Below are 53,921 nucleotides of genomic sequence, written 5' to 3' on the forward strand. Positions count from 1 at the left end.
TCGTTACGGTCTTCTCGCCCCACCCCACGCCCACGCTCGCGAGCGCCGCAGGTCACCCGCCGATCATCTCGCCATCCGAGAACGCATCAGCCCTGACCTGTACCCCGAAGGTGTCGAATGAGCGATCCCGTTCCTACGGTCACCGGACTTCGGCAGGCCGGGCGAAGACTGGCCGGAACCCTTCAGATCGTCCAGGATGAGCGGCCCTCTGGCTGGGAGCCTTCGTTTCCAGCCGGTGCCTTTCCCGAGGACTATGTCGCGCTGATCTCCCAGGCCGGTCCGGGCACGCTTGCAGGCGTACTCCGCCTTCTCGTCCCTGGCTGCGGTGATGACGGCTTCGACATCGAGGCCGAGCAGCAAAGGTTCACACCGCCGCATCCGGAGGCACGGCTGTGGGGTGTGTTCGCCAGCGGGGAGACGTGCTGGTGGCTGCCGGTGGACGACGATCCCGCCCGGTGGCTGGTCGCGCTCGACGGTCACGGGCGGCAACAACTCAACCTCACCACCACCGAGTTTCTTGACGAATGGCTGGACGGCCTTCTCGACCTGCCCGTCCTTTCCCTCCCGCCTGTACCGCGCGAGCGCACTTTGATCCCCGCTGGACATCGGGTCGGGCCTGCCGTCCTGCGCCGGCTCAAGGCGGTACGCGAGATCCGCTGGCACAGTTGCAGACCATCGTGGGGCCGGGGAACCGCGGCACGTATGACTGGGAGGGCATCGAGCGGCAGCTGGGCGTCCCCCGGCTGCCGGCCGATTACAAACGCCTGTACGAGACCTACTGCTACGGCCGTTGGATTGTTTTTAACGGCATCTTCGTCGAACATCCGCGCGACCTGGCCTCCCGGCAGGCGACCCATGCCGAGATCCTGCGGGACCTGGCCGAATCGAGGACGGAGTGGGGTCTTGACGGGGGACCTCGCTACCAGGTGCATCCCGAGCCCGGCGGCCTGCTGTACTGCGGAAGCACCGAAGGCCGCGACACCCTGTGGTGGGACACCCGCGATCCCGACCCCGACCGCTGGCCCGTACGGACCGAGCGTGATAGGGAGGCAAAGGGGGCCGGCACGATTACCGAACTCCTCATCGCCGAACTTACGGGCATCGGCCCCGGCCTGACCGCCTTCGAGCTCGGCAATCCCGCAGACTGGGCATGGCCGCTCTGGGGCCCGCGTCTTCGCCGCAAATATCAACGACGACGCCGGTCAGCACGCTGATCAACGCCCGCCGGGTCTCGTCGTTCGGCATGGGGCGGGGATGTCCCCAGAGTCTTTAGATGGTGAACCGCAGACACGAGCATCGCCCGGACGTCGCCTCTGGCCCTCCCTAGAGAGAGGCGATGGTGTGTCTGGGCGTACACCGCGTCGGCCTCAGCCGTAAAGGTGCTTCGGCGCCCTCGACGGCAAATGGACGCATAGGCGCGGCCCGTTCACGCTCAAACTGGCCGCACTTCCGTGCCGGTCTGCTGCCGGGTCGTGCTTCTTCTGTGCCTTGCCTGCTTTGAGGCGCTGTTTGGTCTGGAATGCTCCCGGAGCGTCTTGGCGACCGGTATCGGGAGTTCGAGCGTGCAGAGGGACTTGGTCCCCGGTTGCCCGCACCTAACGCCAGACGTGGACGGCGAAGCGTTCGTGATCGGATCCCGCTTCGGGCACGGTTGCCATGCCTCCTCGTCGTCCATCCATGCGGCGACATGGTTATCGAGAAGAGGGTTGTGGCACCGCGCTGATTCATCGGTCGCGGGTTAACGTGGGGGTTCGTCCGATCGGGTGGCGGCCTCCAGTGCGGCCGTTTCGTATTCGGCGGCCAGTTCCACGACGTTCTCGGGAGCGCGCTGTGGGGATCCGGAGTCGAACGGAGGCTGCGGGTCGTACTCCGTCCAGAGTTGGACGGCCTGGGCGGTCCGTGTGTCGGTGAGGAACTCGACGAGCTGCAGCGCCATGTCGATTCCGCTGGAGACGCCCGCGGCGGTCACGATGCGGGCGTCCTGCTCGATCACCACGCGCTGTGGGGTCGGGACGGCGCCGAACAAGGGGAGCTTGTCGAGGTGTCGGTAGTGGGTCGTCGCGCGCAGGCCCTTGATCAGGCCCGCGGCGCCGAGGATGAGTGACCCCGAGCAGACCGAGGTCGTCCAGCGTGTAGTGGCATGGACCTCGCGCAGCCAGGCCGGGAGCGCGCCGTCCAGGACGTGGACGGTGCCAGGACCGCCTGGGACGACCACCACGTCCGGGGGCGGCGCCTCGTCGAAGCCCACGGCGGTCAACCGGAGGGTACGGCAGTCGTCCAGCACCGGGCCCGGCCTCTCGGCCGCGAACACCACCCGCACGCCGGGCGTAAGGGCCAGCATCTGGTACGGGCCGATGACGTCCAGGGCGGTGAACCGGTCGTACAGCGGGATGACGACCTTGATGTCGGGCGTGGTCACAGCGGCTCCCCGGACGACTCGTGCCGGTGCCGGAGCAGCACCGCCAGCATTGCCGGCATCATCAGTATGTGCGCGGCCGTCATGAACGTCATCGCGCTGATGACGTCGGCCCAGACGAGTGGGATCAGCACGGCAGGGACGTACATCGCTGCGCACATCTCGCGTGTGCAGGCCCAGCCGTGGCGACGCAGGCGCATCCAGGCGGCCATGCCGATCGCCATGTCTGTGGCCATGAGCAGGAAGTGGGCGCCTGGCCGCTCGCCGAACGCGACCGTCAGTCCGAGGAGATCGCGGAGGGCGCCGAGAACGAGCATCCCGGCGAACATCGCTAGCACCATCTCCACGTAGTGCAGAGCGAGTCGTAGCCATGCGGCGCGGATGTGCGTGGAGACCTGTGGACCGGATTCCGGTGTGTGGGCGGTGGTGGCCATGGCATCACCTTCCGCTTGCTGGAGCATGGCTGCCAGTGTTGACGGCGGTGGAGGTCCGAAATCTTGGGATGGCTGTCCATCGGACATGGGTGGCAAGCGGCCCGATGCGCAATACCGTGACGATATGCACGCAATACGCCGCGTCCTGGTGGTGGGCTACCCGGCGGCCGAACTTCTGGACATCGCCTGCGTCGTCTCGGCGCTCCAGACGGCCAACTACCTGCACCGCCGCGCCATCTACGAGGTCTCGCTGGCCTCGCCGGGCGGCCGGTCGATCCACACCGGAACGGGTCTGACGGTGCAGGCTCAGCAGTCGCTGGAGCGCGCCACCGGACCACTGGACACGCTGGTCGTCTCCGGAGGCATCGGATACGTCGAGGCGATGGAGGACAAATCGCTGGTCGCGCACGTGCGCAGGCTCGGCCGGGAATCGCGCCGGGTGGCGTCGGTGTGCACCGGCGCCGGCGTGCTCGCGGCGGCCGGACTCCTGGACGGACGGCGCGCATCCACTCACTGGGAACACGCCGATTTTCTGGCGAGCCGGTTCCCGGCCGTCGAGTTCGACAGCGGGCCGATCTTCGTGTCTGACGGCCCGGTGAGCACCTCCGCCGGCGTGACCGCCGCCCTGGATTTGACCCTGTCGTTCATCGAGTCCGACGTGAGCCCGGACCTGGCCCGCAACGTGTCGCGGCAACTGGTGACCTACCTGCAGCGGCCCGGCACCCAGGCGCAGATGAGCATGTTCACCGCTCCCGCGCCGTCCCACTCCCTGGTCCAGGACGCCGTCACGCACATCGCCACGAACCCGGCCACGGACCTGTCGACCGCGACGCTGGCGGCCCGGGCGGGGGTCAGCCAGCGCCATCTCGCGCGCCTGTTCCTGGCCGAAGTGGGCGCGACGCCGGGACGCTTCGTGCGCCGCGCCCGCAGCGAGGCCGCGGCCCACCTCCTGACCGGCACGACGCTGACCGTGGACACGATCGCCACCCGCTGCGGGTTTCGCAGCGAGGAAGCACTCCGCCAGGCATTCCGCAGCCTGTACGGCGTCTCACCGTCCCACTACCGCGCCACCCAGAGCACGTCCTGGCCAGGGCCCACGACCAGCCGCCGGCCGAAAGCCGGTCGACCACTCCGAGTCCCGAGTGACCGCGCCACCCATGAAGGGGAGGGCGACCGCGTGGCTCGCGAATCCAGATGAACGGGTGGACCCTGCGGGTCGAGGGTGGCGGCGAGCGAATGGCCTGGGACCGCGAACACACTCGGTCGCGTCGCGAAAGCCACGCTGTGCCTGTTCGAGGACGGTGACATCCATGGTGCGCGGGCTCGCTTGTTCTGCGATTTCAATCGCCGGAGTGGCCCCAGAAGCAGATTTCTTGTGGCTCACCTGGTCATCGTGCGGCGCTGGACACGTAGGCGCGGTGGTGTCGAGGCGGGTGCTGGTCCCCTTCGACGCGGTTGCGTGGCGGGCGGGCGGTCAGGGGTTCGGGGTGATCTTGGCTGCTACTGGTAGGTGGTCGCTGCCGGTGGCGGGCAGGGTGTGGATGTGGGCGACGGTTGCTGAGCGGGCCATGACCTGGTCGATGCGGGCCAGCGGGAAGGCGGCGGGGAAGCTGAAGGCCAAGCCTCGGTCCGCGACGTTCAGCTTCGAGGTCAGCGGGTCTAGGGCACGGTCGTCCACCGTGCCGTTGAGGTCGCCCAGCAGGATCACCGCCTCTAGCTTCTCGGCGGTGAGGGCCTTGCCCAGCAGAGTGGCGCTCTCGTCGCGCAGGGAGGATGCTAGGCCGCTCGCCCCTACGCGGACGGAGGGTAGGTGCGCGACGTATACGGCGATCTCACCTTGCGGTGTATGGGCCACGGTCCGCAGTCCGCGGCTCCAGGGCTCCGGGATTCCCTGGGGCTTGATGTCCAGCAACCGGGCATCGGTCAGCGGGTGCTTTGACCAGAGCCCGACGGTGCCCTGGACCGTGCGGTACGGGAAGTCCGAGGCGAGAGTCTTCTCGTAGGCCGGCAGCGCCGAGGGCGTCAGTTCCTCCACCGCGATGAGGTCCGGCTTTGCGTCTGCCAGGGCGCGGGCCGTGCCTGCTGGGTCGGTGTTCTCGTCGCTGACGTTGTGCTGTACGACGAGCAGGTCTCGCGGGCCGGGCTCGACTCCGGGGAGAAGTAGTCCGCCGAAGAGATACGTCCAAGCCGTGGCAGGTAGGAGCAATGCCACCAGGGCGGTGGCCGAACGGCGTAGCAGCGCCAAGCCGAGCAGGACCACTACGGCTAGGCCGAGCCACGGAAGGAACGTTTCTAGGAGACTTCCCATGTGGCCTACGGAGTTGGGCACGGCCCGGTGGAACGTCAGCAACCCGGCCGTTGCTGCGGCGAGTGCGGCGAGGACCCGACCCCGCGTCCAAGCCGACCGGCCCGTGTCCTCGTCGGGAGACCGCCGTGCCGCCCATCGGGACACCGCTGCCGTTACCGTCGACGTGGCATTGCTGCCCGCCCGTGCCTGCTTCACCATGGCTTCCGATCCACTTGGTCTTGCCTTCTCTAGGACGGGCCACCGCGTGAATCAGTTCTGCTTTCCGCCAGCGCCTTGTGCCGGTCCGGCCTCACTCAGTGCGGTCGGGGGGCTGAGTTCGTTTAGTTCTTGTGGATGGGGTCGCAGACCACGACGGGGATGGGGCGGTCGGTCCAGGTCTGGTAGTCGCCGTATTCGGGGTAGAACTCGACCAGTCGCCGCCAAAGGCCGGTGCGTTCGTCGGCTTCGGCGGTGCGGGCGAGCATCGGCTGCGGGCGGCGGCCTGTCTGGACGGCCACTTTCGGGTTGGCTTCGATGTTCAGGTACCACTGCGGATGCTGCCCCGTTCCGCCCCGCGAGGCGACGAGGATGACGCGCTCGCCGTCCGGCATGTACAGCAGGGCCATCGTCCTGGGTTTGCCGGACTTGCGGCCGAGGGTGGTGAGCAGGCAGACGGGGACTCCGGACGGGAAGGCGCTGCCGAAGCGGAAGCGGCGGCCGACACGTCCGCCGGACGCGCGGAAGAGTGCGACGTGGCCGCGTGTGACGAGCTTCATGGCGGGCGCGAACAGCGCGGAATCGAAGAACTTGGGTCTGGCACTGGGCACGATCCACTCCATCCTGGGGGATGGATCATTGTGCCGATTCGAGGGTGTTCGCACATCTGGATGGCCGCGCCGCGTCTGGCCTGGGGGATGCGTTCCTCGTGGTTGAACGCTCAGCGGCCGGCAGGACGTTCGTTTGAGCTGGCCTGTTGGGGTGCAGACTGTTCGGGGATGCGGCCGTCGGCGGGGGAGGCTGGCCTGTGGGGGACTTTCGAGCTATCGCCGGGGCGGTGTTGTGTCTTGGTCTGCTCGCGGCATGCGGGTCGGGTGGTGACGGCGGTGGTGATGGGGGCGGTGATGCGCCGACCACCGCGGAGGGGTCTTCGGTTCGCGGGAAGGTGATCGTGCTCGATCCCGGGCACAACGGGGGCAACGCCTCCCATCCGGCTGAGATCAACAAGCAGGTGTCCGTCGGGAATGGGCGGAAGGCGTGCGATACGGCCGGAACCAGTACTCCGGATGGGTACAGCGAGCATGAGTTCGCGTGGGATCTGTCCAACCGGCTGGCGAAGCTGCTGCGGGAGGACGGGGCGGAGGTCGCGCTGACGCGGGAGAACGACTCCGGCGTGGGGCCGTGCATCACGGAGCGGGCGGCCACCGGCAAGCGGGTGGGCGCCGATGCGGCCTTGTCGATCCACGGTGACGGCGCCGACGCGTCCGGGCACGGTTTCCATGTCATCACGCCGCTGCCTGTGGGTGAGAACAAGGCGATCGTCGACGATTCCTTGCGGCTGGGCAGGGCGATCCGTGACGCTTATCGGGCCGGGACGGGCATCCCGTACTCCACGTATCTGGGGAAGGACGGCCTGGATCAGCGCGGCGACCTCGGTGGGCTGAACCTGGCGACCGTGCCGAAGGTGTTCATCGAGTGCGGCAACATGCAGAACCCGGGTGACGCGGCCAAGATGTCCAGTGCCTCGTTCCGGCAGCGGATGGCGGAGTCCCTGGCCAAGGGCGTGGAGAACTATTTCAGCGGATAGGCCACCCAGGCATCATTGAGTACTTCTACTCATACGGAGTGCCCCGGGGCACGCTTAGCGTGTTCGAATATGACCGACTCCAACCGGGGCGTTGTCCGGGAGATCCACTGGTCCAACCTGGCGGCGCTGTTCGCTCTGGCCGTTGTGCTGGTCGGCACCGGCGCCGGGTTCAAGTGGACTGGCGTGCTCCCGACGTTCGCCGGATTCGGGCGAGCACCGTCCACACCGCTGCTCGAAGCCGCCGGGATCGGTGTCCTGTTCGCGGGAACGGGCCTGGCGGTGCATCACGCCGCCACCCGTGTCGAAGGTTTCGGGGGACTCTTCGGTCGCGTCTGGGGAGGTGTGTTCGTCACCTGGACCGCCGTCTGTGGCCTCGTCGCCCTCGTGGTCGCCGTCACTACCGGGGGCTACACGGCCGGAGGGCACTTGGTGGCAGGTGTCAACGGCGCATCGGTGGGTGTGGTGCGCGGGGTGCTGTTCGGCTGGGTCGTCGCCGTCGCAGCGGTCGTCGCCGAGCAGTGGCGGCGGCGAACGGCGTCGCGGGGTGTGGACGCCGGCTCCGGGGGCCCGGTGAGTCGCAGGCGATGGCGACCGGGGCCGTACCTGATTCTCACCGGCGTCATCTTCGGTCCCCTCGGTGCCGCGGCCGTATGGGCCAGGTTGTTCCTCTCCCCCGACCGGGCGCCCGGCTGTATTGACTGGTGCATGAGCGACCGCGAGGGGGTGTTCTTCCTGCTCTTCCTCGCCGCCAATGTCGCGATACCGGTTTGGGCGCTTCTGATGGGGACGCTCGGAGCGCTGCGGCTCATCCCCGCCGTCCGGAGTTGGCCCGTCTTCGGGCAGGTCGCTGCGGTCCTCACCATCGGGGCGGGCATCGGAGGACCTGTCGCCATGGCGTGGCTCACGGGCTGAGGCCGGCGAAGGCGATGCGGCTCTGGTGGACGTCGGGGTTCTCCGGCAGGATGCGGTGGGGCGGCCCTGCGTGCCGCGGCTCTGGGAGAGCTCATGGACGTGTTCCTCGTTCTGCTGCTGGTCGCCGTGTCGCTCGGCGGGCTCGTTCTGATGTACCGGCAGGTCGGCGGCTCGGTGAGGCGGGCGTTCAAGAGGACACCTCCTTCGCGGGTGGCGGACGCCGCGTCTGCCGGTGTCTGCCGGTTGTCGGGGCGGGCCGTGGCGGTCGGCGCCGTCCCGGTGAGCGAGGTCAGCGGACGTTCCTACGTGGCGCGCGAGCTGGCGATCGTTCCGAGTGACGGCGAGTCCGGCGGGACGCACCGGTTCGGGCAGGCGGTCGACTTCCTGCTGGACGACGGCAGCGGTGTCGCGTTGGTCAGGGCGGCGGGCGGACGTGTGGCGGTGGCGCGGGACTACACGGCCCCGGTGACGACACTCGACCAGGTTCCCTGGGCCGACGATCTGCTGCGTTCCGACGGTTACCGCAACGGCTCTCCGGCGACGTGCCGCGTCCGCGTGTACGAAGGGGTCATCGAGGCCGGAGCCCAGGTGGGTGTTCTGGGCCGGGTCGAGCCGCCGGATGATGCCGCGCGCGAGTTGGGCGCGGTCGTGGTGATCAGGGGGACGGGGTCCGAGCCGGTGATGATCCGCCCTGAAACCCGCGTCCCCTGATCGTCGTCGTTCAGCGGGTCAGCAGGGTTCTGAGGGCCTTGGCCACGTCGGCGGGTGCCTCTTCGGCCATGAAGTGGCCGTAGGGGACGGTGGCGTGGTCCAGGTCGGCGGCCCATGCGCGCCATAGGGCGACGGCGTCGTAGCCGAGGGCGGCGCCCCAGTCCTGCTGGAGGACGGTGACCGGCATGCGGAGGCGGTTGCCGGCGTCGCGGTCGGCCCGGTCGTGTTCGACGTCGATGCCGGCGGACGCGCGGTAGTCGGCGACGATCGATGGGATCGCGTTGCGGCAGGCGTCCAGGTAGGCGGTCCGGACGTCGGCGGGGATGGCGGACGGGTCGCTCCCCCAGAGGTCCAGGAAGTGGCCGAAGAAGGCGTCCGGGGCTCCGGCGATCAGCTCTTCGGGCAGGCCGGGCGGCTGGGCCATGAGGTAGAGGTGGAAGCCGACGGCGGCGGTGACGCCGTGCATCGCGTCCCACATGTCCAGGGTCGGCAGGACGTCGAGGCAGGCGAGGTGGGTGATCGTGTCGGGGTGGTCGAGGCCGGCGCGGAAGGCGACCAGGGCGCCGCGGTCATGGCCTGCGAGGGCGAACCGGTCGTGGCCGAGGGCCGCGGCCAGGGCGACGATGTCGGCGGCCATGGTGCGTTTGGAGTAGTCGTCGGCGGGCTTGTCGCTGTCGCCGTATCCGCGTAGGTCGGGGCAGATGACGTTGTGGTCGGACGCCAGGTCGGCGGCGACGTGGCGCCACATCAGGTGGGTCTGCGGGAAGCCGTGCAGGAGGACGACCGGGGTTCCAGTGCCCGCGACGGCCGCGTTGAGGGAGACGCCGTCGGCGACGGGGATGCGGTGATAGTCGAATCCGGTGATGGTTGGCATGACTTCAGGCTGCCGGGTACGGATGAGCATCTGATGAGCGCGCTATAGCGTTGCCTGCGTGGGGGTCGTTTTCGGGGTCTTGGGGCCGGTGACGGCGTGGGACGGCTCTGGTGACGTGGTCGCTTTGAAAGGGCCCAGGCATCGTGCCGTGCTGGCGCGGCTGATCGTCGCCCGTGGCCGTGTCGTCCCGGTGACCCGGCTGGTCGACGACCTTTGGCCGGCTCCGCCATCGGACGCGGTGGGTGCGGTCCGCACGTTCGTGGCGGCGTTGCGTCGTGCTCTGGAGCCTGAGCGTCCGCCGCGGGCGCCGTCCCGGCTGCTGGTCACCGAGGGGCCCGGGTATGCGCTGCGGGCCGACGCCGACGGGGTGGACGCTTGGCGGTTCGAGCAGGTGGTGGGCGCAGCGGCTCGTCCGCCCGAGGAGCTGGTCCCGCGCCTGGACGAGGCGCTGGGATGGTGGCGCGGTCCCGCCTATGCCGATTTCGCCGACGAGGATTGGGCGCGGGCGGAGCGTTCACGTCTGATGGAGTTGCGGCTGCGCGCCGTCGAGCTCCGGGCCGAGGCGAAGCTGGCACTGGAGCTCGCCGCCGATGCCGTGCCGGACCTGGACGCGCACGCCGCCGAGCATCCCTGGCGTGAGGAGGCGTGGCGTCTGCTAGCCCTCGCGCTGTACCGCTCCGGCCGCCAAGGGGACGCGCTGGCGGTGCTCCGCCAGGCACGGACGCTTCTTGTAGAGCAACTGGGGATCGACCCAGGCCCGGCGTTGCGGCGGCTGGAGGACGACATCCTTCACCAGGCCGACCGCCTGGAGCCCGGCCAGGACGCGGCGTCCCGTGTGTGGGTGCAAGCGACGGAGGCGTATGACCGCACCGTGGCGTCCAGTGCGCGGGCTCGGCTGGAATCGACGGTCGGCATTCTGCGCAATCTCGCGGTGACCGGCGGCGGTGGGCTGGAGGCGGCGCGCGAGCAGCGCATGGCGGCCATCGCGGCGGCCGAGGAGCTGGGCGATGCCGAGCTGACCGCGCGGGTGATCGGCGCGTACGACGTCCCCGCGATCTGGACCCGGTCGGACGACCCGGCGCAGGCGGCGCAGGTCGTGGCGGCGGCCGAGCGCACCCTCGCCGCGCTGACGGCCGGCGGGCATGACGCGGTGCGGGCGCGGCTGCTGGCCACGGTCGCCTTGGAGTCGCGCGGCGCCCGCACCGGCCGCGCTCGTGAAGCGGCCGGGGAGGCGGAGCGGATCGCCCGTGGCCTGGACGATCCGGCGCTGCTGGCGTTCACGCTCAACGGCGTGTTCATGCAAACGTTCCAGCGGGCGGGGTTGGCTCCGGAGCGGGACGCGATCGGCGCCGAGCTCGTCGAACTGTCCGCGCGGCACGGCTTGGCCAGCTACGAGGTGCTGGGACACCTCGTCCGGCTCCAGGCCCGCAGCGCGATCGCCGATTTCGCAGGAGCCGGTGAGCACGCGGCGGCGGCAGAGCGTCTGGCCGAGCGCTATGAGCGTCCGTTGGTGGGTGTGTTCACCGGCTGGTTTCGGGCGCTGCGGCTTGCCGCGTCCGATCATGTGCCGGCCGAGGAGGTGGAGGCCGCCTACCGGGACGCCATTGCGCGGATGGAAGGTTCCGGTATGCCCGGGTTCGAGACCGGGTTGCCCGCGCTGGCGGAACTGTCCCTGCGCATCCGGGACGGGCGGCCTGCGCAGACGGACGAGCACACCGATTGGGGGCCATACCTCCCCTGGGCCCGTTCGCTGGTCCTGCTTGCGGAAGGGCGGCGGGGCGAGGCCGCCGCGGCGCTGCGGAAAGTGCCCGATCCGGCGCGTGACTTGCTGTTCGAGGCCATGTGGTGTCTCGCCGCCCGGGCCGCCATCGCGGTGGACGACCGGGAGGCGATGGAACGCGCGCGCGACGCATTGGCCCCGGCTGCGGGAGAGCTGGCCGGTGCCGGCAGTGGGCTCCTCACCTTCGGCCCGGTCTCCCGATATCTGGACGACCTCAACGCCACGCTTCGCTGAGCAGGGATCGCCGGTGTCCCGACCTGCGCGGCCCGGACTACCAGGTGTGTGCGGCGGCGGTGACTAGAACCAGCAGGGGCCTGTTCCCCATGCCCACGTCCATTCCCAGGGGAGGAGGAGGTGGATGTGGCACTTCAGGCTGCCCCAGACGAGGTAGGGGCCCTTGTCGTCCCAGCCGATGTCGCCCATGTTCTCCTCCACCGCCGTCTGGAGAGGGGCGGGGAGCTGGTTGACGACGCTCTCCGGGACCTGACGTTCGGGCTCGGGGGCCGCCTGGGCCGGGACCGTCGCCGCCAGGGTCAACGTTCCGGACAACGCCAGGACCGCCGCTGCCTTGCTCAGCTTCTTCATGCCCTTGATTGTGACGACGGCGGCGGCGGATTTCTTGTCATGTCACCAACAACTTGCCAGTGAAAGCTGGCTCGATCGCACGATCCCGTGGACGTCCGTTGCTACACTGGGCGGCATGAGCACGTCCGGCCGCCAGGTGATGATGCCCCGCTCGCGGGGCCGCTGACGCTGCACGACGTTCTTCGAGGCCCTGTTCGCGGGGCCTCTTCTCGTTTGGGGCTCCGGTTCTCTGGAGGTTCCCATGGGTGCTTACATCACCACGACGATTCCGTACGTCAACGCGCGGCCGCACCTCGGGTTCGCGCTCGAACTCGTGCAGGCGGACGTCCTTTCACGACATCGGCGCCGGGAAGAAGCCGTCAGGTTCCAAGCCGGCACGGACGACAACTCGCTGAAGAACGTCCTCGCGGCAGAGGCCGCGGGCGTCGGCGTACAAGAGTTCGTGGACGCGCGGGCCGCGGAGTTCGTGGGGCTCGCCGGACCGCTTTCGTTGTCGGTCGACGACGTCATCCGCACCAGCCGGGATCCGCGGCACCGCGCCGGGGTCGAGCGGCTGTGGCGCGCCTGTGCCGAGTCGGGGGATCTGTACCGGCGGCATTATGAGGGGCTGTACTGCGTCGGCTGCGAGCAGTTCTACGGCGGCTCCGAGCTGATCGACGGGCGATGCCCGGAGCACGGCACCGTCCCGCAGCAGGTCTCCGAGGAGAACTGGTTCTTCCGCCTGTCGCGCTACGCCGAAAAGCTCCACGCGCTCATCAGCAATGGTGCACTGCGCATCGAGCCGGCCGAGCGGCGCAACGAGGTCCTTTCGTTCATCGCGGGAGGGCTGGAGGACTTCTCCGTCTCCCGGTCGATCGAGCGTGCGCGGGGCTGGGGCATTCCGGTGCCGGACGATCCCGGGCAGGTCATCTACGTGTGGTGGGACGCGCTCGGCAACTACATCACCGCGCTCGATTACGGCCACGACGGTGACGACTACCGGCGATGGTGGGCGGGAAACGGCCGGCGCGTCCACCTCGTCGGGAAGGGCGTGCTGCGGTTCCACGCGGTCTACTGGCCGGCGATGCTGCTTTCCGCCGGGCTGCCGCTGCCGGACGAGATCCTGGTGCACGGGTATCTCACGGCGAACGGACGGAAAATCAGCAAGTCCGGCGGAGTCACCGTCGATCCCGTCGCGCTCGTCCAGGAGTACGGCGTGGACGCCGTGCGGTGGTGGCTGCTCCGCGAAGTGCCGAAGGCGGGGGACGCCGACTTCACCGTCGAGCGGCTCGTCGCCCGCGCGAATGACGAGCTGGCCAACGGGCTCGGGAACCTCGTGAATCGGGTCGTCTCGATGGTTCACCGGTATCGGGACGGCGTCGTCCCCGAATGCGAGTCCCCGGGGGAACTGGACGAGGTTTGCCGCGAGGCGCCGGGGCTCGTCGGCGCCGCTTTGGACGATTTCGATTTCCGCCGCGCCACCTCCGCGGTCTGGCGAATCGTCGACGAGGCCAATCGCTACGTCAATCGCGTCCGGCCCTGGGAACTGGCCAAAGCCGATGACCCGCGCCTGGACGCCGTCCTGGCCGGGCTGGTGGAGGCATGCCGGGTGATCTCGCAGGTCCTGGAGCCCTTCTTGCCCGATGCCGCGGGCCGCGTCGCCCGGCAGTGCGCGGGTGAGCGGCTCCCGCAGCCGTCTCCGCTGTTCCAGCGCCTCGCCTGACACGCGGATAGAGGAGGTAGGTGGAGGACGGGCGCCGAGCGGAGGTCGTCGATTGGATGGTGGCGGGTGGGGGCTGGAGGACGGGCGCCGAGCGGAGCTCGTCGATTGGATGGTGGCGGGTGGGGGCTGGAGGACGGTTTACCTGGGTGGGCGTTGGTTTGCTCGGCTCTCGGGTAGGGCCGCCTTGAACCAGCGAGAGGAGAGGGTGTCGTGACGGACGTTTCGAGCAGGGGGCCGCAGCCGGGGGACGATCGTCCGGTGCTCACCAACCGGCAGGGCCACCCGGTGTACGACAACCAGAACCAGCGGACCGTGGGCTCCCGGGGCCCGGCGACGCTGGAGAATTACCAGTTCCTGGAGAAGATCAGCCATTTCGACCGGGAGCGCATTCCGGAACGGGTCGTCCATGCGCGGGGTGTGACGTCGTACGGATTCTTCGAGGCGTACGGGAAGTGGGGCGACGAGCCGATCGCGACGTACACGCGCGCGAAGCTGTTCCAGGAGCGGGGGAAGCGGACGCCGATCGCGTTGCGGTTCTCCACGGTCATCGGCGGACGCGACTCGGCCGAGACGGCACGCGACCCGCGGGGTTTCGCCATCAAGTTCTACACCGAGGACGGCAACTGGGACCTCGTCGGGAACAACCTGGCGGTCTTCTTCATCCGCGACGCCATCAAGTTCCCCGACGTCATCCACGCGCTCAAGCCCGACCCGGTGACGTTCCGCCAGGAACCGGCCAGGATCTTCGACTTCATGTCGCAGACGCCCGAGTCGATGCACATGATCGTCAATCTCTTCAGCCCGCGCGGAATCCCGTCCGACTACCGGCATATGCAGGGGTTCGGCGTGAACACCTACAAGTGGGTGAACCAGGCGGGCGACACGAAGCTCGTCAAATACCACTGGATGCCGAAGCAGGGTGTGCGGAGCATGACGGCGGAGGACGCGGCGGCGGTGCAGGCCGGTGACCTCGGGCATGCCACGAAGGATCTGCGCGACGCCATCGACCGCGGCGAGTTCCCCGAGTGGGAGCTTCTCGTCCAGATGATGGACGACCACGACCATCCGGAACTGGACTTCGATCCTCTCGACGACACCAAGGTCTGGCCCGAGGACCAGTTCCCCGCGCAGCCGGTGGGACGGATCGTCCTGGACAAGAACGTCGAGAACAACTTCGCGGAGAACGAGCAGATCTCGTTCGGCACGGGCGTCCTGGTCGACGGCCTCGACTTCTCCGACGACAAGATGCTCGTCGGGCGGACGTTCTCCTACAGCGACACCCAGCGCCACCGGGTGGGGCCGAATTACCTGCAGCTTCCGGTGAACCGGGCGAAGAGCGCGCAGGTGCAGACGAACCAGCGCGACGGGCAGATGACGTACTACGTCGATTCCGGTGGCGAGAACCCGCACGTGAACTACGAGCCGTCCATCACCGGCGGCCTGCGGGAAGGCCAGTATCCGACGCTCGATGAGGAGGGCCCCGAAATCCGGGGGCGGCTGACCCGCAAGCGCATCGAGCGGACGAACGACTACAAGCAGGCGGGTCAGCGCTACCGGCTGATGGAGGACTGGGAACGCGACGAACTGGTGAGCAATTTCGTCGGCCTGATCTCCCAGTGCGCACGTCCGGTGCAGGAGCGGATGGTGTGGCACTTCCTGCTGATCGAGGACGACCTGGGGCTTCGCGTCGGCGAAGGGCTCGGAATCGGTCCGGACGACGTCAAGCGGATGGACCCGCTACCCGGCCAGGACCTCACCGACGAGGACAGGCAGCGGCTCGCGAATCTCGGCAAGAACGGCCCGCGGAACGTGGACGGCCTGAAGATGACGCATTGCGTCCACAACGAAAGGGCCATCCACAAGAATTAGCCCTCGCTGAGAAGAGCGTGGAGGCGGCGGTCCATTTCGGGGCGCATGGCCCGGCAGTGGCCGTCGACCGCCGCGTCGACGATTTCTTCCTCGGCGGTGAAGGCGGTCTCCATGACCGCGATGAACTCGGCGGCGGGCGGGTAGACGCGGGCGGCGGCGTTGGCCGTCCGGCGGACGACGACGCGTGCGCCGGTGCGGAGCGCCGATTCGAAATGGTGGATCTCGTGGCCGGCGCGGGCCTCGCTGGCCCCGAGGTCGCGGAACGCGTCGAGTACGGCGGTCCTGTCGCGGGCGCCGAGGTAGCCGGACAGGGCGTCGCGGACGAGCGTCAGGACGGCGCCGGTCCGCAGCCGCGCGTAGGCGGGGACGCGGGCGGTGATCTCGTCGACCACCTCGGCGGTGATCTCGTCGAGCCGGTCGGTGAGGAACTGCTCGAGTTCGGGCTTCATGGGACGTCCTCGTTCGGGTTGGCGGCGCCGCCCGCGCCGACGAGGTGGGTGGAGGCGCCGCCGTCCAGCCAGCGGCGCTCGATGCCCGGCAGGTGCCGGCGGGCGTGACGTGTCACGGCCGCCGGCACGAAGGCGCGCACGGCCTGCATGAACGGGAGCCAGCGCTGCCCGTACACGTGGGAGCGGCGGCGCACGATGCCGGACACCAGACGGTCGACGGTCGGTTCGAGGGCGTACGTCCGGTTGGTCGGAAACGGCAGGCCGGCGCGGAGGGCGGCGAGCGCGGCGTCCTCGTCGGCGCCCCGGACCATGTCGGTGTCCGTCCAGCTCAGATATCCGACGCCCACGCGGACGCCGTGGTGGGCGACCTCGGCGCGCAGGCTGTGGGCGAACGCCTCCACACCGGACTTGCCGGCGCAGTACGCCGCCATCATCGGCGCGGGGCACAGCGCGGCGAGCGAGGCGACCTGGAAGTAGTAGCCCTTGCTCTCGCGCAGGGCGGGCAGGAAGGCACGGGCGGTGGCGACGCTGCCCAGCAGGTTGACCTCGATGACGCGGCGGAACGTGCGCGGGTCGGAATGCTCGACGGGACCGCCGGTGGCGACGCCCGCGTTGGCGATGACGGTGTCGACACGTCCGAAGTGCGCCTTGATCTCGGACGCGACACGGGCGAGGGCCGCGTCGTCGGTGACGTCGGCCTCCCAGTGCCGGGCGTCCGGGCCGCAGGCGGCGGCGGTCTCGGCGAGTTCCGCCGGTTCCAGCCCGAGCAGCGCGACCCGCATGCCGCGTGCGGCCAGCCTGCGCGCCAGCAGCGCACCCAGCCCGCGGGCGGCGCCCGTCACCACCGCCACCTGACCGTCGTTCGTCCCGACCACCGTGAGACTCCCTCGCTACCTGTTTCCAGTCACAACTGGAAGCGTTGGCCGAGAGTAGACCAATCCGCGCGAGCGCGGTAGGGGTATGTTACCGGCGCGTAGGCCGGATTCGCTCCCTTATCTCCGTAATGTCCTTGGTGAGGCGCCGGTCCATCGCGCGGGCGAAATGTTCGTCGGCGACGGTCCTGGCGACGGGCCGCAGCCGCCCCACAAGCTCGGCGAGCCGGTCGAGGTCGTCCGCGGACGGCTCGTCGCGCCCTCCGGGCAGCCGGTCCAGCAGGTGGCCGCGGACCAGTTGCACGAAACTGAAGGCCATCCGGTCGAAGGAGGCCTCGAGTTCCCAGGTCAAGGCAAGGATCGAGGCGAGCGGAATCCCGGCCCGGACGAGCTCGACGGTCGCGTCGAACAGCCGCGGGCTGTTGATCAGGACGCGGTCGCCCCGGACCGTGATGTGGCCGAGTTCGGTGGCTTCGGCGAGGATCTCCGGGGTGACCTGGCCCGGGAAGAGCGCGGCCAGTTCCGTCATGCTCATCTCGGCCGCGTTCCGGTCCGCCCAAGGTGTGGCCGCCGCCCACTCGAAGCCGAGCAGCTCGGTGACGTCGCGTCCCTCGCCCGCCGCGGCGATCAGCTCCTCGATGCCGTCCAGGCGGTAGCCGCGGTCGAGGAGTTCGGCGATCAGCCGCAGGCGCTCCAGGTGGGCCGTGGAGTAGAGCGCGACCCTCCCCTGGCGGCGCGGCGCGGGGAGCAGCCGCCGTTCTTGGTAGTAGCGCAGCGTGCGGACGGGGACTCCCGCCTCCGCCGCGAGCTCCTCGACGCGGTACTCGCGGTGCCGGCCGCTCTCGTCCCGTCCGCCGTCCCCGTCCCCGGCTGCTGCTCCGGCTCCGTCACCGTCACGCTCGGCGTCCTGGATCTGCACACGTCCTCGATCATCCGGGTCAACCTCGATGCCGACGTCGCCCGACCCTAACAATTGGCGCTGTAATGGTGACGCGGGGGCCGGATGCTGCTGCTCGCGGCGGCGGACGCTCACGAGCGCACGGGGTTGGCCGTCGAGCCTTCCGTGCTCAGCAGGACGATCGTTCCCCTGTGTTCGGGCGCTAGGGCCGGGCGGTGTCGCGGAGTGAGGGCTGCGCGGGCACCGGCCAGGGAGGCCGCACCGCAAGGACCGGCGGGCACGTCGAGAGCGGCCAGGTCGCGGGCTGCGCGTGCGGTGGCGGCGTCGGTGACCGCTACGGCCGCGTCCACGCCTGAGCGGAGGAACGGCCAGGCAAGGCTGGATGGCGTGGCGCAGTTGAGCCCCGCCATGGTGGTCGATCCGGTCTCGACGGTGACCGGACGGTCGTGGTGGAGGCTCGTCAACACGCACGGCGCCGCATCGGGTTCCACGCAGAGCACGGTGGGTGCGGTTCGTCCAGCCCTGTAGTGGGTCACGGCTGCCTGGGCTAGCGAACCCACTCCGGCTGGGACGGCGACAAGGCCCGCGGGGGCCGCGTCGGCTGCGGCGAGTTGTTCGTCGATTTCGGTGAAGAGTGTGGAGTAGCCGTCGACGATCCACTGCGGGACGCGCTCGTACCCAGGCCAGGCGGTGTCCTGGACGAGCAGCGCCGAGGGGTCGGAGGCCGCGACGTCCGCCGCGAGCCGGACCGCCTCGTCGTAAGGCGCCGGCACCTCGGTGACTCCCGCGTCCTCCTCCTTGATGGCGGCGACGGCCGCCGGGTGGACGCCGTGCGGCACGTAGACGTCCGCGGCGAGGCCGAGCATGCGGGCCATGGCGGCGACCGCGCGGCCGTGGTTGCCGTCCGTCGCCGTGACGAGCCGCACGGACGACCGGCCTGGAAGATCGCGGGGCCGCACGAGCGGGCCGCCGGGCGGCAGTCCGTAGTGGTCGCAGAGCGCCCGGTGCACGCCCCACGAGGCGCCGAGGATCTTGAACGCGGGCAGCCCCAGGCGGGACGACTCGTCCTTCACGAACAGCCGTCCGGCCCCCAGTTCGGCGGCCAGGGACGGCAGTTCCACGAGCAGTGTCGGGGCGTAACCGGGGAGCGCCCGGTGGAAGGACGCGACGTCGGCGGGGGCCGGCGGGCACGTCCATGCCCTGGCGGCCGGACGGGCGAACCAGGACAGTCCGAGCGAGGCGGGAGCCGTAACCATGGGACACACGCTTCCGCAGGCTCCTATGGTCGGTCCAGCGAATGTTTCCGAGCGATAATCATCAGCTGAACCGATGAATGGGAGGGTCTCCGTGCTGGATCTCCACCGGCTCCGGCTGCTCCGCGAGCTGAAGCATCGCGGGACGCTCGCCGCCGTCGCCGAGGCCCTCTCCTACAGCCCGTCGTCGATCTCGCAGCAGCTGTCCGTCCTGGAGAAGGAGGCCGGCGTGCCGCTGCTGGAGCCGGTGGGGCGGCGTGTCCGGTTGACGGCGCAGGCGGAGATCCTCGTCGCGCACACCGAGGCCGTGCTGGAACGCCTCGAACGCGCGGAGGCCGACCTCGCCGCGTCCCTGCGGGGCATCACGGGGGTGCTCCGCGTCGCGGCGTTCCAGACCGCCGCGCTCGCGCTCGTCCCGGACGCGCTCAGCCTGCTGCGCGACGCCCATCCGCGGCTGCGCGTGGAGATCACTCAGCGGGAGCCGGAGAGCGCCCTCCCGGGGCTGCTCGCACGGGACTTCGACCTGGTGATCACCGAGGAGTACCCGGGCGACCCGAGCCCGCGCCCGGCCGGGATCGAGTACGCGGAACTCGGCGAGGACGAGATGACCCTCGCCCTCCCCGCACCGGCCGACCGGGGGCCGGGCGGTGCAGGGCTGGCGGATCTCGCGGGGGTGCCGTGGGTCATGGAGCCCGGCGGCACCGCGTCCCGGCGGTGGGCGACGCGGCTCTGCCGCGCGGCGGGGTTCGAGCCGGACGTGCGGTTCGAGTCCACGGACCTGCTGCTGCATCTCCGGTTGGCCGAGCGCGGTCACGCCGCCGCGCTGCTGCCGGGGCTCGTGTGGTCGGGGCGTCCGCCGACGGTGCCGGTCGTACGGCTTCCGGAGGGGGAGCGTGTCCGCCGCCTGTTCACCGCGTCCCGTCGGGGAGGCGGCTCGCACCCGGCCGTGCGCGCCTTCCGCGACGCGCTCGCCGGCGGATTTGCAGAGCGGAACTAGCCTGGACGTATGACGATTATTACCGTCCCGTGGCATCCCGCCGCCACGTCCCCCGCGGCCTGAGTTCGCCCCCGCGGCCAGGGTTCGTCTCAGGGGTATGACCTCCCGACAGATTTTCTTCAAAAGCCCAGGTCACAGCCCCTGTACAAAGACTCTCGATTCTGGAATGAAGCGTTCCGTTCTGCTAAACTGATACCCGTGCGGGTGGCCTTGACTACGGGTCTCCCGGGGGATTACTCCACCCCGGTTGGGGGTTTACCCCGATGGCGATTAATTCGCCCCGCGGGCAGAGTCATATTCAGCAGCAGGGGACGAGGCCCCCCTCCGCAGGAAGAAGGCAAAGATGTCGAACACGCCGACCCTCACCTCGCTCACCACCTCCGACCTGGCCGAGATCCTGTTCTGCTGCGGGCTCCAGGAATCCGACCACCCCTCCGCCGAGCAGGTCCGCGCCGCCATCGGCGACCGGTTCGGCGCGTGCGGCGGTGACCGCACCGCCTGCGTCGCCGTCGTCGCCCAGGAGGCCGGTGACCACCCCGAGACCTACCTCCAGCGGATGCGCTGGGCGCTCACCACCGTGTCCGAGGCCTACCGCCGCGACCTCGTCACCGCCGCCTGACCGCTCCCACGGCCGCCTGACCGGTGCGGCGACCACCTGAACCGCACCGCACGACATCCGACCACCCCCCACGACGCCTGACAGTTCCACGAAATGGGAGGAAGCCGATGCGTTCACCGTTCACCGACCGGCGCGAGGACATCGTCCCGCGTTCGCTCCGCGACCTGCTCGCCACCGAGGCGTCCCAGGCCGCGAACGACAAGCTCAGGCGCCGACGACGCAAGACCATGACCGTCCGGCGCGTCACCTAGCCGCCGACCCGCGAACGGCCTGCCGTCCGGGGAAACTCTGACAGGGCTCTGACGTGCGCGGTCACGATCACCATGCGCCCGGCGGGCGGCACGGGGCGTGACCGGCCGCGGGCGCGAACTATGCTTGCGGCCGTGAGCGAAGAGCCGACCGAGGATCAAGACGGCCACCCCGGCGGCGATGGCCGCGAGTACCGCATCGGCGAACTCGCGAAGGCCGCCGGAGTTCCGGTGCGGACGCTGCGTTACTACCAGGAGCGCAAGCTGCTGCCGCCGCCGCGCCGCGAGGGACGCATCGGCCTCTACTCCGAGGACCACCTGGCGCGCCTCCGCATGATCGGGAACCTGCTCGAACGCGGCCACACCCTCGAAGGCATCCGCGAACTGCTGTCGGCGTGGGAGCAGGGCCGCGACATCGGCACCGTCCTCGGCGTCGAGAAGGCCGTCACGACGCCGTGGTCGCAGGAGGTTCCGGTGACGATGACGCTGGACGAGCTGGCCGCGCTGTTCCCGGGCGAGGTCGACCCGAAGTCCGTGGAGAGGGCCGTCGCCCTGGGCCACATCGAGGTGGACGGCGACCGCGTCACCCACTGGAGCCGCCGCCAACTGGAGGCGACGGTGACGCTCGTCCAGGCGGGGGTTCCCCTGGAAGAGGTCCTTTCGGCCGGGCTGGAACTCCAGCGCAGCATGGACGACCTCGCCGCGATGTTCATCCGGCTGATCGCCACGCACGTCGTCGGGCGCATCGACGACCAGGACCTCGGTGATCTCACCGACACCCTCGCCCGGCTGCGCCCCGGCGCCCAGGTCACCGTCGAGGCGGGCTTCGCCCGTGCCATGGACCGGCAGGTCCGCGCCGCGATCGACCAGCTCCTCGGCCGCCTCGCCACCCCCTGAGCGGGCCCGGGACGGCCGTTCGGCATGACGGGGCCGCCAAGGTGTCGACGGACGTCTGATCGGCCGTACCATCGGGGAGATGGTCGACGACGAACGCTGGAAGGCGCGATTCCGGGCCGCCCGGATGAGCCTGCCCCGATGGGCGCGAGACGCCCCGAGCCACAGCATCTACCGGTCGAACGTCACCGGGACTTGGGAAATCTACACGTGGGACCGTGACACCGGCGCGCAACGTCAGGTGACCGAACGCCCGAACGGCACGTGGATGGGCACCATCGACCCGTCCGGTGAATGGGTCTGGTGGTTCGCCGATACCGACGGCGACGAGTTCGGTGTGTGGAAACGCGTCCCGTTCGATGCGGAGGAGGGGGCCGAGAGCGTCCCCGCCGTCCCCGAACTGGAGCCGTCGTACCCGTCCGGGCTGTGCCTGGGCCGGACGGGTCTCGCCGTCATCGGGCGGACGACCGACGAGGGCAACACGATCTACCTGTGCCAGGCCGGCGCCTCACCCGAGGTGCTCTACCACCATGCGGAAGACGCGCACGTCGCCGCGCTCTCGCGGGGGGAGAGCCTCATCGCGATCGGGCACAGCGAGCACGGCGACAGCCGCCACATGGCCCTGCGCGTGGTGCGTCCCGACGGCGCCACGGTCCGCGACCTGTGGGACGGTCCCGGCAAGGGCGTCTACGGGGCCGGGTTCGCCCCGGTCGAGGGGGATTCGCGGCTCCTGGTCAACCATGAGCGGCGCGGCCGGGACGAGATGCTGATCTGGGACCCGGTCATCGGCACCGAACAGGAGATCGTCCTCGACCTGCCCGGCGAGATCGGCGCCGGCTGGTACCCGGACGGCACGGCCCTGCTGATCTCCCACTCGTACGAGGCGCGCGACGAGCTGTACCGCTACGACCTGTCCGACGAGACCCTCACGAAGATCGACACGCCGCGCGGGGTGCTCGGCGGCGCGGACGTCCGGCCGGACGGGACCGTCGAGTTCTCCTGGTCGTCCGCCGCCGAACCGCCGGTGATCAGGTCGACGTCCGGCGCGGTCGTCCTCACCCCGCCCGGGCCGGCCGCGCCGCCGTCCGTCCCGGTCGAGGACGTGTGGGTGGACGGCCCGGGCGGCCGCATCCACGCGCTGGTCAGCAAGCCGGATGGCGACCGCCCCCACCCGACGGTGTTCGACGTCCACGGCGGGCCGACCGCGCAGGACGACGACTCGTTCGTCGCGCCCGTCGCCGCCTGGGTCGACCACGGGTTCGCCGTCGTCCGCGTCAACTACCGGGGGTCGACGGGCTACGGGTCGGAGTGGCGCGACGCCATTGAGGGACGTGTCGGGCTTACCGAGCTGGAGGACATCAAGGCCGTCCGCGACTGGGCGGTGTCCAGCGTGCTCGCCGACCCGGCGCGGCTCGTCCTGACGGGCGGGTCGTGGGGCGGGTTCCTCACCCTGCTCGGCGTCGGCATGCAGCCGGACGACTGGAGCGTCGGCGTCGCGGCCGTCCCCGTCGCCGACTACATCGCCGCGTACGAGGACGAGATGGAGGGCCTGCAGGCGTTCGACCGGTCGCTGTTCGGCGGCTCCCCGGACGAGGTCCCGGACCGCTACCGCGAATCGTCCCCGATCACCTACGTCTCGCGGGTCAAGGCGCCGGTGATGATCCTCGCCGGGGAGAACGACCCGCGCTGCCCCATCCGGCAGATCGACAACTACCTCGGGCGGCTCGGCGAGCTGGGCCACCCGCACGAGGTGTACCGGTACGACGCCGGGCACGGCTCCCTCGTCGTCGAGGAGCGGATCACCCAGATGGCCGCCGAAATCGGCTTTGTACGGAAGCATCTAGGCATGTCGTGATCTATCCGGGGACGGGCGAGAGCCTCGTCCGTCCCCGGGTTTACAAGATCGAAGGCCGGGCATTCCTCCGTCCGGCCGCTAGTGAGCAGTGAGCCGGCCGACGGAGGCCAAGGACCCGGCTCGCCCCCCGGCGCTCGACCGTCGTCGATCGGGGGGATCACATGACACGGCTTCAGCACGTCCATGCGCTCGTCCGGCAGGCCGCCGTCCACCGAAAACCCGGGCCGCACGGCCCGGCGTTCCGCGTGACGGCCCTGGTGAGCGGCCTGGCCATCGCAACCACGATCCTCATCACCGCACCTGCACGGGCATCCGCCGCCGTTCCGGCGGCCAGACCCGAGCCGCTCCCTCGCCGGGCATCTCCCGCACCTGGGCCGAGCCTGCGCGCCGTACTGACGGCCGCGTTCGTCCCGAACCAGCGGCCCGCGTCCATCGGACGTTTCGCGGGCCCGGAACAGGACCTTCCAAGGCCGAAGCCCGATCACGAGCCGGCGACTCTTCTGCAGAACACCGCACCACGGGACGTCCCACCCCAGAACGCCGCATCGCCGGGCGTCCCGCCGCAAGACGCCACGCTCCCGGGCACGGCCTTCCCGGGCTCGGGGCCCGCAGGCGCCGCATCTCAGGGCGCCGCACCTCGGGATCCCGCCCCGCAGCAGGCGCCCGCTCAGGGCACCGCGCCCGAGAACGCCGCCGCCCCGGCGGGCATCGCGCGTCCGGACGCCGCGGCGCTGAACATCCCCGAGTCGAGGCGCCTGGAGCAGCAGTTCGTCGAGGACATCCTGCGCGGCAACGGCATCCGCTGGACTTCGACCGGCGGCTGCTCCGACCGGAACGTCACGACCTGCACATCGTTCGAGAACATCCGCTGGGGGACGATCAAAGGACTGATCGGCTTCGCGGAGTCGAGCGGCTGCGAGATCACCGTCACCGGCGGCACCGAGCGCGGCCACGCGAGCGGCCCGCGCAGCCACTGGAACGGCTACAAGGCCGACATCGCGCCTGGACGCTGCGTCGACCGGGCGATCAAGCGCCATCCGTTCGCCGGCGTCCGGGGCGACGGCGCCGAACTCTACCGCTCATCGGACGGCGTCCTGTTCGCCCGCGAGAAGGACCACTGGGACATCACCTTCCGGTGACCCCGGCTGCTGAACCCGACGGCACCGCCGTCAGGCGCGGACCTCGCGGATGATGCCGACCAGCTCCCGCGTCACCGACTTGAAGCCGGGCATGCGCGACATCGACACCATGCGGTTGACGAGCGGGACCGTCCGCTCCACGAGCAGGTACGTCTTGCGGCAGCCCGGCGAGCTGTCGTGCACCCAGTACAGGACGATGCCCATCGAGTAGATCCACAGCAGCTCGGGCAGCTCCGCCCGGAACTCCTTGTCGATCTTCAGGTCGGAGCCCTCCACGACCTCGCGGTAGATCGCGACCGCCGACTCGCGGGCCGGGCCCGACTCGGCGCTGAACGGGTTGAGCGGGCTCGTCGGCTCGGCGGCGAACTTGAAGAACTTCCCCGCGAACTCGTGGTAGGGGACCATCGTGTCGACGCGGGCCCTCAGCACGCCCAGCAGCCGCCGCGCGAACTCCGTCTCCGCGTCGAGGACGGCCCGGCAGGCCGCGAGGTGCTCGTCCTGCAACTCGTCGTAGTACGCCTGGATCAGCTCTTCCTTGGAGCCGAAGTAGTAGTAGGCGTTGCCGACCGAGACGCCCGCCTCCTTGGCGATCGCCCGCATCGTCGTCGCCTCGTATCCGCGTTCCCTGAACAGCCGGAGCGCCGTCTCGACGATCAGGGACCGCGTCTGCTCGGACTTCACGGCCTTCGTCTCGGTCACGCATGCCACCCTAAAGCCCGCCACGCCGTCGTGCTCATTCTGAGAAGGCCGCCGCGACCGCCCGAAGCGGCGGACGCCGCGGCCCGGCCCTCCGGCCGTCCTGCCCGGACGCCCGCTCCGCCATGCGGTTCCGGGCCTCGCGCTCCGGCGCGATCCCCGCGCTCCGGCCGGGTGACCACCGGCTTCGGCCGCCCCGGTGTCACGGAGTGGGTTCGGCGGCGATCAGCTCGGCGATCTGCGCGGTGTTCACCGCCGCGCCCTGGCGGAGGTTGTCGCCGGAGAGGAACAGGTCCAGCGCCTGCGGGTCGTCGAGCGAGCGGCGGACGCGTCCCGCCCACGTCGGGTCGGTGCCGACGACGTCGGACGGTGTCGGGAACTCGTGCGTCTCCGGGTTGTCGCACAGCACCACACCGGGCGACCGCGCGAGGATCTCCTGCGCCTCCCGCTGGTCGGTCCGTTCCTCGAACACCGCGTGGACGGCCATCGAATGCCCCGTGACAACCGGGACGCGGACGCAGGTCGCCGACACCTTCAGTGCGGGCAGCCCGAGGATCCTCCGGGTCTCGTCCCTGATGCCGACCTCGTCGGACGTCCAGCCGCCGTCCTCGTGCGTCCCCGCCCACGGCACGACGTTCATCGCGAGCGGCGCCGGGAACGGGCCCAGGTCACCGACCACGCCGCGGATGTCGCCGGCCCGGTTGCCCAGCGCGCGGTCACCGCCGACCTTGTCCATCTGCGCGTACAGCGTGTCGAGGCCGTGCCGGCCCGCCCCGGACGCCGCCTGGTAGGACGCGACGACCAGTTCGCGCAACCGGTACCGCCGGTGCAGCGCGCCGATCGCGACGATCATCGCCAGCGTCGTACATCCCGGGCCCGCGACGATGCCGCGCGGACGTTCCCGCACGCGCTCGGGATTCACCTCGGGGACGACGAGTGGAACGTCCGGGCTCGCCCGGAACGCGGGGGAGCCGTCGACCGCCACCGCGCCGCGCGCCGCCGCGACCGGCGCCCACTCCTCCGCCACCGCCGCCGGCACGGCGAACGTCGCTATGTCGACATTGTCGAAGACCTCGGGGGTGAGCGCGACCGCCTCGGCCCGCTCACCGCGCACCCGCAGCGTCCGCCCGGCGGAACGTTCCGAACCAACGAGCCGGATCTCGCCGTACACGTCCCGGCGGGTGGACAGCAGATCGAGCATCACCGCCCCGACCGCCCCCGTGGCGCCGACGACCGCGAGGGTCGGCGGCCCGGAAGTCGAGCCCATCGTCGCACTCACATCCACTGAACTACCGCCGTCCGCGACCGGTTCCCGGACGCATGCTGCCACCGCCCCGGGCGTCCGGCTGCGTCATGTGACGCGCCCGAACCCCCGATTCGCGCACGCCCGCGGCCCCCGCATCCTCACCAAGCCCGGAGCGGAACCATGCACGTCTTAGAGGGCGAACCCCCGGTAGAGGGCGCGGGAACGCAAAAGCCGCGCGGGTCAGGGCGCCCCCGGGCCCGCGCGGCCTTCACGGTGGTCAGCGGCCGGTGCCTCCGTAGACGACGGCCTCGACCTGCTCGGCGTCGAGGTCGAACGCGTGGTGCGCCGCGGCGACCGAGGTGTCGACGTCGTCCTGGGCGACGACGACGGAGATGCGGATCTCCGAGGTGGAGATCATCTCGATGTTGACCCCCGCCTCGGCGATCGCGCCGAACAGCTTGGCCGTCACACCGGGGTGCGAGCGCATCCCCGCGCCGATCAGCGAGACCTTGCCGATCCGGTCGTCGTAGCGGAGCGACTCGAACCCGATGCGGTCCTTCAGCTTGTTGAGCGCGGTCAGCGCCGTCTGCCCGTCGGTGGACGGCAGCGTGAACGAGATGTCGGTGCGGCCGGTGGACGCCGCCGACACGTTCTGCACGATCATGTCGATGTTGATCTCGGCGTCGGACAGCACCGTGAAGATCGCGGCGGCCTCACCGACCTTGTCCGGAACCCCCACCACGGTGATCTTGGCTTCGCTCCGGTCGTGGGCGACGCCGGAGATGATCGCCTGCTCCATGTCGTGTCCTTCGATCTCGCTGCTGTCGACGACCCAGGTGCCTTCCTTCTGACTGAACGAGGACCGCACATGGATCGGGATGTTGTAGCGACGCGCGTACTCCACGCAGCGCAGGTGCAGGATTTTCGCACCGTTCGCCGCCATCTCCAGCATCTCCTCGTAGGAGATCTTCGGAATCTTGTGGGCGGCGGGCACGATGCGCGGGTCGGCGGTGAAGACGCCGTCGACGTCGGAGTAGATCTCGCAGACGTCGGCGTCCAGCGAGGCCGCCAGCGCGACCGCGGTGGTGTCGGACCCGCCGCGGCCGAGCGTCGTGATGTCCTTGGTGCCCTGTGAGACGCCCTGGAAACCGGCCACGATGCAGATCGAGCCCTCGTCCAGCGCGGTCCGGATCCGCCCCGGCGTCACATCGATGATCTTCGCTTTGCCGTGCGAGCCGTCGGTGATCACACCCGCCTGTGAGCCGGTGAACGAGCGGGCCTCGTGGCCCAGGTTCGCGATGGCCATGGCCAGCAGGGCCATCGAGATCCGCTCGCCCGCGGTGAGCAGCATGTCCAGCTCACGGCCCGGCGGCAGGGGGCTGACCTGCTTGGCCATATCGATGAGATCATCCGTCGTGTCACCCATGGCGGACACGACGACGACCACGTCGTTGCCCGCCTTCTTCGTCGCGACGATGCGCTGGGCGACCCGCTTGACGCCATCGGCGTCGGCGACGGAGGAGCCACCGTACTTCTGCACGATTAGAGCCACGAGTGGGCGCTCCTCGGATCGGGGTCAGGCGTACCGAACGAAGAGTCTACCGAGCCGTCCGGAATGGATTACGGGCAGGTAACTCTCGCGGACGGCGCATGTCCGCATCGGCGGCTTCCTAAGTGGTGATCTTGATGGGAGCGTGCGCGGGTTCCGCGGTCTGAGCGGAGCGGGCGCGGAGGCCGAACGCGGTGATCACGGCTGCGACGAGGGCGGCCGCGAAGGGGACGGCCAGTGCGGTCCGGAGGGCGTCGAGGCCCGCGCCCGGTGAGCCGTCGCCGCCCAGCGCGGCGACCTGGACGGCGGTCACCGCGGAGATGCCGAGCGCCGTGCCGAACTGGATCGCCGTGTAGAACAGGCCGCCGGCCAGGCCGTGTTCGCTCTCGTCGACGCCTTCCGTGGCGGCCATCGTCAGCGGGCCGTAGGCCAGGGCGAACGCCATCCCCAGCAATCCCATGATCGGGAACATGGTCGTGTAGGCCCAGTCGAGGCCGACGGGCAGGAACAGCCCGTACGCGACGGCCGCGAGGACGAGGCCACCGAGCAGGACGCGGATGTTGCCGAAGCGATTCACCAGGCGCGGCGTCAGGGTGGGAGCGAGGACGGTGTCGATGCCGAGGACGAGCATGGCCAGGCCGGTCTGCCAGGTCGTCCAGCCACGGAGTTCCTGCAGGTACAACGTCATCAGGAACTGGAAGCCCGCGAAGGCGCCGATGAACAGCAGCGCGCTCAGGTCCGTCCGCACCAGTGCCGCCGAGCGGAGGATCCCGAGTCGGACGAGCGGTTGCGCGGCCCTGTGCTCGATCGCGACGAACGCGGCGAGGAGCGCCAGGCCGGCGGCGAAGACGCCCGCGGTCAGCGCCGCGCCGTCGCCGGGGCGTTCCAGCCGGACGACCCCGTAAGCGAGCAGGAGCATCGCGCCGGTGATGCTGAACGCGCCCACGAGATCGAAGCCGCCCGAGAAGCCGCGGGGCCCTGCGGCGTCAGGCTCCCTGACCAGCGGGACCGCCGCGGCCAGGATCAGTGCCGCCAGGATGACCGGCGCGAAGAACACCCAGCGCCAGCCGATCGAGGTGAGCAGCCCCCCGGCGACGAGACCGAGCGTGAATCCGCCCGCGGCCGTGCCCGCGTAGACGCCGAGCGCCCTGGTGCGCGCGGGTCCGGCCGGGAACATGGCGGTGACGAGCGCGAGCCCCGCCGGGGCCATGAACGCCGACGCGACACCGGTGACGAACCGTGCGGCCAGCAGCATCCAGCCGCTCGTGGCGAACCCGCCGAGCCCCGAGAACAGCAGGAAGACGACCAGCCAGAAGAGGAACACGCGGCGGTGGCCCAGCAGGTCGGCGGTGCGTCCGCCCAGCAGCATGAAGCCGCCGTAGCCGAGCACGTAGGCGCTGATGACGCCGCTGAGCATCCCGGTCGACAGCCCCAGGTCCGCCCGGATCGACGGCAGCGCGACGTTGAGCATCGCGACGTCGATGCCCTCCAGGAAGACCGCGCCGCACAGCACGAGCAACTGCGCCCAGGCACGTCTGTCCATGGGAGGTGAGGATGTGGACATGAGCCGGCTCCTGTCGGAGGAGGGTCCGGTTCCCCTGATGGATGCCGGTTCCCTCTTGTTACCGACAGCATCGTCAGTCACCATTGGGCATCATGGAAGACGGAACTTTCGCGTCCCCCGGTTACTGCGGGGTTACCGCCGCCGACGAGGACGTCCTGCAATGGCACACGCGCAACGACTGCGAGGTCCGGCAGATCCTGGAGCGCGTCGCGGACAAGTGGTCGCTGCTGATCATCGCGTTGCTGGACCAGCGCTCACTGCGGTTCACCGAGCTCCGCCGCAGGATCGACGGCATCAGCCAGCGGATGCTCGCCAGAACCCTGCGGCACCTGGAGCGTGACGGGCTGGTCAGCCGCACCGTGCACCCCACCGTCCCGCCGCGTGTGGACTACGCGCTGACGCCGATGGGTGCGACCCTGCACGAGACGATCCGCTCGCTGGTCACCTGGACGGAAGTGCACCAGAACGCGATCGCCTCCGCCCGTGCCGCATACGACGCCCGCGTCCGGGCCGAGAAGGAGGCGGCGGAGCAGGAGGCCGCCGAGCGCGACGCCCTGGCCCACGAAGTCCTCACCGTCCGCCGCTGACCCGCCCGCCGGAGGCTCGGACGCTCCGGCCGGCCTTGTCCGCTGCGGCGCGGGACCGGCGCAAGCCCGGCGATCATCGGTCTTCCCGGCGGACCACCAGGAAGTGGGGCAAAGCGTCTACCTAACGGCAGGGTTGGCGGGGTGCCGTGGTTCATCTCGTCCACCGGTGATCCGTTGCGTCCTCCCGATCGGGCGTGCGCGGGTGCGACCGAGCTGATGGGAGAGCTGATGGACGAGCTGCCCAGGGTCCGCAGGGGGCCGCTGGACTCGCTGTACGCGGCGCTGCGGCGGCGGGCGCCGCAGCTGGCCGCGACACGTCCGGACGGCGACGGCGACGGCGACGCACGCTTGCGCGTCGCGTACCGGGGGCAGGAGGCGCACGTCGTGTGGGACGCCGGCCTCGGGTCGTACGCGTGGGGCTCTGACGCGGGCGGGCAGATCGGCCCGGACGCCGAGAAGGCGGCGCAGCTCATCGCGTGGACGATGGGCGCGCCGGCCGGTCCCGCGATGCCCGGCTAGGCGGTGGCCGCCTCCGCCGGGCTAGGCGGTGGCCGCCTCGGGGGCGACGTCCAGACGGGCGTTGGCGACGAAGGCGTGCAGTGCCCGCAGGGCCGCGCCGGCGTGGTTCCCCCAGTGGTTGAAGTAGGAGTACTGCCACCACCAGAGGGCTTCCAGGGGACGGTCCTGGTTGTAGTGGCGCAGCCCGTGGACGAGGTCGCTCGCGACGTCGACCAGGTCGTCCGACAGGCGGTAGGACGTGGGCTCGGTGTCCTTGTACGGGTCGAACACCTCGACGTACTCGTCCAGGGCCACGAGCCGCTCCGACAGGCCCTGCCGGACGGCGTCGAGGTCGGGGTCGTCGCCGACCTCCGGCTCCCAGTTGTCGGGAAGGATCACGTCGGCGCTGGCGCCGAGCTGCGCGCCGGCCAGGATGACCTGCGACACCTCAAGGAGAAGCAGCGGGATGGTGTGCGTACCGCCGTCGCCGCGGGCGACGGCCTCCAGTCCGTTCAGGTAGTTGTCGACATGGCACGCCACGCGTTCGGCGAGGGCGTTCCAGTCCTGCGGGCTGTTGGTGTCAGACATCGAGCAGCCTCCGTCCTTCGAATGCGCGGCCCAGCGTCACCTCGTCGGCGTACTCGAGGTCGCCACCCACCGGCAGGCCGCTGGCCAGACGGGTGACGGTGAGGCCCATGGGCTTGACGAGCCGGGCGAGGTACGTCGCCGTCGCCTCGCCTTCCAGGTTGGGGTCGGTGGCGAGGATCAGCTCGGTCACCGCCCCGTCCGCGAGGCGCTGCATCAGCTCGCGGATCCGCAGATCGTCCGGGCCGACGCCCTCGATGGGGCTGATCGCGCCGCCGAGGACGTGGTAGCGGCCGCGGAACTCGCGGGTCTTCTCGATCGCGACGACGTCCTTGGACTCCTCCACGACGCAGATGACGTGCGGGTCTCGGCGCGCGTCACGGCAGATCCGGCACTCCTCCTCTTCCGCGACGTTCCCGCACGTCTTGCAGAAGCGGACCTTGTCCTTGACCTCCTTGAGCGCCTTGCCGAGACGTTCGACGTCGGCCGGGTCGGCGGCGAGGAGGTGGAAGGCGATCCGCTGCGCGCTCTTGGGGCCGACGCCGGGCAGCCTGCCCAGCTCGTCGATGAGGTTCTGAACCACCCCTTCGTACAACGGACCCCTCCTTTCTCTGTACCGGCCGGCTCAGGCGCCGGAGCCGGAGCCGGGGCCGCCGAGGCCCGGGAAACCGCCGGGCAGCCCGCCGCCTCCACCGAGGCCGGGGATGCCGCCTCCGCCGCCGAGGCCCTCGGCGAGCGGTCCCATCTTCTCCTGCTGCAGCTGCTGTGCCTCGCGGCCCGCGTCGCGGATCGCGGCCAGCACCAGGTCGGCGATGGTCTCCGCCGTGTCGGCCGGGTCGTCGGGGTCGACGGCCTTCGGGTCGATCGAAAGCCCCGTGACCTCGCCCTGCCCGTTGACCGTCGCGGTGACGAGCCCGCCGCCCGCGGTGCCCTTCACCTCCGCCTCCGCGAGTTCGCGCTGCGCGCTGAAGAGCTGCTCCTGCATGGCCTGCGCCTGCTGGAGCAGTTCCTGCATGTTCAACTGACCACCGGGTTCCACGGTGCACTCCCTCTTCCGGCCCCCCGAGAGGGCCTTCTCTCTGGCGCTCCGCCAGCCACCGGATGTCCGTCCCCCGAGACTACGGGTTCCCGGCGTCCCGCCGTAAGTACGGTCGCCGGTGCGCCCGCCCGGGAAGATCTTGGACGGGGGTGTTCCGCATCCCGCTACGGCGCGGACGAGTTGTCGATCTCGCGGATGATCTGGCCGCCCAGCTCACGCTGGATGAGCGCCATCCCGCTCATCTCGGCCTCCGCGCCGTCGGCGTCCGCGTCGCCCTCGGGGTCGACCTCGTCGCTCTCGTCCACCGGGGCGGGTTCGGGAGGCGGCGGAGGCTCGTCCGGCGGAGGCGGCGGTTCCGGGGCCGCTTCGGCCCTCGGGGCGGGCGGCCCGGCGGCCGGCGGGGCTGTCGGCCGCGGCTGTTGCCGTGAAGCCGGGTTCGGTGTGGCCGCCGTACCGAACCCGCCGTTAGGGCCCGGCCGGGTGGGTGGCGGCCCGGCGGACGCGCCGCCGACGACGGTCTCGATCCGCCAGTCGACACCCATCCGCTCCTTGAAGACCTCGCGGAGGACGGCGTCGCGGCCCCCGTTGACGAAGCCCAGGCGGCGCCCCTCGGCGTCGAACCCCAGGGTGAGGACCTTCCCGTCCAGCGAGACCGGCTGCACCCCGGACATGATGACCATCCAGGTGGCGCGGCTCTTCTGCTTGACGGCCTCGACGACGTCCGGCCAGAGCCGCTGCACCGCGGAGAAGTCCATCCCCCCGGCGGGACTGGCCGATTGGCCGGGCGGCATACCGCCGGGAGGAGGCGTGGCCGCGCTCTCGGTGGGGTCGGTGCTCGCGGCGCTGCGGCGGTTATCCACAGAACGCTGTTCTGGCGGCGCGGTGCCCGGGCGGGGGTCGACACTGGGAGTGGGGTCGCCCCCCTGGGCGGGCGGGGACTGCTCTCCCCGCGCCTGGGAATCGCCGCCTCCCCCCTGGGCAGGGCCGCCCTGGGCAGGGGCTCGCTGAGGTGCAGGGGCGGGCGCGGGCGTGAATGCCTGCGGCATGCCTTCCCCGCCGCCCTGGCCGCCGGTGAGGGCGCCTTGGGAGGCTTGGCGTTCCAGGCGGTCGAGGCGGGCGAACATCGACGCCTCGTCCTCGTATGCGGCGGGCAGCAGGATCCGCGCGCAGATCAGTTCCAGCAGCAGCCGCGGGGACGTGGCGCCGCGCATCTCGGTGAGGCCGGTGTGCAGCAGGTCCGCCGCGCGGGTCAGCTCACCCGGCCCGAGGGAGGACGCCTGGCGCCGCATCTGCTCCAGCTCGTCCGGCGCGACGTTCAGCAGCCCGGACCCGCCCGCCTCGGGGACGTTCGACAGGATCACCAGGTCGCGGACGCGTTCCAGCAGGTCGGCGGTGAAGCGGCGGGGATCCTGGCCGCTCTCGACGACCCGGTCGACGGCGGCGAACACGGCGGCGCCGTCGCGGGCCGCGAACGCGGCGATGACCTCGTCCAGGAGTGCGGAGTCGGTGTATCCGAGGAGGGAGACGGCCCGCGCGTAGGTGATGCCGTCCTCGTCCGAACCGGCGAGGAGCTGGTCGAGGATCGACAGGGTGTCGCGGGCCGAGCCGGCGCCCGCCCGCACCGCCAGCGGCAGCGCCGACGCCTCGTACGGGACGTCCTCCGACCGCAGGATCTCCTCGACGAGTTCGGTGAGGACGCCGGGCGGGATCAGCCGGAACGGGTAGTGATGCGTCCGGGACCGGATCGTCCCGATGACCTTCTCCGGCTCGGTCGTCGCGAACACGAACTTCAGGTGCGGCGGCGGTTCCTCGACGAGCTTCAGCAGCGCGTTGAAGCCCTCCCGGGTGACCATGTGCGCCTCGTCGATGATGTACACCTTGAAGCGCGCCGACACCGGGGCGAAGAAGGCCCGTTCCCGCAGGTCGCGGGCGTCGTCGACACCGCCGTGGGACGCGGCGTCGATCTCGATCACGTCGATGTGCCCGGTTCCCGTCGGGCCGAGGGCGACGCACGAGTCGCACTTTCCGCACGGGTCGGGGGTCGGCCCCTGTTCGCAGTTCAGCGAGCGGGCGAGGATGCGGGCGCTGGACGTCTTACCGCAGCCGCGCGGACCGCTGAACAGGTACGCGTGATTGATCCGGCCGTTGCGCAGTGCCTGTTGCAGGGGCTCGGCGACGTGCTCCTGCCCCTTGAGCTCGGCGAACGTCGCTGGCCGGTACTTGCGGTACAGAGCCAGACTCATCGGGGAGCCGCCCTCCCTCGAGAAGCAGAGCGTCAGACGCGGTGTCCCTGGACGCGTGTCCCTTTAAACCAAGGGACCCCCCGCACACCCGCCAGAGCCTGTTTATCCTTGCTGCCTTCCGGCCCTGGGGAGGTTCACAGGGTGACGCCATGCGAGGGGTCTGCCCAAGAGTCTATGGCATCCCCCGCCCAGGATTGCCACGCTTCCGCGTAGTCTCCGCCTCATGTCCGCCCCGAAGCACGGCACGCTCCTGCACATCGCCGAACGAACCCACTGGGACGCCGCCCGCGACACGGGAGTGTCGTACACGATGTCGACGCTCGGGCGGACGCTCGGCGACGAGGGATTCGTCCACTGCTCGTCCGACATGGCCCAGGTCGACGGGGTCCTCGGCCGCTTCTACACGGAGGTTCCCCGCTCGGACCTGGTCCTGCTGGTGATCGACGCGTCCCGGCTGGACGCCCCCGTCCGCTACGAACCCGCCGGCGACGAGGTCTTCCCGCACGTCTACGGACCGATCCCCGTCTCCGCCGTAATTGATGTCAGGTCACTGCCCGAGAACCGGTAGGCTTCCCCGTGGAGGATTCGCCTAGTGGCCTAGGGCGCACGCTTGGAAAGCGTGTTGGGTTCACGCCCTCGCGAGTTCGAATCTCGCATCCTCCGCCATACCGAGGCCGGTGCCCAGCAGGCACCGGCCTCTTCTCGTGCTCCGGCCGGTCAGCTTCTCGTGCTCCGGCGGCCGGTCAGCCTTCGCCGGTGACGGGGTCGATGATCGCGCTGACCTGGCGGACGTTGTCGCAGGGGAAGCCGCCGCGGGTGGCGTGCTCGCGGATGAGGTCCGCGTTCTCGGCGTTGTAGACGCAGAAGAGGCGGTCCTCGGCCACGTACGACTGGACCCACTGGATGTCGCCGGTCATGCCCTGCCGGACGGCGTTGGACTGGGCCGAGAGCTTCTGCAGGTCTTCGGGGCCGAGGTCGCCGGCCGACGGGACGGTCCGCTCGATGACGTACTTGGGCATGGAGCCCTCCTTCGGGTGAGGTCCGCGGTGCCTGTCATCGCGGACATCACCCAGCGTGCGGCCCGGTGAAGTGCGGCGTCATGGGGTGTTCACCCCATGGTTGAGGAGGCCGTTCTCCATGGCGAACAGGGTCGCCGCCGCACGGGTGGAGACGCCCGTCTTGGTGTAGATGTGCTCAATGTGGTTACCGGCGGTCTTCGGGCTTATGCCCAGGCTGCGGGCGATCTGCCGGTTCGAGGCGCCTCGGGCGAGGAGGGTCAGGACGTCCACCTCGCGGGGGGTGAGGCCCGCGGGCCCGGCGGGACGGCGGGACGGACGGTGGCCCGCGCAGGCGAGGACGGCGTCGACGGCGGACGCGTCGAGGCGGCCGGCGGACGCCTCGGCCAGCAGTTCCTTCGCCGCGGCGGCCGGTGTGAGCGCGTCGCGGTGTGGGCGCGGTTCGGTCATCGCGTGGTAGCAGTCGGCGGCGGCGAGGACCCGGGCGGGCATCGGGATCGCGGCCGCGGGCAGGCCGCGGTGGTGGCCTGAGCCGTCCAGGCGCTCGTGGGCGAGGGCCGCGACCGCGCCGATCGACGCGAGGACCGGCGGGCGGGCGAGCATCCGGTCGGTGTAGTGGGGGCAGAGGCGGACGCGTTCCCGCTCGGCCGTCGTCAGCGGCCCGGGCTTGTCCCAGATCGTGTTGGGGACGCCGGTGCGCCCCAGGTCGTGGACGAGGGCGGCACGCCTGACCAGGACGGCGTCGACGCCGAGACGTCCGGCAGCGGCGGCGGCCAGCGAGCTCACGCCGCGCGAGTGGCCGCGCAGGTACGGGGACTTGAGGTCGGCGTAGTCGGCGAAGACCTCCAAGGCCGTGTCGAGTTCGCCGTCGGACAGTTCGGGACGCAGGGCCGGTTCGGCGGCGACCAAGTCGTCCCAGCCGGATCCCTCGGGCAGTCCCGCGAACAGGTCGGGCGCGCACGCGGTGAACTCGGCGACGACGCCCGGATCGAAGTGGCCGCCGCGGCGCTCGGCGGCGACCCTGAGCGCGGCGTCCAGGCCGCCGTGCCGGTGATGGACCTCGGTCACGTCGGCGACATGCCACAGCCGGACGGCGATGGCGATGCCGTCGCCGGACAGCCCGGCGGGCAGGCCCTTGCCGTCCCAGCGCGCGAAGATCTGCTCCAGCGGGCCGCACACGCGGGGGCCGAGCCCGAGACGGCGGGCGATGGCGGCGGTCACCTGGCAGTGTGAGCGGAGGGTCTCCTTGAGCGAGTGCGCCCCGGTGACCGTGACGACGGCCTTGGCGCCGGCGCGGCGGGCCGGTGACGCGCCCGTCCCAGCGCGGCGCACCAGGTAGCCGAGGAACGGCAGGGGTTTGGTGTCGACGTCGAAGACCCCGGCCCGGTAGTCGATGTCGTCACCGAACCATTTCGCGGCGTCGTGACTGTCGGCTATGCACCCGACCCAGCCGAGGAGGGCCGTGTAGTACAGCGCGGCACGGTCCTCTTCGTCCAACCCCATGCGGGACCCCAGCCGGCATGCGAGCAGGCAGGAACGCGCGACGTGCTCCATCGGCTGCCCAAGCCCCAGATCCACGGCCAGGGACAGCGCGCCCACCAGTTCGGCGAGCCGCACCCCGGACGGGCGCGCACCGGTCATGCGAGAACCGTACGCCCGCCCCCTGACCGCCCGGTGAATGTCGTCGGCGGGCGTTATCGTGCGGGCGCATGACTCTCGATCTCATCGCGCTCGCCAAAGAGCGGCGCGCCCCGCTGGACTGGGAAAGCAAACGCGTCGGACGGCACGACCTCCTCGTCGAAGGCGGCGTGGGAACCTTCGTTTACCGTTTCCGCGACGACCGCGTTCTGGTGATCGCGTGCAACCGGGGTTACCGCGAGGACGTCGTCGAAGCGCTGCTGGACGCCGTGGTCGATCTGGTGGACGGCGAACTCGGCGACACCGTTCACGTCCGGCCGATCGACGTGCCGGGGTTCGCGCTTGATCGGGCCGTCCTGCTCGGTCCGGGGCAGTCCCCCTTCTGGGAGAAGCGCGACCCGGAGTTGAGGGAGTGCGGGCTGCAGGTCGTCCCCGCGTACCGCGGCGAGGTCGCCGACGGGGAGCCCGCCGAGCGGTTCCGGCGGGCCGTCACGGGCAAGGGCCTGCCCTTCCGCGCGGGCCACTGGGACCGGGACCCGGTGCCGCGCGCGCTGGTCACCCGCAGCAGCGGCCCGCAGCGCGGGGTGGTCGTCCCGAAGGGGCGGGACATGATCATGTCCGCCGAGACCGTGCTGGACAACTACGGCCCGAGGCTTCCCGACGGCATCGAGATCCTCCTGCGCGACGTCCGGGACCGCGAGCTGCGGCTGCGCCGCGACTGGGACCGCTTCGAGGGCACGCTCGCGGACGGCACGAGCGAGCTGGAGGTGTCCGTCCCCGTCGACCGCCTGTGGGAGTCGCTCGGGCCCCTGTTCCACGGCGAGGACACCGGCGCCGCGGCCCTGGTCGCCGAACCGGACGTCTCCGCGCCGATGCTGATGATGCGGGCACATGACCGGGACCGGAGCGACACGGTCCCGTCGCCCGTCCTGCTGGACGGCGCGCTGCGGTGGGTGCGGCACCTGAAGCCGGTCGACGGGTACTTCCTGACGTTCATCGGTCGCTCTGAGGGCACCGTCCAGATGATGTGGCAGGGCGGCCCGGAGATGAAGCCGCCCGAGACGTTCCCCGAGAACTACCGGGAGCGGGCCGCCGAGCTGCGCCGAGACGGGCCCCGGCTGTGGCTGGAGACGCCCTACCCCGAGAAGCGGGAGCTGCACGGCCGGTTCGTCACGATGGAGGAGGCGGAGCGGATGGTCACGATCCTCGCCGTGGAGGACCGCGTCGCCGTCGACGAACTGGGCGACCTGGAGATCGACACCTGGTAGGCCGACCGCCGGCGGGGCGGGCGCGGGGCCTCCCGCCCACGGGCGGGCGCCCACCGGTATTTACTGACGAAGCCGTTGAGCTGGGAGGTAACTGGTTTACCAGTGGTGGCAAGTAGAGTGACGCATGTTGTTGCGTTGCCTTCTCCCGGTCACCCCGACGCCGTAGACTCGAAGTGTGATCTTCAAGGCGGTGGGTGAGGGAAGGCCCTATCCCGAGCACGGACTCTCGTCCCGGGACTGGGCCAAGATCCCGCCTCGCCAGGTACGTCTCGACCAGCTCGTCAGCACCAAACGCGAGATGGACCTGCAGTCGCTCCTGTCGAAGGACTCCACGTTCTACGGCGATCTGTTCCCGCACGTGGTCCAGTGGAAGGGCGAGATGTACCTGGAGGACGGCCTGCACAGGGCGCTGCGGGCCGCGCTCCACCAGCGGCAGGTCCTGCACGCGCGCGTGCTGGACCTGGACGCCGTCGACATGACCTGATCAACGGCCGGTCCCGGCGCGACTCCGGCCTTCACCGGCCCCCGGCCACCCGGGCGGGGATCAGACGCGTCCCAGGTCGCGGTTGGCCGCCTGCGGGCGGGCCGCGCGGAGACCGGCGGCCTCCAGCGCCTTCCGGTAGGCCGTCGCGGCGCCCTCCGGGTCGCGGACGAGTTCGAGCAGCTCACCCAGTTCCCTGAGCAGATGCGCCGCCGGACGTCCCACGGGCAGCGTCGACAGCTGTTCCGACGCGGCGCGCAGCACGACCTGGGCGGCCATCCGGTCCCCTTGGGCGACGCGTGCGCGCGCGAGGACGAGCCTGGCCAGGACGGTCTTCTGCGTGCGTGCCGCACGGTCGTTGTCAGGCTGCGGGGTCACGGGAGGGGAGTACGTCGGGGCGGCCAGGGCCATGCCCGTGTCGAGGAACTGCTCCAGGGTGGCGATGGCGTCGTCCAGATCGCCGACGAGGACGAGCGCACGAGCCTTCTCGATCGTCCTCTCCGTGGCCTCGGCACCGTCGAGATTGGTCGTCTCCTGGAGAAGCTCAAGCGCCTCCTGCGCGGCCTCACGGGAACCCTCGGCGCGTGGACGTTCGAAACCGTATTCTCCGGCGGGCACGGCACCGGACGGCCCGGCGGCCGAGAACGGCATGACGCCCCTGAGCAACGCCTTGGCGGCGGCCAGGGACAGTCGTTCGCGAGCCTGCACCGGGCTGGTGTCGCTGCGTACGGCCAGGGCCCGATCGGCGAAGTACAGCGAGTCGCCGATCGTCCCTTCCTCAAGAGCACGGGTGCTGGCCCGCTGGTAGTGGACGCTCGTCGGCTCGTCCCCGGAACTCTCCGGGTACAGGAGCCGCCGTCCGAGGTCGTGCGCCCGCGCAGGATCGGAGCGATCCACGTAGGCGAGCAGCAGAATCCGCCCGACCTCGGTGTACTCCTCGCCCACGCCGAGCCCGAGGTGGTGCAGCCGCGCGACGGCGCGTTCCCCGAGCGCGATGGCCTGCCCGAGGTCGCCGACCGTGTGGTAGCAGCGGGCCAGCGCGATCACCGGCGGCAGCCAGCTGGCCCGGCCAGGGTCCCGCTCGGCCTGCTCGCGCAGCTCCTCGAAGAGCGCGATCGCGTTGTCGGTGCGGCCCAGCTCCTCCAGGGCGCGGGCACGGCCCCAGCGCGCGCGGGACGTCAGGTCGGGATCGTCACTGCGGGCGATCACCTCGTCGAAGCCGGCCTCGGCCGTGACCGGGTCGCCGCGCAGCAGCGCCAGATGCGCGTGGCGCTCCCGTACCTCAAGGTGGGCGCGCTGCTCCGGCTCGACGCCCTCCGCGAGATATTCGGGGGTGCAGCCGAGGCGCTCGGCCAGCATGCGCAGGACGGTGGGCGTCGGAGTGCGCTTGCCCGACTCGATCAGAGAGATGTAGCTGTCGGAAAGGTCGTGACCGGCGAGCTGTGCCTGCGACAAGCGTCTGGTCAGCCGCAGGTTGCGGACACGTTCGCCGACGTTGCCTGGACCCGGCATGTGGACTCACTTAGCGGAAGTAAACAGGCGGCTGGGGTGCCGACATGATTGCACATTGCGGGTAATCGCACATCGAGAGTAATGAAGCGGCAAGAGAAGAGATCGGCTGGTCGGGCCCCGCCCGGCCCCGCGCCCACGCTGCTGCAACGCCGTGGCGCGCCGGTTGCGGCCGGTGGATCCCCCGGCGATCGCGACGCCTGTCACCCTCGGACGGTATCCGACCATCCACGCAAGATCATAAAAACCACCGATATTGATCAGCCCGGCGCGCTTACCGGCTAACACCCGGCCGGTCAGCCCTGGTCGTCGGGTCCCGGGGCGGTGGGGACGTCGTCCGGCTCGGCCGCCTCCTTCGGGCGGCGCGGCGGCGGAGGCGGGGGGAGCGTCTTCTCCTCGGGCGCCGGGTTCTTGTTCGGGAAGATCATTTCGCAGACTTCGAGGTAGAGCTGCTCGGGGTAGGGCAGGTAGTCCACGTTGGTGAGCGCCTGGTCCTGGCCGGCGGACTCCAGGATGAACTCGCCGTAGCCGAGCATGCGGCCCGCGATCGTCCGCTTGAAGCTCATGTCGGTGACCTTGGCCAGCGGCATCATCGCGACCTTGCGGGTGATCAGCCCCGTGGTCAGCAGCATGCGCTGGTTCGTGATGACGAAGTAGTCGACGGACCATTCCGCCACCCGCCACACGAACCAGCCCAGCAGGATCAGCCAGCCCCACCAGATCCAGGTCATGGCGGCGGTGACGGTGTTGCTCAGCACGCCGGCGACGATCAGGCCGCCGAGGACGAGACCGACGGGGACCATCAGCACGGCCGGATGCCGGCGCACCGTGATCACCTGGTTCTCGTGCGGAAGCAGGTACTTGTTCACCGATGCCGGCGCGGAGTCGCCGGGGGTCACGAGCCTCATGGCGGCCTCAGGCGAGCGCGTTGACGAAGGTGGCCAGGGAACCGGCGGCGGACGCGATGCCGCTCGCGGCGTTGTGCACCGACTGCGCCGCGCCGTCCGGCTGCTTGATCACGTAGAACGCCACGAAGGCCACCGCGGCCCACGTCATGTACTTTTTTGCGGGCACGGCTGCCTCCCGGGCGTTGACCCACGGACCCCGGTTCAGTTTCGCACAGCCCGCACGACCGGCAAAGCAAGGCCTATGGCGCGTTGTCCGCGTCCCGTGACGCGCTGCACTCGGTCTATGGCGCGTTGTCGAGCGATGAGCGGCGCGTCCTGCGGCGCTTTTCGGCCGCGACCGTCGCGAGCACCTCCAGGTGCCGTCGCGCGATCCGTTCCACGAGGTCGGGAGGCGCCGATCCCGTGACCTCCTCGGCGCCGTGCCTCGCGGCCGAGACGCACCGGTCCACCGTGTCGGCTGCGTGCACCCCGTCGAACTCCTCGGTGAGCCTCTCGCCGATCGCCGTGTAGCGCGGCATGTCGCCATCCCCTAGGTGAGCCATCACACGTCCCTCGATCGAGCTCGCTCACACCGCCCGGTCCGAAACGGTCCCCTGTGCCGGGGCGGCGGAGAGGAACGCACCGGCGTTCCGTAGCGCCTTCGTACCCTCAGCCCGGGGGAACGAACATCCCAGGTCAGGTCGGCATTCGATCGTGATGGCGCGGATGGACGGGGTGGGCCCGCGGGTCAGACGACGCCGTAGAGCCGGTCTCCGGCGTCCCCGAGGCCGGGCATGATGAAGCCCTGCTCGTTGAGGTGGGAGTCGATCGCGGCCGTCACGACCCGGATGGGGGCCGAGATGTCGGAGAACGACTGCTCCAGGTGCTTCAGCCCCTCCGGGGCGGCGAGCAGGCAGATCGCGGTGACGTCGTCGGCGCCGCGGTCGAACAGCAGCCGGACGGCGGCGGCGAGGGTCCCGCCGGTCGCGAGCATCGGGTCGAGGACGTAGCACTGCCGGCCGGACAGGTCGTCCGGGAGCCGCGTCGCGTACGTCTGCGCCTGGAGGGTGCCCTCGTCCCGGATCATCCCGAGGAAGCCGACCTCGGCGGTGGGCAGCAGCCGCGTCATGCCGTCCAGCATCCCGAGGCCGGCGCGCAGGATCGGCACGACGAGCGGCTTCGGGCTGGCCAGCTGGACGCCCTGCGCCGGGACGAGGGGGGTCTGCACGGTGGCGTCCGCGACCCGGACATCGCGGGTGGCCTCGTAGGCGAGGAGGGTGACCAGCTCGTCGGCGAGGCGTCGGAACGTGGGGGAATCGGTGCGGACGTCCCGCAGCGTGGTGAGCTTGTGCGCGACGAGCGGGTGATCGACGGCGAGGGTCTGCATGCGCTCACCGTAGCCCACCGCCCGCGAACGGCCGGACCGTGCCGAACCTGGATAGGACACCGCTGAGCTGGGCAGTATGGCGTTATGAACAGCGAAAGCGATCACCAGCCGGCAGGTCCGGCGCGGGCCCGGGAGTCCGTGCCCGACCCACCTGAGCCGCCGGCTCCCCCGGGTGCGGCCGGTGGGCGGCCGGACTCGCCCGGGGACGGCGCCGCGGCGCCGTCTCCCGAGGCAGCGGCTCCCCCCGCGGAACCCGTCACGCCGCCTCCCGGTCCCCCCGCCTCCGGCGATCCCGCCTCCGCTGCTTCCGCTCCCGCCTCCGAGGACGCGCCGGTGCCCGCCGAACCCCCGGTGACCGATGTCACAGCCGGGAATGAGGCCGGGCAGGACGCCGGGCCGCGCCCGGGCCCCCAGGGCGACATCTCCCCCGAGCAGGTGCGCGAGCATCTGCGCCGCCGGGCGATCTTCCTGCGCGAGCTGGCCGAGGCCCGTGAGCTGCGCCGCCGGGTGACACCGCACAGGTCGCGGCGCGCCCGGATCCACGCGCAACTGCGCCGCCGCACCTTCCGTATCAATTGACGCGGATCCAAGAGGTTCCTCCGCTGGGCACCGGTTTGCGGCACTGACTCCCGGTCTCACGCGCGAGTGCGGCGCCCAGTTTGGCGTTGGAGCGCGCGCGGGCCCGCCGCATCTGGGACCATGCCCTGGCAGGAGACGCGCCGGTGGGGTGGAAATGACGGATGTGGACGCGACGGATTTCGCCGTCGTGGTGTACCGGGAAGACGAGGGCTGGGAGGCCGAGATCCTCCCGGTCGCGTTGACCGAGGACCTCGCGGGGCTGATCCATGCCCTGCGCCAGCAGCCGAGCCTCGGCGGCACGGTCGGGCTGGTCTCGGTCGGCGACGACTTCTTCGTGGCGATCCGCCTGCTCGGCGACGACGTCATGGTGTTCCTGTCGGACGTCACGGCCTCGGTCGACTGGCCGCTGGCCGGCCAGGTCCTCGACTACCTGGACATCCCGATCCCCGACGACGAGGAACTCGACCAGGTCCTCCCCGTCGGCGACATGTCGATCTTCGCCGATCTCGGCCTGGACGAGATGGAGCTCGGCGCCATCTCCGGCGACCTGGAGCTCTACCCGGACGAGATGCTGCTCAGCATCGCCGGCCGCATCGGCTTCGCCCCCGCCTTCGAACGCGCCTTGGACGCCATCGTCTGACGGCACCCGGGCGAGATCATCCGAGCAGAACGGACATGTCACCGGCGATTCGGGACGATTCCGCAGCCGCTGGGGCTGTGACCCGGGCAACCCCGTGGGTCACAATTAACACGTGTCCTACTTCGCCGCCGTGTTCGCGCAGACCCCGGAGGGCTGGGTCGGCACCGAGGCCGTGCTCGCCGAGGCCGACCACGTCGACGACGTCGCCGATCTGATGCGGGAGGCGGCCGTCGAGACCTACGGCGACCCGGTGGTCCTGCTGATCGAGCAGGACGACGACTGGTTTGCGGTCGTCCGGCTGGACGGGGAGGACGAGCCGCGCGCCTACGTGTCCACCGTCCGCGAGGACGGGCTCGGCGCGCTGTTCCAGCAGCTCGTCGGCGAGGTCCCGGACGGCGACCCCGGCGGCGACCCGGCCCTCCTCGAAGACCTCGGCGTCGACGCCAAGCAGCTCGGCGACCTCGGCGAGCGCGCCCTGCCCGGCGACGCGCTGCTCACCGTCGCCGAGCACGCCGGTTTCGGCGAAGAGTTCGACCGCCTCCGTGACTGACCGGCCGGCCCGCCCCCGCCCTCCCGACCGGGCCCCCGGGCCGGACGCGCGGGGATCCGCTTCGGAGGCCGATGCCGTGGTCGCGGGGTTCGAGGGGGCGATGCGGCGGGCGCTCGAGGAGGCCCGCAAGGCGTTCGAGGGCGGGGAGATTCCGGTCGGGGCCGTCGTGCTGGACGGGTCTGGCGACGTCATCGGTGCGGGGCACAACGATCGCGAGCGGTCCGCCGACCCGACCGGGCATGCGGAGATCGTCGCGATGCGGGAGGCGGCGGCCGCCCTCGGGGAGTGGCGGCTGTCGGGCTGCACGCTGGTCGTGACCCTCGAACCATGCACGATGTGCGCCGGCGCGTCCGTCCAGGCCCGTCTCGACCGGGTCGTGTACGGCGCCGTCGACCTGAAGGCGGGCGCGGTCGGGTCGCTGTGGGACGTCGTCCGGGACCGGCGCCTCAACCACCGGCCGGAGGTCGTCGCAGAGGTGCTCGCGGACGAGTGCGCGGCACTGCTGACCGAGTTCTTCACGCACCGCAGAGTCAGGTAGGCTCTCCTGCGGTGGTGTCGCCTAGTGGACGAGGGCGCACGCCTCGAAAGCGTGTGAAGTGCAAGCTTCCGTGGGTTCGAATCCCACCACCACCGCCGATGCAGAGGCCGCCGATCCGTTTCCGGGTCAGCGGCTTCTCCTTTTGGAGGCGTCCATCGGCCGGTCCACGCCGCAACACGATCGCGGCCGGGAGTTCACGGGCGGAGCCGTCACCGGGTCCGGGCGAGCAGGGCTTTCTGGTAAAGGTCGACCGCCTCGCCGACTTTGTTCACCGAATCCAGCAGTGTTCCGGGTTCACGCTTGGTCACAAGGCGCTCGATCGCACGGACGGGGACGCAGAGGCCCGCGAAACCGGCCGGGGTGTTGGCGCGGACCACCGGAACATTTACAAGGTGGGCCGGCCCGCCCCCGGAATGCCGGTAGAACCAGTGGGACGGCCACGCCCTCATGACGGTCTCGCCTATGTAGCGTGCGGCGCCGTCGACGAACTCGTCATCCGCGGACACGGAGCCGGGGCCGGGGAAGCGCTCCAGAAGCCGCGTTTCCAGGGCCGACAGGGAATTCAGGGTGAAGTCGAGGTCGTCCGCGCGCCACCGTTGCAGGGCGGATTCCGTTCCCGCGAGCCATTCGTCCAGGCGGAGGCGGGACGGCTCGTCCATCCGGGCGCGGCTCTCTTCGACGTACCAGGCGGCCGTGCCGGGGGCGGCGGAGAGGGACGGTTCGGGCTGCCCCGTGTAGGCCCAGTCCATCTCCAGCGGCAGGTCGAACTCCTCGCGCACGACCCGCGCCTGTTCCGGTGTGAGCAGGATGTACCAGCCGTCCGAGGCGGGGTTGTCCTCGTCCTCGACGTGGTAGATGGCGCGGCCGTCGGAGGGGGCGAGGTCGTCGAGGTTCTCCGCGATCGTCAACAGATCGACGTAGAAGGGCGACCGGTGTTCCAGGCGCCACCATAGGGGACGGCCATTGCGCCGGAAATGCAGGAAGGGCTCGCCTTCGACGTCCACCATCTCGACGTCGTCGATCGTCACGGCACCGCGCGAGCAGCCCGCGGCCTCTTGCAGGAGGTCGTGGTAGGCGCTCTCCAGGCTGTCCACCTTGGCTTCGACGTAAAAGGCGATGGGGAGTTCGTCGAACAGGCTGATCAGGTCGTCGGCGTGGAATTCCTCGTCCACCCAGGAATCCGCCTCCGCCAATGAGGCGGCGGCCTCGGAGGGGGTGACGGCCCCGAGTCGTTCGAGTGTCCGCACCAGTTCTCGAAAGGTCCTTGGCATGCCGTCCAGCATGGCAGGCGGACCCGTCAATTCGCGCCGGCCGTCACCAGGGCGACGCCGGCGACGGCGACGCCCATGCCGACGCGCTGAATGACGCGCAGCCGCTCGCTATACGCGATGCGGGCCAGCAGGACGGTGATCGCCGGGTACAGGGACGTGAGGACGGCGGCGAGGCTGAGCATGCCGCCGTGGGCGGCGAGGAAGTAGAGGACGTTCGCGCCCGCGTCGAGGGTGCCGGACAGCAGCGCCAGCCCGATCAGCGTCCGCCCGGACACGCGGGGGCCGAGGCCGCCGCCGCGCAACACCATGAACAGCAGCGCCGCGGCGACGATGACGAGGTTGCCGACGCGTGCGCCGACGATCGGCCAGAGCCCCGTGCCGTCCCCGGCGGCCTTCAGCAGGATGAAGAAGATCCCGAAGCAGGTCCCCGACACCCCGGCCATCGCGGGACCCGAGTCCAGCACCCGCCGCCATCCGGCCGGGCCCGGCCCGGCGGCCTCCCGGGCGTCGCCGGCCTCCATGCTGACCAGCCCGATCGCGACGAGGCACAGCAGGACGCCGGCGAGGACGGACGCGTCCAGCCGCTCGCCCAGCGCGATGCCGACGGCGACGGGCAGGACCGCCGAGGCCAGCGCGGACACGGGCGCCACCACGTTCATCGGCCCGCGCGCGAGCGCCCGGTAGAACGTGATCAGGCCCGCGCCGCCGCTGAGCCCGGCCGCGAAACCCCAGGCCATCGGGCCGGGGGAGGCGGTGCCGCCGGCGAGCAGCGCCGACACGAGCACGACCGCGAGACCGATCGGAACGCACCAGGTCAACGCCTTCAACGCCGTCGCCTTGCGGGCAACGGCGCCGCCGAGGAAGTCCGCCACCCCGTAGGCGAGGGCCGCGCTCAGCGCCAGGGCAGTGACCATCACCGCCCGCCGATCAGCCGGCTCGCGATCCGGACGTCCGGCGCGATCGTCCGGAGACGTCCCGCGAGCCGGTCGCCCGCCTCGGCCAGCCGGTCCAGCGGGTACGGCTCAAGGCGTTCGAGCAGGAAGACGCCGTTCTTCGTGTCCTCCGTCAGCCGCGTCCTGACGCACTGCCGCCAGTTCCAGCGCCGGCAGGTCACGCCCGCGTCGTCGCGCCAGACGACCTCGCCGGCGTTCGGGTGCTCCGTCGCGGGCTCGCCGCCCGCGACCACGTCGAACGGCTCGTCCCCCGTGGCCCTGACCAGCCGCGCCGCACCCTGGTACGCGTCGAGGTCCTCGCCGCCGATGGGCAGCGCGTACTCGACGCTGACGGCGTTGTAGGCGTCCACGACCTTGTTGATGGACGGGAGGGTGTCGGCGCGGCGGAGCAGGGCGTCCACCGAGGGCCGGGTCCGCTGCGGCTTCGCCCCGAACGCCCGGTAGGCGTCACGCCATGCCTCCACGTGCGGGTCGCCGGGGTCCGCCTTCCCGGCCGCCTCGGCCAGCCAGCCCTCCGACTGCTGATCGCCGGGCCCGTTGGCGAGCCCTTCGGCGGTCATCACGAGCACGGCGAAGTCGGGACGCAGTTCCCGCACGGCCTCGTCCACAACGACCTGCTCCAACATCTCCGAACCCTCCAGGACGGTCACTTTAATGACATGGAGATATCATCATACCGACCGCCCGAGGTGGGATCGTTGGGGTGGGTGTTCTGGGACTGTGGAGGGCGATTGAGCGAGCAGGGTGAGATCGGGGGGGCCGTGGCGCGGACCGTGCGGGCGCTGCGGGCCGGGCACGGGTGGAGCCTGGACGAGCTGGCGGGCCGGGCCGGGGTGAGCAAGGGCGTCCTGGTCGGCCTGGAGCAGGGGCGCGGGAACCCGAACCTGGGGACGCTCATCCGGATCTCCGACGCGCTCGGTGTGCCGCTGACGCGGCTGGTGCAGGTGGAGGAGGAGCCGCCGGTGCGGATGTTCCGGCCGGACCGGCATGTCGTGCTGTGGCAGGGCGAGAAGGGCGGGACGGGCACGCTGCTGGCCGGGAGCGACCCGAGGCCGTCGCTGGAGTTGTGGCGCTGGGAGCTGCAGCCGGGGGAGACGCGGGAGAGCGACGCGCACGTCCCCGGCACCAAGGAGATCGTCTACGTGGAGCAGGGGACGCTGACCCTCGGCGTCGACGGCCGGACCGATCTCGTCGAGGAGGGCGCGGCGGCCGTGTTCGTCGGTGACCGCCCCCATTCGTACGGAAACGCGGGCGACCGGGAGGTCCGCTTCGTCCTGGCCGTCCTCGACCTCTGACCCAGGGAGCGCCGGATCTGGCCCGGCGGCCGTGGAGATCGGGCCCTTCGGCCCCGCGGCCCCGCGGCCCCGCGCCATCGCTGAGCCGGAGGAATCGGCGGCCCCGGCCGGACGGTCGGCCGGACGGTCGGGCGGTCGGGCGGTCGGGCGGTCGGACTGGCGGTCGGACGGTCGGTCGGGCGGTCGGTCGGTCGGGCGGGCGGGTGGGTGTCAGGAGGTCAGGCGGGCGGGTGGGTGTCAGGAGGTCAGGCGGACGGGCATGGCCAGGTAGCGGTAGCCGGTGTCGGAGGTGTCGTCGGGGGCCTCGCCGTCCTTGTCGTCGGAGTCGTCCTTCTTGTCTGGGATGGCGGTGAGGAGGGCGGCCTTGTTGGGGTCGGCGCATTCCAGGCGGGCGTACTCGGTGTCGATGCCGGCGAGGCCGTCCAGGAGGTACTGGGGGGCGAACGCGATGTCGACGTCGTCGCCGGTGAGCCGGACGCCGAGGCTCTCGTTGGCGCGGGCGGAGTCGCCGGTGGCGGCGCGGATGCGGACCTCGTCGGCGGTGAAGGCCAGCCGGATCGGGGTGCCGCGTTCGGTGACCAGGGCGGCGCGCTTGATCGCCTCGACGAACGGGGCGACGGGGATCTCGGCGACCGACGACCAGGTCCCGGTGAGCCGGGACCGGTAGTTGATGTACTGGTCGTCCAGGAGGCGGCTGGTCATGCTGCGGCCGCCGCCGGAGACGCCGATGAGGGTGTCGGCGGTGCCGCCGAGGTCGATGGCGACGTCCGCGCCGCGCTTGATCGCCTTGGCGGTGTCGGCGAGGGTGCGGGCGGGGACGACGACGCCGGCGGTGAAGCCGGGGTCGGCGGGGGACCAGGTCAGCTCGCGGGCGGCGATGCGGTAGCGGTCGGTGCAGGCGAGCCACATCGTGTCGCCCTCGATGTCGATCCGGACGCCGGTGAGCATCGGGAGGGTGTCGTCGCGTCCGGCGGCCGGGGTGACCTGGGCGACGGCGGTCGCGAACAGGTCGCCGGGGACGGTTCCGGCGCGGGCGGGCGGCTCGGGGAGGGTCGGGTAGTCCTCGACGGGCAACGTCAGGAGGCCGAACTCGGCGGGGCCGCAGCGGACCACCACCTCCGAGCCCTTCGTGAAGATGTCCACAGGCTGTGGAGGAAGGTTCCGGACGATGTCGGACAGCAGCCGCCCGGGAACGAGCACGCGGCCCGGCTCGGTGACGGCGGCCTCGTCCGTGGCGCGGGCCGAGACCTCGTAGTCGAACCCGGCCAGGGTCAGCTCGCCCTGGTCGGTGACCTCGATGAGCATGCCCGCGAGGACGGGGAGCGCGGGGCGCGCCGGCAGCGTCCGCGCGGCCCACGCCACGGCGTCGGCGAGGGTCTGGCGGTCGACTCGGAACTCCACCTTGATCAGCCTTTCCGGCGACTGCTTGACGGCCGGGGACCGGCCATGACACGCACGTTATCCCCAGCCTCGGACAGTCCTAGAAAAGGGCGTCGGCGGTGCTGTGGGTCTTGCGTTCGAAGTCGAGGAGGTAGCGCTTGCGGTCGAGGCCGCCCCCGTAGCCGGTGAGGTCGCCGGTGGAGCCGACGACGCGGTGGCAGGGGACGATGACGCTGATCGGGTTGCGCCCGTTGGCGAGGCCGACGGCACGGGACGCGGACGGCTTGCCCAGTTCGGTGGCGAGCTGGCCGTAGGTGGCGGTCTCGCCGTAGGGGATCTCTTGGAGCAGCCCCCAGACGCGTTGCTGGAAGGGCGTTCCGCGGAGGGTGAGCGGGAGGTCGAACTCGGTCAGCTCACCGGCGAAGTATCCGGAGAGTTGCTCGGCGACCGTCGCGAAGGGGTCGGTGTCCGGGTCGCCGGGGGCGCCGAAGGTCTCCTCGGACGGACGGTGGCGCTGCATGTCCATGTGGAGTGCGGACAAGGCGCCGTCCAGGGCCACCAGCGTGAGCGGGCCTATGGGACTGTCCACGACGACGTGCGTCGGGTTCATGAAGGTGATCCTCTCTTGGTCAGGATGCGGGAAGCAGATTGATGGGGTGGTCGCTCGTGGCCCACAGGTACTGAACGGCGTAGGCACGCCATGGACGCCACTGGGCGGCGCGATGTGTGAGGGCCGCAGGCGTCGAGGGGAGGTCGAGTGACTTGGCGGCGGCGCGGATTCCCAGGTCGCCTGGGATGAACGCGTCGGGGTCTCCGAGAGCGCGCATCGCGATCGTCTCCGTGGTCCAGGGGCCGAAGCCCGGTAGGGCGGACAAGCGCGCGCGGGCCTCTTCCCAGTCGCTTCCCACGCCGAGGTCGATCTCGCCGCTCGCAAGTGCGTCAACGAGGGTCATGAGGGTGGTGCGCCGGGTTTTCGGGAACGCGAGGGCTTCCGGGTCGAGCTCGGCAAGGGCGCACGGGGTCGGGAAGAGGTGGGTCAGTCCCCCGCCCGGGTCGTCGATGGGGTCGCCGTAGGCGGTGACGAGGCGTCCCGCGTGGGTTCGGGCCGCGGCCGTCGACACCTGCTGCCCCAGGACGGCGCGGACGGCGAACTCGGGGGCGTCCACGGTGCGGGGGACGCGCCGTCCGGGCGCCTTGTCGACCAGCGGGGCGAGGGCGGGGTCGGTGCGGAGCAGGTCGTCCACGGCGACGGGGTCGGCGTCGAGGTCGAGCATCCAGCGGCAGCGGCTGATCGCGATCGCGAGGTCGCGCAGGTCGCTGAGGGTGAGCGTGCAGGCGACGTGGTCGGGCCGGGGCCGTAGCGTGGCGATGCCGTGCCCGTGGGGCAGGCGCATCGAGCGGCGGAACGCGCCGTCCCGCCACTCCTCGACGCCGGGGACGGCGGTGGCGGTGAGGTGGCCGAACAGGTTGTCGGGGCAGAGCGGCACCCGGAACGGCAGCCGCAGCGACAGCGCCCCTGACCCTGCGGGCGGGTGGCCCTTGGCGACGCGGTCGCGCAGTGCGCTCGGCGTAAGGGCGAACACCTCGCGGACGGTGTCGTTGAAGGCGCGGATACTGGCGAAACCCGCCGCGAACGCGACGTCGCCCATGGGGAGGGCTGTCGTTTCGATGAGGAGCCTCGCCGTCTGAGCACGCTGGGCCCGCGCCAGGGCGAGCGGGCCGGCACCCAGTTCGGCGTTGAGCTGACGCTCGATCTGGCGTGTGCTGTAGCCGAGCCGTCGTGCGAGGCCGGGAACGCCCTCACGGTCGACCACGCCGTCGTCGATGAGCCGCATCGCCCGGGCGACGACGTCCGCGCGGTGGTTCCATTCCGGTGAGCCGGGGCTGGTGTCGGGGCGGCAGCGCTTGCAGGCGCGGAAGCCGGCCTGCTGCGCGGCGGCGGCGCTGGGGTAGAAGCGCATGTTCCCGGGCTTGGGCGGGACGGCCGGGCAGCTCGGGCGGCAGTAGATGCCCGTGGTGACGACCCCGGTGAAGAACCATCCGTCGAAGCGGGCGTCCTTCGCCTGGACGGCCCGTACGCATCTTTCCGCGTCCTCGTGCATGTCTCCCAGCATCACCGATGGTCACGTGCTTCCACTGGCGGATTTCCGACATTATCCTCGCGACGCATTTGCGCGGTCACTGAACAAGTGTTTAACATGCTGAACATGTGTTCAATGATCGATGACCGGACGACCCGGGCCGTCATCCGCGACGAGGCGCTGCGGCTGTTCGCCCTGCGCGGCCCGGACGCGGTCACGGTGCGGCAGGTCGCCGAGGCCGCGGGCGTCTCGGCGGCGCTGGTCATGCACCATTTCGGCTCGAAGGACGTCCTGCGCGAGAGCGTCGACCAGCACGTCCTGCAGATGTTCGACGGGATGCTCGGCGAGCTCACCGGCGAGACCGTCGCGAAGGCGGATCCCGGGTCACTGGCCAAGTCCGTGCTTCGCCACCTGCCACCTGGATCCCCTGTGCCCGCGTATCTGCGGCGGCTCCTGCTCGGCGACGGCGAGCCCGGCCGCCGCCTGTTCCGGCGCCTGTTCGAGGTGAGCCGGGCCCAGCTGGACGCCATGGTCGCCGCAGGCGAGGCGGACCCGGGCGACGATCCGGCCGTCCGCACGGCGTTCCTGTTGGTCAACGACCTGGCCGTATTCCTGCTGCGGGACCGTCTGACCGACGTACTGGGTTCCGACCCCCTGTCGACCGAAGGCATGACCAGGTGGGCGGACGAGGCGATGACCATCTATGGCGGCGGGCTGGGCAGAACGAAGCCGGCATCATGACCGGCGGCCAGATCGACTGGGAAACCACGTCCGCGAAGCCGAGCTGGTTCCTCGGCAGTGGCGCAACGGCGCCCGAACGGTCCCTCGCCTATCTGGCGGGAGCGTTCGGCGTGGCGGTTCTGCTGTGGATCGCCCGGGACCTGCCGTGGCCCTGGTGGAAGTACCTGATCGGCGCTGTCGTGGCCTACGACATCGCCGGCGGCGTCGTCGCCAATGGGCTGAACGCCGTCAAACGCTTCTACCACGGACCGCTGCCGCTGCCGCCGACGCGCCTGAACCGGCTCATGCACAACGAGATCGGGTTCGCCGCGTGCCACGTCCAGCCGATCGTGGTCGGCCTGGTGTTCAGCGGGCCTTGGTGGTGGGGGCCGCTGTGGTACGCGTGGGCGTTGACCGGCGTGGTCCTGGTCGCCCGCGCGCCGCTCTACCTGGCCCGCCCCGTCGGTCTGTTCGCCGTCCTCGGCGGGGTGATGATCGCGCCGTCGGTCACCCATCCCGAGGGCTTCGCCTGGCTGCCCGCCGTGCTGCTGATCAAGCTCGCCGTCGCGCACGCCGTCCCCGAGGAGCCCTACGGACGGTCCGCCCGCCGGGCATGACCTCCCAGGTAATCGATCTTCCGCCGCGGAGTTGGCAGCGTAGGGGCACCGGGACGGACCCGGCCGATCAGACGGGAGTCATGACATGAGCGACGTTCAGCAGCGGGTCGAGCGGTACCTGGCCGTCTGGAACGAGACCGACCCCGCCGCCCGGCGCGCCGCGATCGACGAACTGTGGACGGAGCACCCCGCGTACGTCGACCCGCTCGGCGTGGCCGAGGGCCGGGACGCGATCGACGCCTTCGTCGGCGCGGCGCAGCAGCAGTTCCCCGGCATGGTCTTCCGCCCCGCGGGCACCGTGGACGCCCACCACAACGTGGCCCGCTTCACCTGGGAGCTCGGCCCCGAGGGCGGGGAGGCGATCGTGGTCGGCTTCGACGTGGCGGTCTTCGCCGACGACGGCCGCTTCGACCGCGTCCACGGCTTCCTCGACAAGGTCCCCGCCTGAAGGCGACCCGGCGGCGTGCCGGACGTCCCCCGCCCGGCACGCCGCCCCGGTGCGGTCA

59 protein-coding genes, 2 tRNA genes, 1 other RNA gene and 1 pseudogene (1 of these 63 running past the window's edge) are annotated in these 53,921 nt (G+C 70.9%); 29 read left to right on the forward strand and 34 right to left on the reverse strand.

Features of this window, described 5'->3' with window-relative positions:
* Positions 1-63: 63 nt before the first annotated feature.
* Positions 64-606, reverse strand: coding sequence for a hypothetical protein (locus tag AB0C35_RS10700; protein ID WP_358452922.1), 543 nt, complete (start codon positions 604-606; stop codon positions 64-66).
* A gap of 59 nt (positions 607-665) precedes the next feature.
* Here AB0C35_RS10700 and AB0C35_RS10705 point away from each other — a divergent pair, with 59 nt between their 5' ends.
* Entirely contained in the window at positions 666-1,214 is a 549-nt protein-coding gene (locus AB0C35_RS10705) for an SMI1/KNR4 family protein (RefSeq protein ID WP_358452925.1), read from the forward strand.
* 524 nt (positions 1,215-1,738) lie between these two features.
* Here the strand turns inward: AB0C35_RS10705 and AB0C35_RS10710 are convergent.
* The gene (locus tag AB0C35_RS10710) at positions 1,739-2,419 is read right to left on the reverse strand and encodes a DJ-1/PfpI family protein (RefSeq protein WP_358452927.1); all 681 of its coding nucleotides are present in this window, start codon (positions 2,417-2,419) and stop codon (positions 1,739-1,741) included.
* On the reverse strand, positions 2,416-2,850 hold the full coding sequence (locus tag AB0C35_RS10715; RefSeq protein ID WP_358452929.1) for a hypothetical protein: 435 nt from the start codon (positions 2,848-2,850) through the stop codon (positions 2,416-2,418). The genes AB0C35_RS10710 and AB0C35_RS10715 overlap by 4 nt, the downstream gene beginning before the upstream one ends.
* A gap of 124 nt (positions 2,851-2,974) precedes the next feature.
* On the opposite strand from AB0C35_RS10715, the gene AB0C35_RS10720 reads away from it, so the two are divergent.
* The gene (locus AB0C35_RS10720; protein ID WP_358452932.1) at positions 2,975-4,048 is read left to right on the forward strand and encodes a helix-turn-helix domain-containing protein; all 1,074 of its coding nucleotides are present in this window, start codon (positions 2,975-2,977) and stop codon (positions 4,046-4,048) included.
* Between the two features lie 276 nt (positions 4,049-4,324).
* Here AB0C35_RS10720 and AB0C35_RS10725 read toward each other — a convergent pair whose 3' ends face one another.
* On the reverse strand, positions 4,325-5,158 hold the full coding sequence (locus AB0C35_RS10725) for an endonuclease/exonuclease/phosphatase family protein (RefSeq protein WP_358452934.1): 834 nt from the start codon (positions 5,156-5,158) through the stop codon (positions 4,325-4,327).
* Positions 5,159-5,478: 320 nt separating this feature from the next.
* Positions 5,479-5,964, reverse strand: a complete 486-nt coding sequence (locus AB0C35_RS10730) for a nitroreductase family deazaflavin-dependent oxidoreductase (protein WP_358452937.1) — start codon at positions 5,962-5,964, stop codon at positions 5,479-5,481.
* 341 nt (positions 5,965-6,305) lie between these two features.
* Here AB0C35_RS10730 and AB0C35_RS10735 point away from each other — a divergent pair, with 341 nt between their 5' ends.
* The 3 genes from AB0C35_RS10735 to AB0C35_RS10745 all read left to right on the forward strand — a co-directional run bounded on the left by AB0C35_RS10735 (position 6,306) and on the right by AB0C35_RS10745 (position 8,564).
* A complete protein-coding gene (locus AB0C35_RS10735) occupies positions 6,306-6,941 on the forward strand; it encodes an N-acetylmuramoyl-L-alanine amidase (RefSeq protein ID WP_358452940.1) in 636 nt (211 codons plus the stop codon).
* 69 nt (positions 6,942-7,010) lie between these two features.
* Positions 7,011-7,853 carry a hypothetical protein gene (locus AB0C35_RS10740; RefSeq protein WP_358452942.1) on the forward strand — a complete coding sequence of 281 codons (843 nt, stop codon included), beginning with the start codon at positions 7,011-7,013 and terminating at the stop codon, positions 7,851-7,853.
* Between the two features lie 93 nt (positions 7,854-7,946).
* On the forward strand, positions 7,947-8,564 hold the full coding sequence (locus AB0C35_RS10745; protein WP_358452943.1) for a hypothetical protein: 618 nt from the start codon (positions 7,947-7,949) through the stop codon (positions 8,562-8,564).
* Between the two features lie 10 nt (positions 8,565-8,574).
* Here AB0C35_RS10745 and AB0C35_RS10750 read toward each other — a convergent pair whose 3' ends face one another.
* Entirely contained in the window at positions 8,575-9,438 is an 864-nt protein-coding gene (locus AB0C35_RS10750) for an alpha/beta hydrolase (protein ID WP_358452945.1), read from the reverse strand.
* A gap of 58 nt (positions 9,439-9,496) precedes the next feature.
* On the opposite strand from AB0C35_RS10750, the gene AB0C35_RS10755 reads away from it, so the two are divergent.
* Positions 9,497-11,452: an AfsR/SARP family transcriptional regulator gene (locus tag AB0C35_RS10755; RefSeq protein ID WP_358452948.1), complete on the forward strand. Its 1,956-nt coding sequence runs from the start codon at positions 9,497-9,499 to the stop codon at positions 11,450-11,452.
* Between the two features lie 63 nt (positions 11,453-11,515).
* Here the strand turns inward: AB0C35_RS10755 and AB0C35_RS10760 are convergent, their stop codons facing one another.
* The gene (locus AB0C35_RS10760; RefSeq protein WP_358452950.1) at positions 11,516-11,803 is read right to left on the reverse strand and encodes a hypothetical protein; all 288 of its coding nucleotides are present in this window, start codon (positions 11,801-11,803) and stop codon (positions 11,516-11,518) included.
* A 241-nt stretch (positions 11,804-12,044) separates the two neighbouring features.
* On the opposite strand from AB0C35_RS10760, the gene AB0C35_RS10765 reads away from it, so the two are divergent.
* Both AB0C35_RS10765 and AB0C35_RS10770 read left to right on the forward strand, forming a co-directional pair.
* On the forward strand, positions 12,045-13,505 hold the full coding sequence (locus AB0C35_RS10765) for a methionine--tRNA ligase (RefSeq protein WP_358452953.1): 1,461 nt from the start codon (positions 12,045-12,047) through the stop codon (positions 13,503-13,505).
* 210 nt (positions 13,506-13,715) lie between these two features.
* A complete protein-coding gene (locus AB0C35_RS10770) occupies positions 13,716-15,374 on the forward strand; it encodes a catalase (protein WP_358452956.1) in 1,659 nt (552 codons plus the stop codon).
* On the opposite strand, the gene AB0C35_RS10775 is transcribed toward AB0C35_RS10770, so the two are convergent.
* From AB0C35_RS10775 to AB0C35_RS10790, 4 genes are all read right to left on the reverse strand, one after another.
* Entirely contained in the window at positions 15,371-15,823 is a 453-nt protein-coding gene (locus AB0C35_RS10775) for a hypothetical protein (protein WP_358452959.1), read from the reverse strand. The two genes, AB0C35_RS10770 and AB0C35_RS10775, sit on opposite strands and share 4 nt — an antisense overlap.
* A complete protein-coding gene (locus AB0C35_RS10780; protein ID WP_358452961.1) occupies positions 15,820-16,698 on the reverse strand; it encodes an SDR family oxidoreductase in 879 nt (292 codons plus the stop codon). Before AB0C35_RS10780 ends, AB0C35_RS10775 begins: the two co-directional genes overlap by 4 nt.
* 88 nt (positions 16,699-16,786) lie before the next feature.
* Positions 16,787-17,614: a MerR family transcriptional regulator gene (locus AB0C35_RS10785; protein WP_358452964.1), complete on the reverse strand. Its 828-nt coding sequence runs from the start codon at positions 17,612-17,614 to the stop codon at positions 16,787-16,789.
* Positions 17,615-17,724: 110 nt separating this feature from the next.
* A complete protein-coding gene (locus AB0C35_RS10790) occupies positions 17,725-18,849 on the reverse strand; it encodes a diaminopropionate ammonia-lyase (RefSeq protein WP_358452967.1) in 1,125 nt (374 codons plus the stop codon).
* A 91-nt stretch (positions 18,850-18,940) separates the two neighbouring features.
* Here AB0C35_RS10790 and AB0C35_RS10795 point away from each other — a divergent pair, with 91 nt between their 5' ends.
* The 6 genes from AB0C35_RS10795 (at position 18,941) to AB0C35_RS10820 (ending at position 24,598) form a co-directional block, all read left to right on the forward strand.
* A complete protein-coding gene (locus AB0C35_RS10795; RefSeq protein WP_358452970.1) occupies positions 18,941-19,843 on the forward strand; it encodes a LysR family transcriptional regulator in 903 nt (300 codons plus the stop codon).
* 343 nt (positions 19,844-20,186) lie between these two features.
* Positions 20,187-20,462 (forward strand): hypothetical protein, encoded by a 276-nt coding sequence (locus tag AB0C35_RS10800; protein WP_358452973.1) that lies wholly within the window; start codon positions 20,187-20,189, stop codon positions 20,460-20,462.
* Between the two features lie 107 nt (positions 20,463-20,569).
* Positions 20,570-20,713: a hypothetical protein gene (locus tag AB0C35_RS10805; protein WP_358452975.1), complete on the forward strand. Its 144-nt coding sequence runs from the start codon at positions 20,570-20,572 to the stop codon at positions 20,711-20,713.
* 132 nt (positions 20,714-20,845) lie between these two features.
* Entirely contained in the window at positions 20,846-21,607 is a 762-nt protein-coding gene (locus AB0C35_RS10810; RefSeq protein WP_358452978.1) for a MerR family transcriptional regulator, read from the forward strand.
* 79 nt (positions 21,608-21,686) lie between these two features.
* Positions 21,687-23,459, forward strand: a complete 1,773-nt coding sequence (locus AB0C35_RS10815; RefSeq protein ID WP_358452981.1) for a prolyl oligopeptidase family serine peptidase — start codon at positions 21,687-21,689, stop codon at positions 23,457-23,459.
* 161 nt (positions 23,460-23,620) lie between these two features.
* A complete protein-coding gene (locus AB0C35_RS10820; RefSeq protein ID WP_358452984.1) occupies positions 23,621-24,598 on the forward strand; it encodes a hypothetical protein in 978 nt (325 codons plus the stop codon).
* A gap of 30 nt (positions 24,599-24,628) precedes the next feature.
* On the opposite strand, the gene AB0C35_RS10825 is transcribed toward AB0C35_RS10820, so the two are convergent.
* From AB0C35_RS10825 to AB0C35_RS10840, 4 genes are all read right to left on the reverse strand, one after another.
* Positions 24,629-25,297 (reverse strand): TetR family transcriptional regulator, encoded by a 669-nt coding sequence (locus AB0C35_RS10825; RefSeq protein WP_358452987.1) that lies wholly within the window; start codon positions 25,295-25,297, stop codon positions 24,629-24,631.
* A gap of 199 nt (positions 25,298-25,496) precedes the next feature.
* Positions 25,497-26,561: an aspartate-semialdehyde dehydrogenase gene (locus AB0C35_RS10830; RefSeq protein WP_358452990.1), complete on the reverse strand. Its 1,065-nt coding sequence runs from the start codon at positions 26,559-26,561 to the stop codon at positions 25,497-25,499.
* Positions 26,562-26,817: 256 nt separating this feature from the next.
* Positions 26,818-28,092, reverse strand: a complete 1,275-nt coding sequence (locus AB0C35_RS10835) for an aspartate kinase (RefSeq protein ID WP_358452992.1) — start codon at positions 28,090-28,092, stop codon at positions 26,818-26,820.
* Positions 28,093-28,210: 118 nt separating this feature from the next.
* Entirely contained in the window at positions 28,211-29,632 is a 1,422-nt protein-coding gene (locus AB0C35_RS10840) for an MFS transporter (RefSeq protein ID WP_358452995.1), read from the reverse strand.
* A 113-nt stretch (positions 29,633-29,745) separates the two neighbouring features.
* Here AB0C35_RS10840 and AB0C35_RS10845 point away from each other — a divergent pair, with 113 nt between their 5' ends.
* Together AB0C35_RS10845 and AB0C35_RS10850 are read left to right on the forward strand one after the other, a co-directional pair.
* On the forward strand, positions 29,746-30,240 hold the full coding sequence (locus tag AB0C35_RS10845) for a helix-turn-helix domain-containing protein (protein ID WP_358452998.1): 495 nt from the start codon (positions 29,746-29,748) through the stop codon (positions 30,238-30,240).
* A 228-nt stretch (positions 30,241-30,468) separates the two neighbouring features.
* Positions 30,469-30,759 carry a hypothetical protein gene (locus AB0C35_RS10850; RefSeq protein WP_358453001.1) on the forward strand — a complete coding sequence of 97 codons (291 nt, stop codon included), beginning with the start codon at positions 30,469-30,471 and terminating at the stop codon, positions 30,757-30,759.
* A 21-nt stretch (positions 30,760-30,780) separates the two neighbouring features.
* Here the strand turns inward: AB0C35_RS10850 and AB0C35_RS10855 are convergent, their stop codons facing one another.
* The 5 genes from AB0C35_RS10855 to ffs all read right to left on the reverse strand — a co-directional run bounded on the left by AB0C35_RS10855 (position 30,781) and on the right by ffs (position 34,769).
* A complete protein-coding gene (locus AB0C35_RS10855; RefSeq protein ID WP_358453004.1) occupies positions 30,781-31,326 on the reverse strand; it encodes a DUF5063 domain-containing protein in 546 nt (181 codons plus the stop codon).
* The gene (recR, locus tag AB0C35_RS10860; protein WP_148350300.1) at positions 31,319-31,918 is read right to left on the reverse strand and encodes a recombination mediator RecR; all 600 of its coding nucleotides are present in this window, start codon (positions 31,916-31,918) and stop codon (positions 31,319-31,321) included. Before recR ends, AB0C35_RS10855 begins: the two co-directional genes overlap by 8 nt.
* A gap of 30 nt (positions 31,919-31,948) precedes the next feature.
* On the reverse strand, positions 31,949-32,362 hold the full coding sequence (locus tag AB0C35_RS10865) for a YbaB/EbfC family nucleoid-associated protein (RefSeq protein WP_358453007.1): 414 nt from the start codon (positions 32,360-32,362) through the stop codon (positions 31,949-31,951).
* Positions 32,363-32,526: 164 nt separating this feature from the next.
* Positions 32,527-34,605, reverse strand: a complete 2,079-nt coding sequence (locus AB0C35_RS10870; protein WP_358453010.1) for a DNA polymerase III subunit gamma and tau — start codon at positions 34,603-34,605, stop codon at positions 32,527-32,529.
* A gap of 68 nt (positions 34,606-34,673) precedes the next feature.
* An RNA gene (gene ffs / locus AB0C35_RS10875) (signal recognition particle sRNA small type) lies at positions 34,674-34,769 on the reverse strand.
* A gap of 59 nt (positions 34,770-34,828) precedes the next feature.
* On the opposite strand from ffs, the gene AB0C35_RS10880 reads away from it, so the two are divergent.
* A complete protein-coding gene (locus AB0C35_RS10880) occupies positions 34,829-35,173 on the forward strand; it encodes a DUF952 domain-containing protein (protein ID WP_358453012.1) in 345 nt (114 codons plus the stop codon).
* A gap of 10 nt (positions 35,174-35,183) precedes the next feature.
* A tRNA-Ser gene (locus AB0C35_RS10885) sits at positions 35,184-35,271 on the forward strand.
* 77 nt (positions 35,272-35,348) lie between these two features.
* Here the strand turns inward: AB0C35_RS10885 and AB0C35_RS10890 are convergent.
* Positions 35,349-35,624, reverse strand: coding sequence for a DUF4242 domain-containing protein (locus AB0C35_RS10890; RefSeq protein WP_358453015.1), 276 nt, complete (start codon positions 35,622-35,624; stop codon positions 35,349-35,351).
* Between the two features lie 78 nt (positions 35,625-35,702).
* Positions 35,703-37,262: an HD domain-containing phosphohydrolase gene (locus AB0C35_RS10895; RefSeq protein ID WP_358453018.1), complete on the reverse strand. Its 1,560-nt coding sequence runs from the start codon at positions 37,260-37,262 to the stop codon at positions 35,703-35,705.
* A 68-nt stretch (positions 37,263-37,330) separates the two neighbouring features.
* Between AB0C35_RS10895 and AB0C35_RS10900 the strand changes: the two genes are divergently transcribed.
* Positions 37,331-38,527, forward strand: a complete 1,197-nt coding sequence (locus AB0C35_RS10900) for a hypothetical protein (RefSeq protein ID WP_358453021.1) — start codon at positions 37,331-37,333, stop codon at positions 38,525-38,527.
* 175 nt (positions 38,528-38,702) lie between these two features.
* Entirely contained in the window at positions 38,703-39,011 is a 309-nt protein-coding gene (locus AB0C35_RS10905; protein ID WP_358453023.1) for a type II toxin-antitoxin system VapB family antitoxin, read from the forward strand.
* 60 nt (positions 39,012-39,071) lie between these two features.
* Here AB0C35_RS10905 and AB0C35_RS10910 read toward each other — a convergent pair whose 3' ends face one another.
* The 5 genes and pseudogenes from AB0C35_RS10910 to upp all read right to left on the reverse strand — a co-directional run bounded on the left by AB0C35_RS10910 (position 39,072) and on the right by upp (position 42,791).
* Entirely contained in the window at positions 39,072-40,520 is a 1,449-nt protein-coding gene (locus AB0C35_RS10910) for a helix-turn-helix transcriptional regulator (RefSeq protein WP_358453026.1), read from the reverse strand.
* 407 nt (positions 40,521-40,927) lie between these two features.
* Positions 40,928-41,425: pseudogene (locus tag AB0C35_RS10915) on the reverse strand (PH domain-containing protein); the annotation flags it as partial.
* A 7-nt stretch (positions 41,426-41,432) separates the two neighbouring features.
* On the reverse strand, positions 41,433-41,591 hold the full coding sequence (locus AB0C35_RS10920) for a hypothetical protein (RefSeq protein WP_358453029.1): 159 nt from the start codon (positions 41,589-41,591) through the stop codon (positions 41,433-41,435).
* A gap of 115 nt (positions 41,592-41,706) precedes the next feature.
* Positions 41,707-41,943, reverse strand: a complete 237-nt coding sequence (locus AB0C35_RS10925) for a hypothetical protein (protein ID WP_358453031.1) — start codon at positions 41,941-41,943, stop codon at positions 41,707-41,709.
* Between the two features lie 209 nt (positions 41,944-42,152).
* Complete coding sequence (upp, locus tag AB0C35_RS10930) at positions 42,153-42,791, reverse strand: uracil phosphoribosyltransferase (RefSeq protein WP_358453034.1); 639 nt, start codon at positions 42,789-42,791, stop codon at positions 42,153-42,155.
* A 333-nt stretch (positions 42,792-43,124) separates the two neighbouring features.
* Between upp and AB0C35_RS10935 the strand changes: the two genes are divergently transcribed.
* The 5 genes from AB0C35_RS10935 (at position 43,125) to AB0C35_RS10955 (ending at position 45,193) form a co-directional block, all read left to right on the forward strand.
* Positions 43,125-43,370 carry a hypothetical protein gene (locus tag AB0C35_RS10935; protein WP_358453036.1) on the forward strand — a complete coding sequence of 82 codons (246 nt, stop codon included), beginning with the start codon at positions 43,125-43,127 and terminating at the stop codon, positions 43,368-43,370.
* A gap of 154 nt (positions 43,371-43,524) precedes the next feature.
* A complete protein-coding gene (locus tag AB0C35_RS10940; protein WP_358453039.1) occupies positions 43,525-44,010 on the forward strand; it encodes a tRNA adenosine deaminase-associated protein in 486 nt (161 codons plus the stop codon).
* 112 nt (positions 44,011-44,122) lie between these two features.
* Positions 44,123-44,560, forward strand: a complete 438-nt coding sequence (locus tag AB0C35_RS10945) for a tRNA adenosine deaminase-associated protein (protein WP_358453042.1) — start codon at positions 44,123-44,125, stop codon at positions 44,558-44,560.
* Positions 44,561-44,660: 100 nt separating this feature from the next.
* Entirely contained in the window at positions 44,661-45,098 is a 438-nt protein-coding gene (tadA, locus tag AB0C35_RS10950; RefSeq protein ID WP_358453705.1) for a tRNA adenosine(34) deaminase TadA, read from the forward strand.
* Positions 45,099-45,108: 10 nt separating this feature from the next.
* Positions 45,109-45,193 (forward strand) — tRNA-Ser (locus AB0C35_RS10955).
* A gap of 114 nt (positions 45,194-45,307) precedes the next feature.
* On the opposite strand, the gene AB0C35_RS10960 is transcribed toward AB0C35_RS10955, so the two are convergent.
* The 3 genes from AB0C35_RS10960 to AB0C35_RS10970 are packed head-to-tail and all read right to left on the reverse strand — an operon-like array spanning position 45,308 to position 47,948.
* Positions 45,308-46,369 carry a hypothetical protein gene (locus AB0C35_RS10960; protein ID WP_358453045.1) on the reverse strand — a complete coding sequence of 354 codons (1,062 nt, stop codon included), beginning with the start codon at positions 46,367-46,369 and terminating at the stop codon, positions 45,308-45,310.
* 26 nt (positions 46,370-46,395) lie between these two features.
* The gene (locus AB0C35_RS10965) at positions 46,396-47,283 is read right to left on the reverse strand and encodes an EamA family transporter (protein ID WP_358453048.1); all 888 of its coding nucleotides are present in this window, start codon (positions 47,281-47,283) and stop codon (positions 46,396-46,398) included.
* Positions 47,283-47,948 carry a phenylalanine--tRNA ligase beta subunit-related protein gene (locus AB0C35_RS10970; RefSeq protein WP_358453051.1) on the reverse strand — a complete coding sequence of 222 codons (666 nt, stop codon included), beginning with the start codon at positions 47,946-47,948 and terminating at the stop codon, positions 47,283-47,285. Before AB0C35_RS10970 ends, AB0C35_RS10965 begins: the two co-directional genes overlap by 1 nt.
* 105 nt (positions 47,949-48,053) lie before the next feature.
* Between AB0C35_RS10970 and AB0C35_RS10975 the strand changes: the two genes are divergently transcribed.
* Complete coding sequence (locus tag AB0C35_RS10975; protein WP_358453054.1) at positions 48,054-48,617, forward strand: XRE family transcriptional regulator; 564 nt, start codon at positions 48,054-48,056, stop codon at positions 48,615-48,617.
* Positions 48,618-48,854: 237 nt separating this feature from the next.
* Here the strand turns inward: AB0C35_RS10975 and dnaN are convergent, their stop codons facing one another.
* The 3 genes from dnaN to AB0C35_RS10990 all read right to left on the reverse strand — a co-directional run bounded on the left by dnaN (position 48,855) and on the right by AB0C35_RS10990 (position 52,099).
* Positions 48,855-50,018: a DNA polymerase III subunit beta gene (gene dnaN / locus AB0C35_RS10980; RefSeq protein WP_358453057.1), complete on the reverse strand. Its 1,164-nt coding sequence runs from the start codon at positions 50,016-50,018 to the stop codon at positions 48,855-48,857.
* A 79-nt stretch (positions 50,019-50,097) separates the two neighbouring features.
* Entirely contained in the window at positions 50,098-50,607 is a 510-nt protein-coding gene (locus tag AB0C35_RS10985) for a methylated-DNA--[protein]-cysteine S-methyltransferase (protein WP_358453060.1), read from the reverse strand.
* A gap of 19 nt (positions 50,608-50,626) precedes the next feature.
* Positions 50,627-52,099 (reverse strand): DNA-3-methyladenine glycosylase 2 family protein, encoded by a 1,473-nt coding sequence (locus tag AB0C35_RS10990; RefSeq protein ID WP_358453063.1) that lies wholly within the window; start codon positions 52,097-52,099, stop codon positions 50,627-50,629.
* 114 nt (positions 52,100-52,213) lie between these two features.
* On the opposite strand from AB0C35_RS10990, the gene AB0C35_RS10995 reads away from it, so the two are divergent.
* From AB0C35_RS10995 to AB0C35_RS11005, 3 genes are all read left to right on the forward strand, one after another.
* The gene (locus tag AB0C35_RS10995) at positions 52,214-52,819 is read left to right on the forward strand and encodes a TetR family transcriptional regulator (RefSeq protein WP_358453065.1); all 606 of its coding nucleotides are present in this window, start codon (positions 52,214-52,216) and stop codon (positions 52,817-52,819) included.
* Positions 52,816-53,415, forward strand: coding sequence for a hypothetical protein (locus AB0C35_RS11000; RefSeq protein WP_358453068.1), 600 nt, complete (start codon positions 52,816-52,818; stop codon positions 53,413-53,415). Before AB0C35_RS10995 ends, AB0C35_RS11000 begins: the two co-directional genes overlap by 4 nt.
* An 85-nt stretch (positions 53,416-53,500) precedes the next feature.
* Complete coding sequence (locus tag AB0C35_RS11005) at positions 53,501-53,863, forward strand: nuclear transport factor 2 family protein (protein ID WP_358453071.1); 363 nt, start codon at positions 53,501-53,503, stop codon at positions 53,861-53,863.
* Positions 53,864-53,918: 55 nt separating this feature from the next.
* On the opposite strand, the gene AB0C35_RS11010 is transcribed toward AB0C35_RS11005, so the two are convergent.
* On the reverse strand, positions 53,919-53,921 hold the 3' end of the coding sequence (locus AB0C35_RS11010) for an SDR family oxidoreductase (protein ID WP_358453072.1). 750 nt of this gene lie beyond the right edge of the window; 3 of the gene's 753 nt are visible here — the last part of the coding sequence; its start codon lies off the right edge, out of view; it ends in the stop codon at positions 53,919-53,921.

The sequence above is a fragment of the Spirillospora sp. NPDC048819 genome, assembly GCF_040650055.1.
Taxonomy (GTDB): Bacteria; Actinomycetota; Actinomycetes; order Streptosporangiales; family Streptosporangiaceae; genus Spirillospora.

What these genes read in the sequence shown, in the direction of transcription:
- AB0C35_RS10740 (WP_358452942.1), top strand. Translation starts at nt 7,011, where the DNA reads ATGACCGACTCCAACCGGGGCGTTGTCCGGGAGATCCACTGGTCCAAC.
- AB0C35_RS10845 (WP_358452998.1), top strand. Translation starts at nt 29,746, where the DNA reads ATGGAAGACGGAACTTTCGCGTCCCCCGGTTACTGCGGGGTTACCGCC.
- AB0C35_RS10900 (WP_358453021.1), top strand. Translation starts at nt 37,331, where the DNA reads ATGACTCTCGATCTCATCGCGCTCGCCAAAGAGCGGCGCGCCCCGCTG.
- AB0C35_RS10855 (WP_358453004.1), bottom strand. Translation starts at nt 31,326, where the DNA reads ATGTCTGACACCAACAGCCCGCAGGACTGGAACGCCCTCGCCGAACGC.
- AB0C35_RS10750 (WP_358452945.1), bottom strand. Translation starts at nt 9,438, where the DNA reads ATGCCAACCATCACCGGATTCGACTATCACCGCATCCCCGTCGCCGAC.
- AB0C35_RS10820 (WP_358452984.1), top strand. Translation starts at nt 23,621, where the DNA reads ATGACACGGCTTCAGCACGTCCATGCGCTCGTCCGGCAGGCCGCCGTC.
- AB0C35_RS10870 (WP_358453010.1), bottom strand. Translation starts at nt 34,605, where the DNA reads ATGAGTCTGGCTCTGTACCGCAAGTACCGGCCAGCGACGTTCGCCGAG.
- AB0C35_RS10910 (WP_358453026.1), bottom strand. Translation starts at nt 40,520, where the DNA reads ATGCCGGGTCCAGGCAACGTCGGCGAACGTGTCCGCAACCTGCGGCTG.
- AB0C35_RS11005 (WP_358453071.1), top strand. Translation starts at nt 53,501, where the DNA reads ATGAGCGACGTTCAGCAGCGGGTCGAGCGGTACCTGGCCGTCTGGAAC.
- tadA (WP_358453705.1), top strand. Translation starts at nt 44,661, where the DNA reads ATGCGGCGGGCGCTCGAGGAGGCCCGCAAGGCGTTCGAGGGCGGGGAG.
- AB0C35_RS10715 (WP_358452929.1), bottom strand. Translation starts at nt 2,850, where the DNA reads ATGGCCACCACCGCCCACACACCGGAATCCGGTCCACAGGTCTCCACG.
- AB0C35_RS10925 (WP_358453031.1), bottom strand. Translation starts at nt 41,943, where the DNA reads ATGCCGCGCTACACGGCGATCGGCGAGAGGCTCACCGAGGAGTTCGAC.
- AB0C35_RS10890 (WP_358453015.1), bottom strand. Translation starts at nt 35,624, where the DNA reads ATGCCCAAGTACGTCATCGAGCGGACCGTCCCGTCGGCCGGCGACCTC.
- AB0C35_RS10700 (WP_358452922.1), bottom strand. Translation starts at nt 606, where the DNA reads ATGTCCAGCGGGGATCAAAGTGCGCTCGCGCGGTACAGGCGGGAGGGA.
- AB0C35_RS10985 (WP_358453060.1), bottom strand. Translation starts at nt 50,607, where the DNA reads ATGAACCCGACGCACGTCGTCGTGGACAGTCCCATAGGCCCGCTCACG.
- AB0C35_RS10760 (WP_358452950.1), bottom strand. Translation starts at nt 11,803, where the DNA reads ATGAAGAAGCTGAGCAAGGCAGCGGCGGTCCTGGCGTTGTCCGGAACG.
- AB0C35_RS10805 (WP_358452975.1), top strand. Translation starts at nt 20,570, where the DNA reads ATGCGTTCACCGTTCACCGACCGGCGCGAGGACATCGTCCCGCGTTCG.
- AB0C35_RS11000 (WP_358453068.1), top strand. Translation starts at nt 52,816, where the DNA reads ATGACCGGCGGCCAGATCGACTGGGAAACCACGTCCGCGAAGCCGAGC.
- AB0C35_RS10720 (WP_358452932.1), top strand. Translation starts at nt 2,975, where the DNA reads ATGCACGCAATACGCCGCGTCCTGGTGGTGGGCTACCCGGCGGCCGAA.
- AB0C35_RS10880 (WP_358453012.1), top strand. Translation starts at nt 34,829, where the DNA reads ATGTCCGCCCCGAAGCACGGCACGCTCCTGCACATCGCCGAACGAACC.
- AB0C35_RS10960 (WP_358453045.1), bottom strand. Translation starts at nt 46,369, where the DNA reads ATGCCAAGGACCTTTCGAGAACTGGTGCGGACACTCGAACGACTCGGG.
- AB0C35_RS10765 (WP_358452953.1), top strand. Translation starts at nt 12,045, where the DNA reads ATGGGTGCTTACATCACCACGACGATTCCGTACGTCAACGCGCGGCCG.
- AB0C35_RS10815 (WP_358452981.1), top strand. Translation starts at nt 21,687, where the DNA reads ATGGTCGACGACGAACGCTGGAAGGCGCGATTCCGGGCCGCCCGGATG.
- AB0C35_RS10995 (WP_358453065.1), top strand. Translation starts at nt 52,214, where the DNA reads ATGATCGATGACCGGACGACCCGGGCCGTCATCCGCGACGAGGCGCTG.
- AB0C35_RS10990 (WP_358453063.1), bottom strand. Translation starts at nt 52,099, where the DNA reads ATGCACGAGGACGCGGAAAGATGCGTACGGGCCGTCCAGGCGAAGGAC.
- AB0C35_RS10745 (WP_358452943.1), top strand. Translation starts at nt 7,947, where the DNA reads ATGGACGTGTTCCTCGTTCTGCTGCTGGTCGCCGTGTCGCTCGGCGGG.
- AB0C35_RS10965 (WP_358453048.1), bottom strand. Translation starts at nt 47,283, where the DNA reads ATGGTCACTGCCCTGGCGCTGAGCGCGGCCCTCGCCTACGGGGTGGCG.
- AB0C35_RS10840 (WP_358452995.1), bottom strand. Translation starts at nt 29,632, where the DNA reads ATGGACAGACGTGCCTGGGCGCAGTTGCTCGTGCTGTGCGGCGCGGTC.
- AB0C35_RS10800 (WP_358452973.1), top strand. Translation starts at nt 20,187, where the DNA reads ATGTCGAACACGCCGACCCTCACCTCGCTCACCACCTCCGACCTGGCC.
- AB0C35_RS10850 (WP_358453001.1), top strand. Translation starts at nt 30,469, where the DNA reads ATGGACGAGCTGCCCAGGGTCCGCAGGGGGCCGCTGGACTCGCTGTAC.
- AB0C35_RS10790 (WP_358452967.1), bottom strand. Translation starts at nt 18,849, where the DNA reads ATGGTTACGGCTCCCGCCTCGCTCGGACTGTCCTGGTTCGCCCGTCCG.
- AB0C35_RS10895 (WP_358453018.1), bottom strand. Translation starts at nt 37,262, where the DNA reads ATGACCGGTGCGCGCCCGTCCGGGGTGCGGCTCGCCGAACTGGTGGGC.
- AB0C35_RS10725 (WP_358452934.1), bottom strand. Translation starts at nt 5,158, where the DNA reads ATGGGAAGTCTCCTAGAAACGTTCCTTCCGTGGCTCGGCCTAGCCGTA.
- AB0C35_RS10970 (WP_358453051.1), bottom strand. Translation starts at nt 47,948, where the DNA reads ATGTTGGAGCAGGTCGTTGTGGACGAGGCCGTGCGGGAACTGCGTCCC.
- AB0C35_RS10940 (WP_358453039.1), top strand. Translation starts at nt 43,525, where the DNA reads ATGACGGATGTGGACGCGACGGATTTCGCCGTCGTGGTGTACCGGGAA.
- upp (WP_358453034.1), bottom strand. Translation starts at nt 42,791, where the DNA reads ATGCAGACCCTCGCCGTCGATCACCCGCTCGTCGCGCACAAGCTCACC.
- AB0C35_RS10830 (WP_358452990.1), bottom strand. Translation starts at nt 26,561, where the DNA reads ATGGGCTCGACTTCCGGGCCGCCGACCCTCGCGGTCGTCGGCGCCACG.
- AB0C35_RS10775 (WP_358452959.1), bottom strand. Translation starts at nt 15,823, where the DNA reads ATGAAGCCCGAACTCGAGCAGTTCCTCACCGACCGGCTCGACGAGATC.